The 55,499-nt window shown below is 67.4% G+C and carries 55 protein-coding genes (1 of these 55 running past the window's edge); 23 read left to right on the top strand and 32 right to left on the bottom strand.

All coding sequences use genetic code 11. The features are described 5' to 3' along the window. The 6 genes in view from A8M77_RS15310 to A8M77_RS15285 are tightly spaced (at most 43 nt apart) and all read left to right on the top strand, a layout consistent with a single transcriptional unit that may run on beyond the window. A protein-coding gene (locus tag A8M77_RS15310; protein WP_086922365.1) for a hydantoinase/oxoprolinase family protein crosses the window boundary here: on the top strand, window positions 1–977 show its end. The gene continues 1,108 nt to the left of window position 1, outside the view; only the last 977 of its 2,085 coding nucleotides appear in the window; its start codon lies off the left edge, out of view; its stop codon occupies window positions 975–977. Further along, window positions 974–2,767, top strand: a complete 1,794-nt coding sequence (locus A8M77_RS15305) for a hydantoinase B/oxoprolinase family protein (protein ID WP_086922364.1) — start codon at window positions 974–976, stop codon at window positions 2,765–2,767. Before A8M77_RS15310 ends, A8M77_RS15305 begins: the two co-directional genes overlap by 4 nt. 8 nt (window positions 2,768–2,775) lie before the next feature. Next, window positions 2,776–3,150 carry a hypothetical protein gene (locus A8M77_RS15300; RefSeq protein WP_086922363.1) on the top strand — a complete coding sequence of 125 codons (375 nt, stop codon included), beginning with the start codon at window positions 2,776–2,778 and terminating at the stop codon, window positions 3,148–3,150. Continuing rightward, complete coding sequence (locus A8M77_RS15295; RefSeq protein WP_086922362.1) at window positions 3,147–4,256, top strand: CobW family GTP-binding protein; 1,110 nt, start codon at window positions 3,147–3,149, stop codon at window positions 4,254–4,256. The genes A8M77_RS15300 and A8M77_RS15295 overlap by 4 nt, the downstream gene beginning before the upstream one ends. After that, window positions 4,253–5,218, top strand: coding sequence for a Bug family tripartite tricarboxylate transporter substrate binding protein (locus A8M77_RS15290; RefSeq protein ID WP_143694616.1), 966 nt, complete (start codon window positions 4,253–4,255; stop codon window positions 5,216–5,218). Before A8M77_RS15295 ends, A8M77_RS15290 begins: the two co-directional genes overlap by 4 nt. Window positions 5,219–5,261: 43 nt before the next feature. Continuing rightward, a complete protein-coding gene (locus A8M77_RS15285; RefSeq protein WP_086922361.1) occupies window positions 5,262–6,536 on the top strand; it encodes a porin in 1,275 nt (424 codons plus the stop codon). Window positions 6,537–6,623: 87 nt separating this feature from the next. Here A8M77_RS15285 and A8M77_RS15280 read toward each other — a convergent pair whose 3' ends face one another. Genes A8M77_RS15280 through A8M77_RS15270 form a run of 3 tightly spaced genes read right to left on the bottom strand, consistent with a single transcriptional unit; the run spans window position 6,624 to window position 9,059 of the window. Next, complete coding sequence (locus A8M77_RS15280; protein ID WP_086922360.1) at window positions 6,624–7,037, bottom strand: hypothetical protein; 414 nt, start codon at window positions 7,035–7,037, stop codon at window positions 6,624–6,626. A gap of 4 nt (window positions 7,038–7,041) precedes the next feature. Continuing rightward, window positions 7,042–8,031 (bottom strand): Bug family tripartite tricarboxylate transporter substrate binding protein, encoded by a 990-nt coding sequence (locus A8M77_RS15275; RefSeq protein ID WP_086922359.1) that lies wholly within the window; start codon window positions 8,029–8,031, stop codon window positions 7,042–7,044. A 20-nt stretch (window positions 8,032–8,051) separates the two neighbouring features. Further along, window positions 8,052–9,059, bottom strand: coding sequence for an NAD(P)H-dependent flavin oxidoreductase (locus tag A8M77_RS15270; RefSeq protein WP_086922358.1), 1,008 nt, complete (start codon window positions 9,057–9,059; stop codon window positions 8,052–8,054). 181 nt (window positions 9,060–9,240) lie between these two features. Between A8M77_RS15270 and A8M77_RS15265 the strand changes: the two genes are divergently transcribed. The 4 genes from A8M77_RS15265 to A8M77_RS15250 all read left to right on the top strand — a co-directional run bounded on the left by A8M77_RS15265 (window position 9,241) and on the right by A8M77_RS15250 (window position 13,692). Further along, window positions 9,241–10,053 (top strand): IclR family transcriptional regulator, encoded by an 813-nt coding sequence (locus tag A8M77_RS15265; protein ID WP_086922357.1) that lies wholly within the window; start codon window positions 9,241–9,243, stop codon window positions 10,051–10,053. 31 nt (window positions 10,054–10,084) lie between these two features. Next, window positions 10,085–11,617 (top strand): class I adenylate-forming enzyme family protein, encoded by a 1,533-nt coding sequence (locus A8M77_RS15260; RefSeq protein ID WP_086922356.1) that lies wholly within the window; start codon window positions 10,085–10,087, stop codon window positions 11,615–11,617. Between the two features lie 105 nt (window positions 11,618–11,722). Further along, entirely contained in the window at window positions 11,723–12,895 is a 1,173-nt protein-coding gene (locus A8M77_RS15255) for an iron-containing alcohol dehydrogenase (RefSeq protein ID WP_086922355.1), read from the top strand. 14 nt (window positions 12,896–12,909) lie between these two features. After that, window positions 12,910–13,692 carry an enoyl-CoA hydratase-related protein gene (locus tag A8M77_RS15250; protein WP_202820628.1) on the top strand — a complete coding sequence of 261 codons (783 nt, stop codon included), beginning with the start codon at window positions 12,910–12,912 and terminating at the stop codon, window positions 13,690–13,692. A 6-nt stretch (window positions 13,693–13,698) separates the two neighbouring features. Here A8M77_RS15250 and A8M77_RS15245 read toward each other — a convergent pair whose 3' ends face one another. Continuing rightward, entirely contained in the window at window positions 13,699–14,271 is a 573-nt protein-coding gene (locus tag A8M77_RS15245; RefSeq protein WP_086922354.1) for a TetR/AcrR family transcriptional regulator, read from the bottom strand. Between the two features lie 105 nt (window positions 14,272–14,376). On the opposite strand from A8M77_RS15245, the gene A8M77_RS15240 reads away from it, so the two are divergent. Continuing rightward, window positions 14,377–15,552: an FAD-dependent oxidoreductase gene (locus tag A8M77_RS15240; protein WP_086922353.1), complete on the top strand. Its 1,176-nt coding sequence runs from the start codon at window positions 14,377–14,379 to the stop codon at window positions 15,550–15,552. Between the two features lie 15 nt (window positions 15,553–15,567). On the opposite strand, the gene A8M77_RS15235 is transcribed toward A8M77_RS15240, so the two are convergent. Then, window positions 15,568–16,512, bottom strand: coding sequence for a LysR family transcriptional regulator (locus A8M77_RS15235; RefSeq protein WP_158100935.1), 945 nt, complete (start codon window positions 16,510–16,512; stop codon window positions 15,568–15,570). 88 nt (window positions 16,513–16,600) lie between these two features. On the opposite strand from A8M77_RS15235, the gene A8M77_RS15230 reads away from it, so the two are divergent. From A8M77_RS15230 to A8M77_RS15200, 7 genes are all read left to right on the top strand, one after another. Continuing rightward, window positions 16,601–17,353, top strand: a complete 753-nt coding sequence (locus A8M77_RS15230; RefSeq protein WP_086922352.1) for a dienelactone hydrolase family protein — start codon at window positions 16,601–16,603, stop codon at window positions 17,351–17,353. A 34-nt stretch (window positions 17,354–17,387) separates the two neighbouring features. Continuing rightward, complete coding sequence (locus A8M77_RS15225) at window positions 17,388–17,966, top strand: cupin domain-containing protein (RefSeq protein ID WP_086922351.1); 579 nt, start codon at window positions 17,388–17,390, stop codon at window positions 17,964–17,966. Window positions 17,967–17,999: 33 nt separating this feature from the next. Next, a complete protein-coding gene (locus A8M77_RS15220) occupies window positions 18,000–19,373 on the top strand; it encodes an MFS transporter (protein WP_086922350.1) in 1,374 nt (457 codons plus the stop codon). After that, on the top strand, window positions 19,370–20,077 hold the full coding sequence (locus tag A8M77_RS15215; protein WP_086922349.1) for a fumarylacetoacetate hydrolase family protein: 708 nt from the start codon (window positions 19,370–19,372) through the stop codon (window positions 20,075–20,077). The genes A8M77_RS15220 and A8M77_RS15215 overlap by 4 nt, the downstream gene beginning before the upstream one ends. A gap of 101 nt (window positions 20,078–20,178) precedes the next feature. After that, window positions 20,179–20,742, top strand: coding sequence for a TRAP transporter small permease (locus A8M77_RS15210; protein WP_086922348.1), 564 nt, complete (start codon window positions 20,179–20,181; stop codon window positions 20,740–20,742). Beyond that, window positions 20,739–22,037 carry a TRAP transporter large permease gene (locus A8M77_RS15205; RefSeq protein ID WP_086922347.1) on the top strand — a complete coding sequence of 433 codons (1,299 nt, stop codon included), beginning with the start codon at window positions 20,739–20,741 and terminating at the stop codon, window positions 22,035–22,037. The genes A8M77_RS15210 and A8M77_RS15205 overlap by 4 nt, the downstream gene beginning before the upstream one ends. A 25-nt stretch (window positions 22,038–22,062) precedes the next feature. Continuing rightward, on the top strand, window positions 22,063–23,097 hold the full coding sequence (locus A8M77_RS15200) for a DctP family TRAP transporter solute-binding subunit (protein ID WP_086922346.1): 1,035 nt from the start codon (window positions 22,063–22,065) through the stop codon (window positions 23,095–23,097). Between the two features lie 60 nt (window positions 23,098–23,157). Here the strand turns inward: A8M77_RS15200 and A8M77_RS15195 are convergent, their stop codons facing one another. The 7 genes from A8M77_RS15195 to A8M77_RS15165 form a co-directional block, all read right to left on the bottom strand. After that, window positions 23,158–23,895 carry an amino acid ABC transporter ATP-binding protein gene (locus tag A8M77_RS15195; RefSeq protein ID WP_086922450.1) on the bottom strand — a complete coding sequence of 246 codons (738 nt, stop codon included), beginning with the start codon at window positions 23,893–23,895 and terminating at the stop codon, window positions 23,158–23,160. Between the two features lie 30 nt (window positions 23,896–23,925). After that, window positions 23,926–24,597, bottom strand: a complete 672-nt coding sequence (locus A8M77_RS15190; RefSeq protein WP_086922345.1) for an amino acid ABC transporter permease — start codon at window positions 24,595–24,597, stop codon at window positions 23,926–23,928. A 1-nt stretch (window position 24,598) separates the two neighbouring features. Then, a complete protein-coding gene (locus A8M77_RS15185) occupies window positions 24,599–25,324 on the bottom strand; it encodes an amino acid ABC transporter permease (protein ID WP_086922344.1) in 726 nt (241 codons plus the stop codon). A 98-nt stretch (window positions 25,325–25,422) separates the two neighbouring features. Continuing rightward, window positions 25,423–26,325, bottom strand: coding sequence for an amino acid ABC transporter substrate-binding protein (locus tag A8M77_RS15180; RefSeq protein ID WP_086922343.1), 903 nt, complete (start codon window positions 26,323–26,325; stop codon window positions 25,423–25,425). 357 nt (window positions 26,326–26,682) lie between these two features. After that, the gene (locus A8M77_RS15175; RefSeq protein ID WP_086922342.1) at window positions 26,683–27,666 is read right to left on the bottom strand and encodes a LysR substrate-binding domain-containing protein; all 984 of its coding nucleotides are present in this window, start codon (window positions 27,664–27,666) and stop codon (window positions 26,683–26,685) included. A 59-nt stretch (window positions 27,667–27,725) separates the two neighbouring features. Further along, on the bottom strand, window positions 27,726–28,664 hold the full coding sequence (locus tag A8M77_RS15170) for a 2-hydroxyacid dehydrogenase (RefSeq protein WP_086922341.1): 939 nt from the start codon (window positions 28,662–28,664) through the stop codon (window positions 27,726–27,728). A gap of 23 nt (window positions 28,665–28,687) precedes the next feature. Then, the gene (locus A8M77_RS15165; RefSeq protein WP_086922340.1) at window positions 28,688–30,520 is read right to left on the bottom strand and encodes an ABCB family ABC transporter ATP-binding protein/permease; all 1,833 of its coding nucleotides are present in this window, start codon (window positions 30,518–30,520) and stop codon (window positions 28,688–28,690) included. A 39-nt stretch (window positions 30,521–30,559) separates the two neighbouring features. On the opposite strand from A8M77_RS15165, the gene A8M77_RS15160 reads away from it, so the two are divergent. From A8M77_RS15160 to A8M77_RS15150, 5 genes are all read left to right on the top strand, one after another. After that, complete coding sequence (locus A8M77_RS15160) at window positions 30,560–30,982, top strand: acyl-CoA thioesterase (protein WP_086922339.1); 423 nt, start codon at window positions 30,560–30,562, stop codon at window positions 30,980–30,982. A 144-nt stretch (window positions 30,983–31,126) separates the two neighbouring features. Continuing rightward, window positions 31,127–32,143, top strand: coding sequence for a transglutaminase family protein (locus tag A8M77_RS15155; RefSeq protein ID WP_086922338.1), 1,017 nt, complete (start codon window positions 31,127–31,129; stop codon window positions 32,141–32,143). 608 nt (window positions 32,144–32,751) lie between these two features. Beyond that, on the top strand, window positions 32,752–33,144 hold the full coding sequence (locus A8M77_RS35230) for a hypothetical protein (RefSeq protein WP_143694614.1): 393 nt from the start codon (window positions 32,752–32,754) through the stop codon (window positions 33,142–33,144). 57 nt (window positions 33,145–33,201) lie between these two features. Further along, a complete protein-coding gene (locus A8M77_RS35225) occupies window positions 33,202–33,522 on the top strand; it encodes a hypothetical protein (protein ID WP_143694613.1) in 321 nt (106 codons plus the stop codon). A 151-nt stretch (window positions 33,523–33,673) separates the two neighbouring features. After that, window positions 33,674–34,030 (top strand): hypothetical protein, encoded by a 357-nt coding sequence (locus A8M77_RS15150; protein WP_143694612.1) that lies wholly within the window; start codon window positions 33,674–33,676, stop codon window positions 34,028–34,030. A 25-nt stretch (window positions 34,031–34,055) separates the two neighbouring features. On the opposite strand, the gene A8M77_RS15145 is transcribed toward A8M77_RS15150, so the two are convergent. The 20 genes from A8M77_RS15145 to A8M77_RS36840 form a co-directional block, all read right to left on the bottom strand. After that, entirely contained in the window at window positions 34,056–34,820 is a 765-nt protein-coding gene (locus A8M77_RS15145; protein WP_086922336.1) for an enoyl-CoA hydratase, read from the bottom strand. Window positions 34,821–34,850: 30 nt separating this feature from the next. Next, the gene (locus A8M77_RS15140; protein WP_086922335.1) at window positions 34,851–35,450 is read right to left on the bottom strand and encodes a 2-hydroxychromene-2-carboxylate isomerase; all 600 of its coding nucleotides are present in this window, start codon (window positions 35,448–35,450) and stop codon (window positions 34,851–34,853) included. A 14-nt stretch (window positions 35,451–35,464) separates the two neighbouring features. Beyond that, window positions 35,465–36,295 (bottom strand): acyl-CoA thioesterase, encoded by an 831-nt coding sequence (locus A8M77_RS15135; RefSeq protein ID WP_192871623.1) that lies wholly within the window; start codon window positions 36,293–36,295, stop codon window positions 35,465–35,467. A gap of 27 nt (window positions 36,296–36,322) precedes the next feature. After that, the gene (locus A8M77_RS15130; protein ID WP_086922333.1) at window positions 36,323–37,228 is read right to left on the bottom strand and encodes an alpha/beta hydrolase family protein; all 906 of its coding nucleotides are present in this window, start codon (window positions 37,226–37,228) and stop codon (window positions 36,323–36,325) included. Between the two features lie 44 nt (window positions 37,229–37,272). Further along, on the bottom strand, window positions 37,273–38,469 hold the full coding sequence (locus A8M77_RS15125) for an acetyl-CoA C-acyltransferase (protein WP_086922332.1): 1,197 nt from the start codon (window positions 38,467–38,469) through the stop codon (window positions 37,273–37,275). Further along, window positions 38,466–38,888, bottom strand: a complete 423-nt coding sequence (locus tag A8M77_RS15120; protein WP_086922449.1) for an endonuclease domain-containing protein — start codon at window positions 38,886–38,888, stop codon at window positions 38,466–38,468. The genes A8M77_RS15125 and A8M77_RS15120 overlap by 4 nt, the downstream gene beginning before the upstream one ends. Before the next feature lie 55 nt (window positions 38,889–38,943). Continuing rightward, entirely contained in the window at window positions 38,944–41,343 is a 2,400-nt protein-coding gene (locus tag A8M77_RS15115; RefSeq protein ID WP_086922331.1) for a 3-hydroxyacyl-CoA dehydrogenase/enoyl-CoA hydratase family protein, read from the bottom strand. Window positions 41,344–41,369: 26 nt separating this feature from the next. Next, window positions 41,370–41,801, bottom strand: coding sequence for a DUF2147 domain-containing protein (locus A8M77_RS15110; protein ID WP_086922330.1), 432 nt, complete (start codon window positions 41,799–41,801; stop codon window positions 41,370–41,372). Window positions 41,802–41,806: 5 nt separating this feature from the next. Continuing rightward, window positions 41,807–43,603, bottom strand: a complete 1,797-nt coding sequence (locus tag A8M77_RS15105) for an acyl-CoA dehydrogenase C-terminal domain-containing protein (RefSeq protein WP_086922329.1) — start codon at window positions 43,601–43,603, stop codon at window positions 41,807–41,809. A 53-nt stretch (window positions 43,604–43,656) separates the two neighbouring features. Continuing rightward, window positions 43,657–44,346, bottom strand: a complete 690-nt coding sequence (locus A8M77_RS15100) for a TetR/AcrR family transcriptional regulator (RefSeq protein ID WP_086922328.1) — start codon at window positions 44,344–44,346, stop codon at window positions 43,657–43,659. Window positions 44,347–44,449: 103 nt separating this feature from the next. Then, window positions 44,450–45,916 carry a glycosyltransferase family 87 protein gene (locus A8M77_RS15095; protein WP_086922327.1) on the bottom strand — a complete coding sequence of 489 codons (1,467 nt, stop codon included), beginning with the start codon at window positions 45,914–45,916 and terminating at the stop codon, window positions 44,450–44,452. Between the two features lie 51 nt (window positions 45,917–45,967). Beyond that, on the bottom strand, window positions 45,968–47,392 hold the full coding sequence (locus A8M77_RS15090; RefSeq protein WP_192871622.1) for a UbiA family prenyltransferase: 1,425 nt from the start codon (window positions 47,390–47,392) through the stop codon (window positions 45,968–45,970). A 150-nt stretch (window positions 47,393–47,542) separates the two neighbouring features. Beyond that, window positions 47,543–47,914, bottom strand: coding sequence for an SMR family transporter (locus A8M77_RS15085; protein ID WP_086922325.1), 372 nt, complete (start codon window positions 47,912–47,914; stop codon window positions 47,543–47,545). A gap of 144 nt (window positions 47,915–48,058) precedes the next feature. Next, on the bottom strand, window positions 48,059–48,925 hold the full coding sequence (locus A8M77_RS15080) for an isocitrate lyase/PEP mutase family protein (protein WP_086922324.1): 867 nt from the start codon (window positions 48,923–48,925) through the stop codon (window positions 48,059–48,061). Next, window positions 48,922–50,328, bottom strand: coding sequence for an FAD-dependent oxidoreductase (locus tag A8M77_RS15075; RefSeq protein WP_086922323.1), 1,407 nt, complete (start codon window positions 50,326–50,328; stop codon window positions 48,922–48,924). The genes A8M77_RS15080 and A8M77_RS15075 overlap by 4 nt, the downstream gene beginning before the upstream one ends. Then, window positions 50,325–50,939, bottom strand: a complete 615-nt coding sequence (locus A8M77_RS15070; RefSeq protein ID WP_086922322.1) for a cysteine hydrolase family protein — start codon at window positions 50,937–50,939, stop codon at window positions 50,325–50,327. The genes A8M77_RS15075 and A8M77_RS15070 overlap by 4 nt, the downstream gene beginning before the upstream one ends. 103 nt (window positions 50,940–51,042) lie before the next feature. After that, on the bottom strand, window positions 51,043–53,103 hold the full coding sequence (locus tag A8M77_RS15065) for a hydantoinase/oxoprolinase family protein (RefSeq protein WP_086922321.1): 2,061 nt from the start codon (window positions 53,101–53,103) through the stop codon (window positions 51,043–51,045). Further along, window positions 53,100–54,788, bottom strand: a complete 1,689-nt coding sequence (locus tag A8M77_RS15060) for a hydantoinase B/oxoprolinase family protein (protein WP_086922320.1) — start codon at window positions 54,786–54,788, stop codon at window positions 53,100–53,102. Before A8M77_RS15060 ends, A8M77_RS15065 begins: the two co-directional genes overlap by 4 nt. Then, a complete protein-coding gene (locus A8M77_RS15055) occupies window positions 54,785–55,276 on the bottom strand; it encodes a LeuD/DmdB family oxidoreductase small subunit (RefSeq protein ID WP_086922319.1) in 492 nt (163 codons plus the stop codon). The genes A8M77_RS15060 and A8M77_RS15055 overlap by 4 nt, the downstream gene beginning before the upstream one ends. Window positions 55,277–55,310: 34 nt before the next feature. Then, window positions 55,311–55,499 (bottom strand): hypothetical protein (locus A8M77_RS36840; RefSeq protein WP_238136834.1); only part of this gene is annotated, 189 nt, incomplete at its 5' end.

The following is a 55,499-nucleotide window of genomic DNA, read 5'->3' as shown; positions in this document are numbered from 1 at the left end:
AGCCAACCGTGACAGACGCCAACCTGGTGCTGGGCCGTCTCGACGCCGACAACTTCCTAGGCGGCGAGCTCAAGCTCGACCTGGAAGGCTGCAAGCGGCAGATGGCCGAGCGCGTGGCCGGCCCGCTGGGCCTGGACCCGACCGAAGCGGCCGACGGCATCCTGCGCATCGCGGTGACGCAGATGTCGCACGCCGTGAAGGCGGTGACCACCGAACGCGGCCTGGACGCCGGCAGCTTCACCATGGTGGTGTACGGCGGCGCTGGCCCTCTGCATGCCTCGGCGATCGCCCGCGAGATCGGCATCCGTAAGGTGTTGATCCCGTACGCGCCGGGCTACTTCTCGGCCTACGGAATGTTGTTCTCCGACCTGCGCTATGACTACGTGCGCTCGGTGTTCCGAAAGCTCAACGACGTCTCCTTCGAGGAGATTGAAGCAGCCTACAAGACGATGGAAGACGAGGGCCGCGCCGCGCTGGCGCAGTCCGGTGTCAAGGCGGACGGCGTCGTGATCGAGCGCGCTGCCGACATGCGCTACGTGGGCCAGGAGCACGCCGTGACCGTGGACCTGCCGATGGCGTTCTTCGAGGGCAAGGACCGTTCGGCGATCAAGCAGCAATTCGACGAACTGCACAAGGTTCGCTACGGCACTTCGGCACCCAAGGAACCGGCCGATCTGGTGAGCCTGCGCGTCACGGTGCTCGGCATCATGAAGAAGCCACCCAAGCACCAAGTGGACGAGGGCTCATCCAAGCCCGAGAAGGCTTCTGTGCGCGCAGTCAAGCCGGTGTACTTCCGCTCCGGCGGCTGGGCCGACACCCCCATATACAAGCGGGACCTGCTGCGCTCGGGCAACGTGATCAGCGGCCCGGCGTTGATCGAGGAGCATGCCTCCACCACCGTGATGCAACCAGGCGACGAGATGCGCGTGGATGAACTCGGCAATCTTCAAATTTCCATCGGGAGCGACCGGTCATGAGCAACCCCCAAACCCAAGCGGCCGTGGTCGACCCGGTCACCGTCGAAATCATCCGCAACGGGCTGTACGCAGTGACCGAGGAGATGAAGACCAACCTGACGCGCACGGCCTACAACCTGATCATCTACGAGGCATTGGACTTCACCGTCGGCCTGTTCACCAAGGAAGGCGACACGGTCTCGATCGGCCTGGGCCTGCCGATGTTCATCCGGGGCATGTCCGAGACGGTCAAGGCGAAGATCAAACACTTCGGCTACGAGAACATCCTGCCCGGCGACATCCTGGTCACGAACGACGCCTACACCACCGGCAGCCACCTGAACCACTTCACGTTCACGATGCCGGTGTTCCACGAAGGCAAACTGGAAGGCTTCACCTGCTGCATGGCGCACTGGCTCGACGTGGGCGGCACGCTCGGCAACGTGACCACCGACATCTTCAGCGAAGGAATTCAGATTCCCATCATGAAGTATCAGCGCGAAGGCGTGGTCAACCAGGACCTGATCGACATCATCGCGATGAACGTGCGGCTGGCCGAGCGCGCCCTGGGCGACTTGCGCGCACAGATCACGGCGATCACCACCGGAGAGCGCCGCTACGTAGAACTTCTACAGCGCTACAGCGCCGATGCGGTGAACGGCTCGATCCGCCAGATCATGGATTCGTCAGAAGCCGTGGCGCGCAAGAACACGTTGTCCATCCCTGATGGCATCTACGAGGCCGAGTCCTTCATGGACGACGACGGGCTGGAGATCGGCAAACGCATCCCGATCCGCGTCAAGGTGACCGTCTCGGGCGACGAGATGACGGTGGACCTGTCGGACGTCAGCAAGCAGGTGCGCGGCTTCTACAACTCCGGCTTCACGACCGGGATAGCTTGCGCTCAGGTTGCCTACAAGTGCCTCACCACGCCGACCGACTACCCCGTCAACGACGGGAGCTTCCGCTCGCTGAAGGTGATCATGCCGATGGGCACGGTCATCAGTGCCGAGCGGCCATACCCGATGCGAGTCTGGATGACCTTCCCGATGACGGTGATCGACACCATCTTCAAGGCGCTGGCTCCAGCCATTCCGGACCGCTCGATCGCGGGTCACCACGCCGACTTGGTGTTTCCCAACATCCATGGCATTTCTCCGGAGGACGGACGCCTCTTCATTGTCGGCATCGGACCGCTGGGCGGAGGTTGGGGGGCCAAGTCGAAGGAAGACGGCGTGTCCGTCACGGTCTGCATCAACGACGGCGACACCCACAACAGCCCAACCGAGCAGCTCGAGGCCAAGTACCCGGTGCTTGTCGAGAAGTACCAGATCCGGCAGGACAGTGCCGGCGCGGGCCAGTACCGCGGCGGGCTGGGCGCGGAGATGGTGGTTCAGGCGCTGTCGCCATTCACTGTCACCACCCGGATTGATCGCGTCCACTGCAAGCCGTGGGGACTCGAAGGTGGCGGAGACGCCATGGGCAACGGCTTGGCCGTGCGTCACAAGGGCGAGTGGAAGACAGACCACCTGAACGCGAAGATCTTCAACGTCCGGCTGGAGCGCGGCGATGCCTACAAGATGCTGTCGGGCGGCGGTGGCGGCTTCGGCGATCCGCTGGAACGCGACATGGATCTGGTCGCAGAGGACGTTCGCGAGGGCTACGTGAGCAGCGACGTTGCACGTCAGGTCTATCGCGTCGCGCTGGACTCCAAGGGTCAGGTTGACCAGGAGGCCACAAGCGCGCTTCGCAAGACGCCGAAGGCCTCGCGCAATGGCGCCTCGCTCGACGTCGCCTGGGACGGGCAGTGAGCCTCGCAATGGCCGACGACGTGTCGCAGCGCGCCTCCAGGCTCTCGCGCCTGTGGAGCGAGCTCGCGATGCGTCATGTTGCACTCGGCTCCAGCTGCGGCTGCGGCGCTGGCGGCGTGAGCCTTCAGCTGGTCGACTTCGAACTGGACATCGTGGACTACCTCGAGGATCAAGGCCTTCGCTCCGGCGTTTCCGAAGTAGAGGACTTCTTCCGGGCCCGCCCGACGTCTGAAGCCACCGGCCTCCCGCTTCAGACCCTCTTGGAAGATCTAGAGCGCAACGAGTTTCCCGCTGCGGCAAGCGAATGGTTGCTGGCAAGGCTGGAGCGAACCTTGAAATCATTCGCTGAGCTTCACGGCGGGCGACAGCAGGGTGAGTCATGACCGGCCATTTCTCCTCGTTGCTGGGAGCTGACCAGCCCGGGCATGCGCGCGTGCCTGTGACGGTGCTCACCGGATTCCTTGGCAGCGGAAAGACGACGCTTCTCAACGAGCTGCTGCGCGAACCCGATCTGCACGGCACCGCAGTCATCGTCAACGAGTTTGGTGAAGTTGGAATCGACCACGACCTTATCGCCAACACGACCGAGGACACCATACTGTTGGCCAACGGCTGCATGTGTTGTGCGGTGCGAGGCGATCTCATCGGGGCACTGGTTCGTCTCGGCGATCGCGGCGCGTCGGATGACCTTGCTCTGCGCCATGTATTGATCGAGACGAGCGGCCTCGCCGACCCCGCGCCCATCCTTCGAACGGTGATGGGAGAGCCCGCCGTCAAAGATCGCTTCACATTGGCCGGCGTGTGTTGCACCGTCGACGCCGTCTTGGCGGCTGGCACGCTCGATCGCTATTCCGAAGCCGTCAAGCAGGCCGCCATGGCTGATCACCTTTTTCTCACGAAAGACGACCTGCTGGGCGAAGCAATTCCCCAGGAGCTGTTGGACCGCTTGAGGAGCTTGAACCCCACAGGCGCTGTGCATCAGGAGCGCGGCGAGTACGTGGCGGTGCTGCGGCAGACGATGCAGACACCTGGCGCTCACGTTCGGTGTTTCTCAGCGGAGAGCGGATCCTTCTACAGGCCGGTGCCAACCACTGGTGACGCGAGTGATCCATCGGTCCACTCGAGCGGAATTACTTCGTTCGTGATCGTTCGCGACGATCCCTTGCCGCGAGACGGCTTCCTTGCCTGGCTCGACATGGTGATCGCAATGCGGGGCGAAGACCTGCTGCGCGTGAAAGGAATCGTCAACCTGCAGGAGCAGCCGGAGCAGCCGCTCGTTTTTCACGGCGTGCAGCACCTGTACCAACCTCCCGAGTCGTTGCCGGCCTGGCCAAGCCCGGACAGACGCACCCGGATCGTGTTCATCACCCGAGGCGTCGACGCAGAGTCGATGGACGAGTCGCTGCGCGTTTTCGAGCGACGAAGACGCCCGAGGCCGCCCACGGCCTCTTCACCGGACACCTCATCCAGATCAACGGAGACTCCATGAAATCATTGAAAGTATTGGTCGCGTGCGCGATGCTCGCGGTCGCACCCGCATGGGCGCAGACCGCCAAATTCCCTGACCGCCTGATCCGCATCGTCGTTCCTTTCGCAGCGGGAGGCGGCGTGGACAACATCGCGCGCCTGCTGGCCAACCAGCTGCACACGCAGCTCGGGGTATCGGTGATTGTGGAAAACCGTGCCGGAGCGAACGGCGCTCTGGGTGGCAAGGCAGTCCAGACCGCTACCGCCGACGGTTATACGCTGCTGTTCTCCGCGGCCACACACGTGCTGGCCAAGGAAGTCGTCGCCACGCCGCCTTACGACCCGCAAACGGATTTCTCCCCGATCGCCCGCGTTGCCGAGGCGCCGCTGATGCTCGTCATCGCGCCCCAGCTTGAGCCTCGGAAGCTCACGGACGTGTTGGCCGCGGCAAAGAAGGAACCGGACAAGTGGACGGCAGCCATTCCCGCTGCGGGTGCGCCAAGTCACCTGGCCACGCTGCTTCTTGCCAAACAGGGCAATGTGAAGCTCACCTATGTGCCTTACAAGGGCACGCAACCTGCGTTGGTGGACGTGGGGGGCGGACACGTTCAGCTCCTGATGGACTCGATGATCTCCGTGCTGCCGCTGGCCAAGGCGGGCCGCGTTCGACCCATCGCAATCACTTCAGCCAAGCGTAGCTCGTTGGCGCCTGACGTTCCGACGGTGCAGGAGAGCGGGCTGCCGGGTTTCGTCTACGGATCGTGGTACGGCGTGTGGGCGCCCAAGGGCACCCCCGCCGATCGGGTTCAGTTGCTCAACACTGCCATCAACGCCGCCATGACTGAGTTAGGCAAGTCCGGCGCGCTGGCAAGCCTTGGCGTCGAGCCTGTAACTCAGGACGTCGAACAGTTCAAACGCTATGTCGCTGGCTTCGTGTCCCAAAGCGCTGAACTCCTTAAGAGTGCAGGCTTCAAGCCAGAGTGACGACAGACGCCATCGCCACGCTTCATTCATCGAGATCAGAACCATGAACAGAACCATCATCGCGGCAGCGAGCATGCTGTCTTGCGTCACCGCGGCCACCGCCCAATCGTCAGTCACGCTCTTCGGCGTCGTCGATGTCGGCGTTAGCCACTACAGCGCCAAGAGCGAGTTCTACAACAACACGGTTGCACTGGTGCCTCCGCTGCCAAGCGTCACCCGAAGCCAGACGGTTTTGTCCAACAGCGGTCAATCGAACAGCCGTTTGGGCTTTCGCGGCACAGAGGATCTTGGCGGAGGACTCGCCGCAAGCTTCTGGCTCGAAGCGGGCACGACGCCCGACAGCGGCGCAACCGGGGTCGCAAGTTTCAATCGACGGTCGACCGTCAGCTTGTCCGGCCCCTTCGGCGAGATCAGGCTGGGCCGCGACTTCACTCCAACCTTCTGGAACGACTCGATTTTCAGCCCATTCAGCACGATCGGAGTCGGCGCCAATGTCGTTTCGACTGTTGGGACGAATCTGCAGACGGCAAGAGGTCCTGGATCCCCCGTTGCCGCTTCCGACAACTACCTTCGCACCAGCAACAGCATCGGCTACTTTCTTCCGCCCAATCTGGGCGGCGTCTATGGACAGCTGCAGTACGCACTGCACGAAAACGTCTCGCAGAGCAATATGGCGGGAAGTCCAAGCCACAGGGGGCGCTTTTTCGGCGGCCGGTTGGGCTACGCTGCCGGGCCTGTCGACGTTGCCTTGGCCTACGGGGAAAGCACGGCAGCCGACACCACCGGCATGAACGCCGCTGGATTTCCCACGGGCGTCAATCTGGACGAGAAAATCAAGACCATCAATCTCGGTGCCTCCTACGATTTGGGTTTCATGAAGCTCTTCGGTGAAGTCTCGCAAGTCACGGATCGGGCATTGTCAACGGCACCAGCGCTGGGATCTCTCACGCTTCGTGATTCAGACAAGTACAAGGGCGGACTTCTGGGCGTCACCGTGCCCGTGGGCCCAGGGCTGATCAAGGCGTCGTACTCGCGCGTCAAGTTCGACAACGACCTGGGCCCGTTGGCCACCCCATTTGCGCCGCGACGAGACGCATCGGCGAACAAGCTTGCCGTCGGGTACGACTACAACCTCTCAAAGCGCACGGCGCTGTACGCCACGGTGGCCCGCATTCGGATCAAGGACGGTCAGAACAATCCGGCGATCATGGGGGCAGTGACGGGTGGCGGTGCGTATTTGTCGACAGGGACAGGAACGTCAGGATTGGCACCGCGCACTTCCACCGGATATGACTTTGGCATCCGGCATGCGTTCTGACGTGACGGGCTGATCGGAAGGCGGGGAACTGAACTTGAGCCTCGCGCCCGTCGAAATCGACACCAGCCCATCGCTTCGATGCCGCCCTCAGGGCCCGAAGCTCGACCGCGCCTGGATCCCCCAGCGCCCGTTCTCGCAGGTCATGACGTAGAGCGACTCGTACACGCCGATCACGCTGTCGTCGGCCCGATAGCGCGTGTACGACAGCGCCACGTGCGCCTTGTCGGTGTTGTACTGGATCACCTCGCGCGATTCCCAGCGGCTGTAGCGCCATCCGTCCTCGGCCTGCAGGCGCGCGAAGAGGTCCATCGGGTTGTCGCCCGGCGCCTGGTAGACCTTGATGGACCGGCCCGCGAAGCGCGTGTGCGGGAAGTGCATGCAGGCATCCATGCCCGCCGCGTCGTGCGCATTCAGCGCCGCCATGAAGTCGTCCAGCACGGCGTTGCACAGCGCCTGGATGGCCTCCCGGCCGGCGGCGCTGTCGATGTCGTTCGCTCGCATGGCGTCAATCGATGGTGATGCCGGCCTGCTGGATCACGGCGCTCCAGGTCTTGTCCTCCGAGGCGAGGAAGCGCGCGTACTCGGCGGGCGAACTCGAGACGAGTTCGAGCCCCTGGTCGGCGAACTGGCGCGCGATCGCCGGACTGTGCGCGAACTCGTCGATCTCCTTGCGCAGGCGCTCGACCACCGCGGGCGGCGTCTTGCCCGGCACGTGGATGCCGTACCAGGCCATGAAGCTGAAGTCGGAAACACCAGCCTCGGCGAAGGTCGGGACACTGGGCAACAGTGCATTGCGCTTGGGCGAGGTGACCGCCAGCGCGCGCAGCTTGCCGGCCTTGATGTGCTGCAGCGAGGTGATCAGACTGTCGAACATGAAGGTCGTCTGCCCGCCCAGCAGGTCGTTCATCGCCGGCGCGGAGCCCTTGTAGGGAATGTGCGTGAACGAGGCGCCGGTGCGCTGCATCAAGAGCGCCGCCTGCAGGTGCGGCGACGAGCCGTTGCCGTAGGTGCCGAAGGTGACTGCCTCCGGCGACTTCTTCGCCACGGCGAGCAGGTCCGCCACCGTCTTGTAGGGGCTCGACGCGTTCACGACGAGCACGTTGGGCCCCTGGGCGATCAGCGACACGGGCGCGAGGTCCGCGTTCGGGTCGTAGGGCAGCTTCTTGAACAGGTGCTTGTTGACCACCGCCTGGCCGATGGCCGCCAGCAGGACGGCGTGCCCATCCGCGGGCGCCTTGGCGACCAGGTCGGTGGCGATCACGCCGCCGCCGCCGGGCCGGTTGTCCACGATCATGGGCTGGCCCATGGCCTGCTGCGCATGGTTGGAGAGGCTGCGCGCGATCACGTCGGTGATGCCGCCCGGCGGGAACGGCACCACCAGCTTGACGGGCTTGCCGGGATAGCCCTGCGCCATGGCGGAAGACGGCATGCCGACGGCAGCGGCGAAGGCGGTGGCCGACAGTGCGGCGAGGATCAGGCGGCGTTGGGATCTCATGGGCTGTCTCTCCAGATGAATCAGGATGCGAGGGAAGGGGAAGAAAGTCCGAAGCGCGAGAGCGCCGTGAGCGCCTCCCGCATTTCCGCCTCGATGCGGCGGACGATGGCGTCGAGCGGCTCGATCCGGTCCGCGAAGGCGACGGCCTGGCCCAGCGACACCGTGCCGGTGCGACTGTCGCCGGTCTCGTACACCCGGCGGCCGAGCTGGCCCGAGACATGGGGGCGCAGGACTTCGAAATCACCGCCGTGCGCGCGCTCCAGCTCGGTCACGAGTTCGGTGGTCTCGTTGCGCAGCGCGCGCACCGTGTTGCGCACGCTCTGCATGATCAAGGCGGTGTCCGTCTCGCGCGAACGCACCAGCGCCTCCTTGTAGTGGCGGTGCGCCCAGACCTCTTCGGCGACCAGGAAGCGCGTGCCGATGGTCACGCCATCGACGCCGAGCGCGAGCGCCGCCATCACCTGCGCGCCCGTGCCGATGCCACCGCCCAGCAGGACGGGAATGTCGAGCGCCTCGCCGGCAAGCGCGCCTTGCACGATGGTGCCGACCAGGTCGACGCCCGGATGCCCGCCGCACTCCGCGCCGACCACCGCCACGGCATCCACGCCGATCGTCTGCGCCTTGAGCGCGTGGCGCACGGAGGGCGCCTTGTGGAGCACCTTGATGCCCGCCCCGTGCAGCAGCGGCAGGTACGGCTCGGGATTGCGCCCCGAGGTCTCGACGAAGCGGACGCCGGCGCGCACGATTTCCTCGAAGGTTTCCTGCACGCGCTCGCCCGGTGCGGGCGCGGGCAGCATCGAGACGTTCACGCCGAAGGGCAGATCGCCCGCCCGGTCCTGGCAGCGCGCGATCTCGTCGCGCAGCCCGGCCAACGTCGCGTGGCTCGCCGCGGTGATGAAGCCCATGACGCCCGCCCGGGCCGCCGCGGCCACGTAGTCGGCATTGGCCAGCCATTGAAGTCCGCCCGCCACGATGGGAAGGCGCGTGCCGAACAGGTCTGTGATCGCGGTGCTGAACTGGGTCTGCATCCTGGGCTCCGAAGGCTGTTTAAAATGGAACTCAAGTTCCGTTTATTCATTGTTCACAGGTCTCGATGACGCTGTCAATGACCCTGTCAGTGCAACCCTTCCGTCGATTCAAGTTCTACGCAGTCCTTGCAATCTGGGGAAAATTGAATAAATAATGGATCAACAGTTCCAAAAAATACAGATGAACACCAAGACTTCCAAGACACTGCCGCCCGCCCCGCCGAGCGACGAGGCGGACAAGGACCAGGTCTCGGCGCTCGCGCGCGGGCTGCAGCTGCTCGACGCCTTCCGGTCGTCCGAGCGCTTCCTGAGCCTGCAGGAGCTGGTGGAGCGCAGCGGCCTGCCCAAGGCGACGGTGTCCCGGCTGGCCTACACGCTGGCGGCCAACGGCTACCTCGAGTACTCCGAGCACAACGGCCAGTTCTATCTGGGCGCGCGCGTCATCTCGCTCGGCTTCTCGGCCCTGGGTGCGCTGCGCGTGCGGCAGGTGGCGCGGCCCTTCATGCGGGAGCTCGCCGACAGCTGCTCGGCCTCGGTGGGCATCGGCTCACGGGACCGCCACACCATGCTCTATATCGAGAACGCGGCCAGCACAGCCAACCAGAACTTCAGGCTCAACATCGGTTCGCGCGTCCCGCTGGCGACCTCCGCCATGGGCCGTGCCTACTACTGCGGCCTGGACGACCGGGAGCGCGAGCAGTTGCTGACGGAGCTGTCGCAACGCGCAGGCGCGGACTTCAAGCAGATCAAGGCCTCGCTGGACGCCGGGCTGAAAACCTATGCCGAGTTCGGCTTCTGCATCTCGGCCGGCGAATGGCAAAGCGACGTGAACGCGGTCGGCGTTCCGTTCCGACCCGCCGACGGAACGGTGGTACTCGGCTTCAATTGCTGCGGCCCCGCCTTCCAGCTGCCCGAACGCGACCTGCGCGAGAAGTGGGGTCCCCGTCTCGTCAACATGGTGCGCAACGTCGAGGCCGCCACCTCGGCTCTGTAGAAGCAAACGCCCGCGCGACAAGGCGACAACCATGACCCGACCTGCATTCCTGCGCATCCACGACGTGCCCGCGTGGTGGGCCGCAGAGACGCCCGATGCCGTCGCCCTGCTGGACGACGGCCGCTCGCTCAGCTACGCGGACCTGCAGCGCGCCATCGACGACGCGAAGGCCGCGCTCGCAGGGCTCGGCGTTTTGCCGGGGCAGCGCGTGCTGCTCGTGGCCGAGAACAGCGCGAGCCTGGTGGCCTTCGTCTTCGCGGCCAGCAGCCTCGGCGCGGCGTCGGTACTGGTCAACGCGCGCCTGTCGGCGCAGGAGATCGACGCCATCGTCGCGCATGCGCAGCCGCAGGCCGAGATCTACATCGACGCCGGCTTCAAGGAAGGCATCGCGCACGCGCTGCGACGCCACGCGATGCCGCTGGACTGCGGCCTGGCGGGCTCCGTGCGTGCGGTGGTGGCCGCGCAGCACTTCGAGCCGCTGCCCGAGGACGTCGCGGCGCTCATCTACACCTCCGGTTCCACCGGCAAGCCCAAGGGGGTGATGCTGACGCACGGCGGGCTGCTTTTCGTGGCCACCACCCTGGTCGCGTATCGGCAGATGTCGGCCGCGGACCGCAGCTACGGCGTGCTGCCCATGTCGCACACGATGGGGCTGACCAGCGTGCTGCTCGGCACGCTCGTCGCAGGCGGCTCCGTGCTGCTGAGCGCGCGCTTCGAGGTCGAGGCACTCGTCGACGCGATCGAGACGCAGGGCCTGACCCTGTTCCAGGGCGTCCAGGCCATGCACACGGCGCTGCTGGCCCATCTCAGGCGCCACGGCCGTGCCTTGCACCGGGGCCGGCTGCGCTACATCTACGCCGGCGGCTCGCCGCTGGACCCCACGCTCAAGGCCGAGATCCAGGCGCTCTTCGGCCTGCCGATGCACAACGGCTACGGCCTCACCGAGAGCTCGCCGACGCTGTGCCACTCGCGCTTCGGCGAGCATCGCCAGGACGCCGCGGTGGGCCCGCCAATTCCCGGCGTCGCGATCCGCATCGTGGACGCTGAAGGCAAGGACGTCGCGCCCGGCGAATCCGGCGAGCTGTGGGCGAGCAGCCCCGGCGTCATGCGCGGCTACTTCCGGGACCCCGAGGCCACGCAGGCCGCGTTGTCCGGGCCCTGGCTGCGCACCGGCGACATCGCGCGCCAGGATGCGGAGGGCAACGTCTTTCTCGTCGGCCGCATCAAGGACATCATCATCCGCTCGGGATTCAACGTGTACCCGGCCGAGGTGGAGGCCGTGCTCAATGCGCATCCGGCGGTCGCGCAGTCGGCCGTGATCGGACGCGAGGTGGCGCGCAACGAGGAAGTGGTCGCCTTCGTGGAGCCCAAGCCCGGCCAGGTGGTCGACGGCGCGTCGCTGCAAGCCTTTCTGAAGGACCGCATCTCGCCGTACAAGAGGCCGTCGCAGATCGTGATCCTCCAGGCGCTGCCGACCATGACCAACGGCAAGGTGGAACGCACGGCACTCAAGACCATGGCGAACGCCATGCCGCGCCGGCCCGAAGCAGTCCCCTCGAGTTGAACAGGCCCTGATTCCAGCCACCGGACTTCGGTCCGGCATTCATTCCCTCTCGCGGCGCCACCTGCGTGTGTTGCGCCCGCTCAACCCATCCTTCAGGAGATTTCCATGCGTCAAGGTTCCTTCAGCATTCCACCGATGGAGCGCGTCTTCTTCGGGCGCCCCTTCGTCGACGTCGTGATGGAAGAAGTCGAGCGCCTCGGCGCGCAGCGCGTCTTCCTGCTGGTGAGCAACACGCTCAACAACAAGACCGGCGAGATCCGCAAGATGCAGGATGCGCTCGGCAGCCGCTTCGCCGCGATCTACGACGACATCCCGGCGCACATCCCGCGTGACGCAGTGCTGCGTGCAACCGCGGTGGCCCGGGCCGCGGATGCGGACCTGATCGTGACGATCGGCGGGGGCTCCATCACCGATGCCGGCAAGAACGTGCAACTGTGTCTCGAGCACGGCATCACCGAGCTGGACCAGTTCGAGCCCTTCCGCCTCAAGACCGATCCGGCCACCGGCGTGGTCGAGGCGCCGGTGTTCCGCGGACCGACCGTACGCCAGATCGCGGTGCCGACGACGCTGTCGGGCGGCGAGTTCCACCAGAGCGGCGGCTCCAACGATCCCGTCAAGAAGCTCAAGCAGAGCATCCGCCATCCGCTGATGATTCCGCGCACCGTCGTCTTCGACCCGGCGCTCACGATGCACACGCCGCTGGGCCTCTGGCTGTCCACCGGCATGCGCGCGGTCGACCACGCCGTCGAGTCCTTCTATTCGCCCTTCGGCAGTCCATTCGTGGATGGCACCGCGCTGCAGGCGCTGCGTGTTCTGCCCGCCGCATTGAAGCGCACCAAGCGTGACCCGCAGGACCTCGAGGCACGCGCCGAGGCGCAGGCCGGCATGTGGCTGTCGCAGATGGGCATGTGGTCGCTGGTGCCGATGGGCGCCAGCCACGGCATCGGCCATGTCCTCGCCGGCTCCTTCCATGTGCCCCACGGCCACTGCACCTGCGTCACGCTGCCCGCGGTGCTGCGCTTCAACAAGCCCGTGACCGAGGCCAAGCAGAAGCTGCTGAGCGAGGCGCTCGGCGATGCGCGGCGCGAGACGGCCGACCTGGTGGCCGAGCTCATCGACGAACTGGAGATGCCCAACCGGCTGCACAAGGTCGGCGTGCAGCGCGCCGATTTCGCGCTGGTGGCCAGGAATGCGCTGCTGGACCGCTGGACCCACAGCAATCCACGCAAGTTCAAGAGCGAGCAGGAGATCGTGGACCTGCTCGAGACCGCCGCCTGAACAGAGGAACCCGCGTGTCGCACTACGAGACCCTCCGCCTGGACATCGAGGACGGGCTCGCCACCCTGACGATGTCGCGCCCGCAGACGCTGAACGCCCTCACCCAGCAATCGCTGGGCGAGCTGCGCTCGGCCCTCAAGGCGGTGATCGCGTCGCCGGCCCGCTGCCTGGTGCTGACCGGCGAAGGCCGCGCGTTCGGCAGCGGCTCGGACCTCGCCGCACCGCGGACCGGCCTCACGCCGAACGACCCTGACGAGTTCCTGCGCGACTGGTTCGCGCCGCCCTTCCGCTTGCTGGCCGAGCTGGAGATTCCGACGATCGCAGCGGTCAACGGCCCTTGCGTGGGCGCCAGCATGAGCCTCGCCCTCACCTGCGACATCGTGATCGCATCGCAGTCCGCGTACTTCCTGCAGCCTTTCGTCAACATCGGGCTGGTGCCGGATCTCGGATCGAGCTGGCTGCTTCCGCAGGCACTGGGTCGCGCGCGGGCGACCGGGCTGATGCTGCTGGGCGAGAAGCTCCCCGCGGACGATGCGGCGGCCTGGGGCCTCGTCTGGAAGACGGTGCCGGACAGCGAGCTGCACGCGACGGTCCAGGCGACGGCGCGCAAGCTCGTCGACGGGCCGAGCCACAGCCCCGGGATGATCAAGAAGCTGATCGCGCAATCGCTGCGCAACGGCCTGGAAGAGCAGATGCGGGCCGAGATCGCGCTGCAGCGCATCGCGCTGCGCAGCGCCGACCACCTGGAAGCCAAGGCGGCGTTCAAGGAGAAGCGCCAGCCTCGGTTCAGCCGCTAGCCGGCATCAGGCCTCGAACAGGTAGGACTGCACGGTCGCCCCGATGCGCCGGACGATCTCGGGCCGCTTGAGCGCGACCACCGGCGGCAGCTTCAGCACATAGCGGCACAGGGCCAGGCCCAGGACCTGGCTGGCGATCAGGCCGGCGCGCGCGGCCGCGCCCGCGCGTGAGTCGCCGCTCAGGCGCGCGATCAGGGGCGCCATCTGCGCCGAGAACAGCACCTGCATGCGCTCGGCCGCGGCCTCGTTGGTCGACGCGGTGCGCAGCAGCGCCATCAGCGTCTCGTCACCCTCCCATCGATCCAGGAAGTGCGACATCAGCGCGGGGCCCAGCCCGTCGCGCGGCACGCCTGCCAGGTCCGGCAGCCGGAGATCGAAATCGGCGGCCGCGGCGAACAGCCCTTCCTTGTTGCCGAAGTAGCGCATCACCATGGAAGGGTCGATCCCGGCCGCATTCGCGACGGCGCGGATGGTGGTGGCCTGGTAGCCGGAAGCCGCGAACTGGGCGCGGGCGGCCGCGAGGATGGCGGCCTTGGTGGCATCGGAGCGCCGGGCCGGCGCGGCAGTCTGATCAGTCATGCCAACAAGTATAGGCCAACGCTTGTTGACAAATCTCGGGGATGCCTTTAAATTTGCCAACACTTGTTGACCAACATCTGTTGACCTACCCGCCAGGAGTGAACCATGTCCCACCCGTCCGCATCCCCGTCTTCCTCGCCCGCCGCCTTCGACACCGACGTCCTGATCGTCGGCGCGGGCCCCGCCGGCCTCACGCTCGCCACCGCGCTCGCCGCCCGCGGCGTGAAGCTCATGCTGATCGACCGGCAGGCCGAGGGCGCCAACACCTCGCGCGCCGCCGTGGTTCATGCCCGCACGCTGGAAGCGCTCGAACCGCTGCAGGTCGCCGGGCGGCTGGTCGAGCGCGGCGTGCAGGCGCAGCGCTTCACGATCCGCGACCGGGACCGCGTGCTGGTGCCGATCGGCTTCGACCACCTGCCGACACGCTATCCCTACACGCTGATGGTGTCGCAGGCGGTCACCGAGAGCGTGCTGCTCGAGCGCCTGCGCGAGCTGGGCGGCCAGGTGCTGCGCCCTTGCGTGGTGACCGAAGTGCGACAGGACGAAACCGGTGCCACCGCCACGCTCGACGACGGCCGCCGGCTGCGCGCGCGCTACGTGGTCGGCGCCGACGGCATGCACAGCACGGTGCGCGAACACGCGGGCATCGGCTTCACGGGCGGAAGCTACGGAGAGTCGTTCCTGCTGGCCGACGTGCGCCTGACCGGCGGCGTGCCGCGCGATGAGGTGATCCTGTACTTCTCGCCCGCCGGCATGGTCGTGGTGGCGCCGCTGCCGGGCGGTGCGCACCGGATCGTCGCGACCGTGGCCGACGCGCCGGAGCAGCCCGGCATCGGCTATGTGCAGGCCTTGTTGGACGCGCGCGGCCCGGCAGGCGAAAGGGCCGTGGTCCACGACGTGCTGTGGGGCTCGCGATTCAGGGTTCACCACCGGCTGGCGGATGCCTACCGCGCCGGGCGCATCTTGCTGGCTGGCGACGCCGCGCACGTGCACAGCCCGGCCGGCGGCCAGGGCATGAACGTCGGCATCCTCGACGCGATCGCCCTGGCCGACGCGCTGGGTGAAGCGCTGGCCGGCAACGAAGCCGCGCTCGATGCCTACGGGACCGAGCGGCGCCCCGTGGCGCGTCAGGTGATCGCGCTGGCCGATCGCCTCACGCGCATGGCGACGGCGCGCCCCGGGCTGCGGGCGGCGCGCAACCTCCTGTTGCGCACGCTGTCGCGGCTGCCGATGGTCCGCCACGAACTCGCGTGGCGCCTCTCGGGCCTGGTCTACCGGTAAGGCCCGCCCGGCATTTCAATCGACCGCCCGCTTGAAGCCCTGCGGGCCGGTCGCGAACACCTCCTGCATCGCCCGCGGCAGGAGGTCGCGCAGCCAGCGCGATGCCGCATCGTCATGGAAGCGCTCGTGCCAGAACTGCTCGATCAGCAGCTTGGGCAGCCGGATGGGCAGCGGATGAACGCGCACCGCCGCCACGGGGAGCATCAGCTCCGCCAGGGGGCGCGGGATGGTGGCGATCAAGTCGCTGGACGCCACGATGGTCGGCAAGGCCAGGAAATGCGGCACACGCGCGCCGATCGCATCGAGCAGGCCCATGCGCTGGAGCGCGGCTTCGACGGCATGGTGGCCTGTGCCTTGCGCCTGCGCCACGGCGTGGCGCTCCCCGGTGAAGTCTTGCAGCTTCATGCGTCCCCGGATGCGCGGATGCGAGGCGCTGGCGACGCACACGTAGTCGCTGCGGAAGAAGGGCTTGTGCAGCAGGCTGGCCCGCAGCGCGGGGCTGAAGCCGATGGCCGCATCCGCCGCGCCGTCGCGCAATGCGCTCACGATGGATTCCGTCGGCAGCTGGATGGCCCGGAAGGCCACCGCGGGCGCCTCACGCCGGCACAGGCCGAGGATGCGCGGGAGGATGATCGCCTCCGCGATGTCCGTCATCACGATCGTGAATTCGCGCCGGCTCGACGAGGGGTCGAACTCGCCGCGGATGTCGAGGCCCTGCTCCAGCAGCGCCAGTGCCTGGCTGATGCGGCGCGCGATGGTCTCGGCCAGGGGCGTGGGCATAACGCCACCGGGACAGCGCACGAAGATGCGGTCGCCGAAATGCGTGCGCAGCTCGCGCAAGGCATGGCTCACGGTGGGCTGCGACACACCGAGCGCCTCGGCCGCGCGCGAGACGTTGCGGCATTCCCAGATCGCGCGGAAGACGCGAAGGCGGTTGAGGTCGAGCGGCTGTTTATTCATTTTTTGAATACTACAGACTAAGTCATTCGCATTGCACGTGAAGGGTTCGGAACGAATACTTGCCGCAGCCCATTCGCAAAGCCCCCACATGACCCCCGCCACACTGCAACCGCATGTCCTTGCGCAAGAGGACGCCGAGGAGACGTTCACCGTCCACGTGCATGAGCCGATCCACGGCGACGCCCGCCACGCCGTCGTGCTGCTCCCCGCCATTGCCGGCGTGAACGACTACATCGCGGCCCGCGCGGCGCAGCTCGGCCACGCCGGCTATCTGGTCGTCGTCGTCGACTACTTCAGCCGCCGCGCGTCGCACCCGGACCTGTCCACGCCCGAGCGCATCGACGATGCCGTCGCCTCCGTCGAGGACACTCGCGTCCTCACCGACATCCGCCACGTCCTCGATTGGCTCGGCCGGCGCGGGATCGACCGCCGGCATGCGGGCATCCTGGGCTTCTGCATCGGCGGCAGCTACGCGGTGCTTGCCGCGAGCGACAACGAAGGCCCCGCCTGCGCGATCGCCTACTACGGCCAGCTGCGCCATCCCCGCCCGATGCCGCTGAAGACGCTGGACCCCATCGGCGTGGCCGCACGCCTGCGGGCGCCCCTGCTCGGCCACTTCGGCGACATGGACCGGCTGATCGGCAGGCAGGACATCGCCGATTTCTCGGCGCAACTGCGCGAGGGCCAGCGGCACCACGAGATCCACACCTACGCGGGCGCGCCGCACGCATTCGACGAATGGTTCCGGCCCGCCGTCTTCCGTCCGGTCGCCTCCGCCGAGGCCTGGAGGAGAAGCCTGGTCTTCCTGGACTGGCACCTGCGCGGACGACTGTCCGCCTGACGCTTTTTTTCCAACCCTTGAAGGAGACACATTCATGAGCGCACAACTCAAGCCCGGCAGCCACGCCCCGGAGGTCACGTCGATCGTGGACCGCACCGACTGGGCCCGGTTCATGACCGACGACGAGTACTACCCCTTCCTCGTCAAGAAGAACCTGCGCGCGGCCATCTGGCGCTGGGAGGATCTGGCACCCCGCCTCGAACAGGTGCTGCGCGATCCGCTGCGCCGCGCCGACCGCCGCTTCATCGCGCTGGTCAACAGCGACACCGGCGAAGCGGGCGGCGTGTTCCCGTCCATCTTTCTCGGCATCCAGATCTTCGCGCCCGGCGAGCACATCGTCGCCCATCGCCACAACTCCTACGCGCTCTATCACATCATCCAGGGCGAGGGCTATTCGGTGCTCGACGGCCAGCGCTTCGACTGGAAGCGCGGCGACACCTTCGGCTGCCCCCCGATGGCCAGCCACGAGCACATCAACACCGGCAGCGAGCCGGCCATCCAGTACGTCATCCAGGACATGCCGGCGCGCGCCATGGACCGCAACCTGGTCTGGGAGGAACCCATCGGCCGCACCTTCCACATGGTCGAGGGCAAGGCGCCGCACCAGGACTGAACACGCCCGACCCCGATACGAACGGAGAGCAAGATGCCCCAACCCCCCACTGTCGATGCCGCCACGGCGATCGACCAGGCGCCCTTCGGCGGCGCCCAGAAGCGGATCGTTTTTCTTTGTGCATTGATCGCGATGCTGGACGGCTTCGACACCCAGGTCGTTGCGTTCGTGGCGCCGGTGCTGGCCGCGAAGTGGGGCCTGCCGGTCTCCTCCTTCGGCCCGGTCTTCGGCGCCGGCCTGGCGGGACTGATGCTCGGTGCCCTGGTGTTCGGCCCGGCGGCAGACCGCTGGGGCCGCCGCCGCGTGATCATGGCCACGACCGCGACCTTCGGCACGTTCACGCTGCTGACGCCCTGGGCCGACTCGATGACGGGCCTGCTGGTCCTGCGGCTGCTGACCGGGCTCGGCCTGGGCGGCGCCATGCCCAACATCATCGCCTTGACGGCGGAGTACGCCCCGGCGCGTTCGCGCGCCACCCTGATCAGCCTCATGTTCTGCGGCTTCCCGCTGGGCGCCGTGCTCGGGGGATTGCTGGCCGCGCGGATGATCCCCTCGTTCGGATGGGAGTCGGTGTTCTGGCTGGGAGGCGCACTGCCCCTGCTCCTGCTGCCGGCGCTGTTCGTCTGGCTGCCGGAGTCCATCCGCCTGCTGGCCGCGCGGGGCACGCCCGAGGCCGAGCTGCGATCGCTGCTGGCCCCCATCATCGGCGCCGGGCGCGCCGCGCAGGTGTATTTCAAAAGCGTGCCGGAGGCGGCGAAGGGCATGCGCATGATGCAGCTCTTCGGCGGTAGCCGCACGGCGCAGACCCTGCTGCTGTGGGTGGTGTTCTTCATGAACCTGCTGGTGCTGTACTTCCTGGTCAACTGGTTGCCCGCCCTGCTGCGGCAGGCCGGCGTCCCGTTGGACAAGGCCATCGTGTCCACGGCGCTGCTCAATCTCGGCGGGATCGCGGGCGCCTTGCTGTTCGCGCGCTTCATCGACCGGCTGGGTCCGTACCGGGTGCTCCTCGGCGCCTACGTCGCGGCCGGCCTGGCAACGCTGGCCATCGGTCGCATGACGCAGGCGGAATTCCCCGCGCTGATGACGATGGTCTTCGTGGCCGGCTTCTGCGTGATCGGCGCCCAGATCAGCATCAACGCGCTGGCGTCCGGCCTCTATGCCACCGAGATCCGTTCGACGGGCGTCGGATGGGCCCTGGGCGTGGGGCGAGCAGGCTCGATCGTGGGGCCCGTGGTAGGCGGCCTGCTGGTCGGCACCGGCGTCGCGCTCGATTCGCTCTTCGCCGTGGCCGCGCTGCCGGCGTGGATCGCCGGCGCCGCCATCGCGCTGCTGGCTCGTCGCGCGATGCGTCCCAGGGAGGCGATGTCCGGCACTGCCCCGCAACCGGCGGCGGGAGCGCTCGAATGAACGCCTACGTACTGCCGGCGCCGGCCGCGACGGCCGTGCCCGTCTCGGGCAGCGGCCTGCTTTTCCCGGTACGCCGCGTCTATTGCGTCGGGCGCAACTATGCGGCGCATGCCCGCGAGATGGGCTTTTCGGACCGCGAGCCGCCGTTCTTCTTCTGCAAGCCCACGGACGCGATCGTTCCGGTCCCCGACGGGGCAGCGATCGAGATTCCCTACCCCGCCCGCACCGGGGACTTCCAGCACGAGATCGAACTCGTCGTCGCGATCGGCAGGGCCGGCAGCGACATCGCGGCCGGCGATGCGCTCGATCACGTCTTCGGCTATGCCGTCGGACTCGACATGACGCGGCGCGACCTGCAGATCCGGATGCGCGAACAGGGCCGGCCGTGGGAGATCGGCAAGTCCTTCGACGGCTCGGCGCTGATCGGCCCCATCAGGCCCGTGGCCCTCGGGGGCCATCCCTCGCGGGCGCGCATCCGGCTCGACGTGGACGGCCAGCTGCGTCAGGACAGCGACATCGGCGAGCTGGTCTGGAACGTGGCGGAGACCATCGCGCACCTGTCCGGCTGGTTCGAGCTGCGTCCCGGCGATCTCATCTACACGGGGACGCCGGCGGGCGTGGGACCGGTGCATGCCGGGCAGACGATGGTCGGCGCGGTGGAGGGCCTGGGTGAGCTTCGGGTGCGCGTCGGTTCCGGGCCTTGAGAGGGCGGGGCCGCGGCTAAGGGAAGCCCCGATGGGGCGAGCGGTTATGGAACGTTACGATCCGCCCTGGCCGAATCCAGGCCGCTGCGCCCCTTTCCTCGATGTCCTCTCCCCCAGAGTCCGGCCCCACGCTGGACGCCGCCAGTCCCCTCCCCCCTGAGATCGAAGCCGCCGCCGACGAGCCCACGCGCGTGCCGCTCGCCATCGAGGACTGGGCCACGGTGGTCATCATGGGTCTCCTGGCCTGCATCACCTTCACCAACGTGGTGGTGCGCTACTTCACCGACTCTTCCTTCGCCTGGACCGAGGAGTTCTCGGTCTTCCTGATGATCCTGCTGGCGATGGTGGCGGGCTCGGCCGCGGTGGCGCGCGACCGCCACATCCGCATCGAGTACTTCGCCGAAAGCGGCTCGATGAACCGCCGCAAGCGCCTCGCGCAGTTCGGCGCGCTGATGGTGGCCCTGCTCTTCTTCCTGATCGCAGCGCTGAGCGTGCGTGTGGTGTGGGACGACTACCGCTTCGAGGAGACCTCGCCCGGCATCGGCGTGCCGCAGTGGTGGTATTCGATCTGGCTGCCGGTCGTGTGCTTCGCGATCGGGCTGCGTGCGGTGGGCCTCTTCATCCGCCGCGGCCGCGAGTGGCGCGCCCAGGAAACGGGCGAATGATCCCGGCGCTGCTGTTCGCCGCCTTCATCCTGATGATGCTGGTCGGCGTGCCGATCGGCGCCGCGCTGGGCCTGGCGGGCGCGGTCGCGATCGGGCTGGCCAATGCCGATGCGCAGTGGTTCGGGCTGCTGGCGGTGCCGCAGAACTTCTATGCCGGGCTGGGCAAGTACCCGCTGCTGGCGATCCCGATGTTCGTGCTGGTGGGCTCGATCTTCGACCGCTCGGGCGTGGCACTGCGGCTGGTGAACTTCGCGATCGCGATCGTCGGGCGCGGGCCCGGCATGCTCCCGCTGGTGGCGATCGTGGTGGCGATGTTCCTGGGCGGCATCTCGGGCTCGGGCCCCGCCAACGCCGCGGCGGTGGGCGCGGTGATGATCGGCGCGATGTCGCGCGCGGGCTATCCGCCGGCCTATTCGGCGAGCGTCGTGGGCGCGGCGGCGGCCACCGACATCCTGATCCCCCCCTCTGTGGCCTTCATCGTCTATTCGGTACTGGTGCCTGGCGCATCGGTGCCGGCGCTGTTCGCCGCCGGCATGGTGCCGGGCGTGCTGGCCGGCCTGGCGCTGATCGTGCCGGCGGTGTGGATGGCTCGCAGCCACCGCATGGGCGCGCTGGAGGCGACGCTGCCGCGCCCGCCCTTCTGGAAGAGTTTTCGCGAGGCGATCTGGGGGCTGGCGGCGCCGGTGCTGATCCTGGGCGGCATGCGGGCCGGCTGGTTCACGCCGACCGAGGCCGCGGTGGTGGCGGTGTTCTACGGCCTCTTCATCGGCATGGCGGTGCACCGCACGATCAAGGTCCGGGACCTGTTCGTGATCCTGCGCGAGTCGGGCGAGCTCTCGGCGGTGATCCTGCTGGTGGTGTCGCTGGCGGGCATCTTCGCCTACTCGCTGTCGACGCTGGGCGTGATCGATCCGGTCACGCGCGCGATCGTGAACTCGGGGCTGGGCGAGTACGGCGTGCTGTCGCTACTGATCCTGCTGCTGATCACAGTGGGCATGTTCCTCGACGGCGTGTCGATCTTCCTGATCTTCGTGCCGCTCCTGTGGCCGATCGTGCAGCATTACAAGTGGGACCCGGTGTGGTTCGGCGTGATCCTCACGCTGAAGGTGGCGCTGGGCCAGTTCACGCCGCCGCTGGCGGTGAACCTGATGGTGTCCTGCCGCATCGCGAACGTGCGCATGGAAGAAACGGTACGCTGGGTCGGCTGGATGCTGGCCGCGATGTTCCTGGTGATGGTGGCGGTGATCGTGTGGCCGCAGCTCGCGCTGTGGCTGCCCAATGCCCTGGGCTATTGAAATCAACTGAAGAAGGAGACAACTCATGAAATTCCGTCGTTCCCTGCTCGGCCTGCTGGCCGTCGCCGCCACGCTGGGCGGCTTCTCGGTGTCGGCGACCGCGCAGAACTACAAGGCCGAATACAAGATGTCGCTGGTGCTGGGCCCGCCCACGCCCTGGGGCCAGGCCGGCAAGATCTGGGCGGACCTGGTGAAGGAGCGCACGCAGGGCCGCATCAACATCAAGCTGTACCCCGGCGTCTCGCTGATCCAGGGCGACCAGACGCGCGAGTTCAGCGCGCTGCGCCAGGGCGTGATCGACATGGCGGTGGGCTCGACCATCAACTGGTCGCCGCAGGTCAAGCAGCTGAACCTGTTCTCGCTGCCCTTCCTGATGCCCGACTACGCCGCGGTGGATGCGCTGACGCAGGGCGAGGTGGGCAAGGAGATCTTCAACACGCTGGACAAGTCGGGCGTGGTGCCGCTGGCCTGGGGCGAGAACGGCTACCGCGAGATCACCAACTCCAAGCGGCCGATCAAGGCGCCCGAGGACCTGAAGGGCATGAAGATCCGCGTGGTGGGCTCGCCCATCTTCTCGGACATGTTCAGCGCGCTGGGCGCCAACCCGACGCAGATGAGCTGGGCCGATGCGCAGCCGGCGCTCGCCAGCGGAGCGGTGGACGGGCAGGAGAACCCGCTCTTCCTCTTCACCGTGCTCAAGATGCACACGGTGGGCCAGAAGTACGTGACGACCTGGGGCTACATGGCCGACCCGCTGGTGTTCGTGGTCAACAAGGACATCTGGGCCTCCTGGACGCCGGCAGACCAGGCGATCGTGCGGCAGGCGGCGATCGATGCCGGCAAGCAGGAGATCGAGCTCGCGCGCAAGGGGCTGGTGGAGGCGGACAAGCCGCTGCTCAAGGACATCGCGGGCATGGGCGTGACGGTGACGGAGCTGTCGCCGGCCGAACGCGAAGCCTTCGTGAAGGCGACCCGGCCCGTGTATGCGAAGTGGAAGCCGCAGATCGGCAACGAGCTGGTGACGAAGGCCGAGCAGGCTGTCGCTGCTCGCAAGAAGTAAGGCGCCCTCAAGAAAAAAGCCCCGCAATGCGGGGCTTTTCTACGAGAACTCCGGGCAGCCTCAGTGCTGCAGGATCTTGTTGAGGAAGTCCCGGGTCCGCGCCTGGCGGTTCTCCGGATGCGCGAAGAACTCGTCCTTCGAGCAGTCCTCCAGGATGCGCCCGCCCACGTCGATGAAGATCACGCGGCTCGCCACCTTGCGCGCGAAGCCCATCTCGTGCGTGACCACCATCATGGTCATGCCTTCCTTGGCCAGCGCCACCATGACGTCCAGCACCTCGCCCACCATCTCAGGGTCCAGCGCCGAGGTCGGCTCATCGAACAGCATCACGATCGGGTCCATGGACAGCGCCCGCGCGATCGCCACGCGTTGCTGCTGGCCGCCGGAGAGCTGGCCCGGGAACTTGTCCTTGTGCGCCATCAGGCCCACGCGGTCGAGCATCTTCAGGCCGCGGGTCTTCGCCTCATCCTGCGATCGGCCCAGCACCTTGATCTGCGCGATCGTGAGGTTCTCCGTCACCGACAGATGCGGAAAAAGCTCGAAGTGCTGGAACACCATGCCCACCTTGGAGCGCAGCTGCGGCAGGTTGGTCTTGGGGTTGTGCAGCTCGATGCCGTTGACCGTGATCTCGCCCTTCTGGAAGGGCTCGAGCGCGTTCACCGTCTTGATCAGCGTCGACTTGCCCGAGCCCGAGGGCCCGCACACCACCACCACGTCGCCTTTGGCGATGCTGACCGAGCAGTCGTTGAGCACCTGGACCGGGCCGTACCACTTGGAGACATTTTTGATTTCGATCATTTTGTCGGCCATGAATTTCCCTTTCGATGTTCAGCGAATGATCGCGATCTTCTTGTGAAGACGCTTGACGAGATAGGACAGCGCGTAGCAGATGACGAAGTACAGCACTGCCGCCAGCAGGTAGGACTCGATGGGCCGGCCGAAATTCTTGCCGGCCGTCTCGAAGCCCTTGAGCAGGTCGTAGGCGCCGATGGCATACACCAGCGAGGTGTCCTGGAACAGGATGATGGTCTGCGTCAGCAGCACCGGCAGCATGTTGCGGAAGGCCTGCGGCAGGATCACCAGCGTCATGTTCTGCTTGTAGGTCATGCCCATCGCCTGCCCGGCGTAGACCTGGCCGCGCGGGATCGACTGGATGCCCGCACGCATGATCTCGCTGAAGTAGGCCGCCTCGAAGGCAACGAAGGTGATGATGGCCGACACCTCCGCGCCGATCGGACGTCCGATGATGAAGGGCACCAGCAGGAAGAACCACAGGATCACCATCACCAGCGGAATGCTGCGCATGCCGTTGACGTAGATCGCGGCGGGCGCGTCCAGCCACTTCTTGCCCGACAGGCGCATCAGCGCCAGCAGCGTGCCGAAGACGATGCCGCCGAGCGTGGCCACCACCGTCAGGAACAGGCTGAAGTACAGGCCCTTCAGCAGGAAGCCGGTGATGACGTTCCAGTTGTAGAAGGAAAAGTCGAGATTCGTGAGCATCTCAGTGTCCTCCCCCGCCGGCCTGGGCGATGAAGCCCGGCACGCGTGTCCGCTTCTCGATCGAGGCCATGATCCGGTTGATCGCGAAGGCCGAGATGATGTAGAGCACCGTCACGGCCAGGTACATCTCCATCGGACGCGCCGTTTCCTCGCCGGCCTGCATCGCGAACTGCGTCATTTCGGCGATCGACACCGCGAAGGCCACCGACGAGTTCTTGAAGATGTTCATCGACTCGCTGGTCAGCGGCGGAATGATGATCCGGTAGGCCATCGGCAGGATCACGTAGCGGTAGTACTGCGGCGTGGTGAAGCCCACCGCCATGCCCGCGTAGCGCTGCCCGCGCGGCAGCGCCTGGATACCGGAGCGCAGCTGCTCGGCAATACGCGCCGAGGTGAAGAAGCCCAGCGCCAGCACCACCAGGACAAAGGGCGGCACGTCGCGCATCACGGTGAAGAGCGCCGGCACCACGTGATACCAGAGGAAGATCTGGACCAGCAGCGGCACGTTGCGGAACAGCTCGACCCAGGCGTTGCCGACGCGCACCCAGCCGGGGCTGTTGGGCAGCGTGCGGATCACGCCGACGATGGAACCAAGGACGAGGGCCACCACCAGCGCGCAGAGCGCCACGGACACCGTCCAGCCCCACGCGGAGAGCAGCCATTGCCAATACGTCGGGTCCTTGCCACCCGGGTCCTGCAGGAAGACCTGCCAATCCCAACTTCCCATCGGGACCTCCTCAATCGTTGTTGGTGAAGAAGAAAAACAAACCTGAAAACAAACGCCCGCCGCAAGGGGCGGGCGTTCGTCGTTTCAGCCCATGCCGATCACTTCTTGACGTAGTCTTCCATCGGCTTGTTGTTGGGGCTGGCCCACGCTGCCTTGGTCGCATCCGACAGCGGGAGGCCGACCTTGGTGTTGGTCGGCGGGATCGGCTGCATGAACCACTTGTCGTAGAGCTTGGCCAGCGAGCCGTCCTTGATCTGGTTCTTGATGCTGTCGTCCACCGCCTTCAGGAAGGCCGTGTCGCCCTTGCGGACCATGCAGGCAATCGGCTCGACCGACAGGACGTCGCCGACGATCTTGAAGTCGGCCGGGGCCTTGGACTTGGAGATGTTGCCGGCCAGGATCTGGCCATCCATCACGAAGGCATCGGCACGGCCCGATTCGAGCAGCAGGAAGCTGTCGGCGTGGTCCTTGCCCATGACTTCCTTGAAGTCGATGCCTGATGCGCGCTCGTTCTTGCGCAGGGTCTGCACGGACGTGGTGCCGGTGGTGGTGACCACGTTCTTGCCGTTCAGGTCCTTGATCGAATTGATGTTCGAGCTGGCCTTCACGGCGATGCGCACTTCCTCGACGTAGGTCGTGATGGCGAAATCCACGTCCTTCTGGCGGGTGGCGTTGTTGGTGGTCGAGCCGCATTCCAGGTCGACGGTGCCGTTCTGCACCAGGGGAATGCGGTTCTGCGAGGTGACCAGCTGGCGCTTGATCTCAAGCTTGGGCAGGCCCAGCTGCTTCTGCACGTCAGCCAGGACCTTTTCCGCCATTTCGGTGTGGAAGCCGACGTACTTGCCGTCACCGATGGTGTAGGCCAGCGCACCGGACGAATCGCGCACGCCCATGGTGACGCTGCCGCTGGCCTTGATCTTGGCCAGGGTGTCATTGGCTTGCGCGAAGGCGCCTCCAGCGGCGAGTGCCATCACGGCCAATGCCAATACCTGCTTCTTCATAAGGAAAACTCCTGTGACTGAGACATACAAATTTTAGACAGCCGCATTCTGCGCCATACCCGGGCCAACCCGGTGCACTTCGCACCTTCGGCGATCAGAGGACATGCGCCGCCGTTCCGCGCCGGTGCGACCATGGCCTGACCGGATTGCACAAAGCAGCCTTTGTGCCCGAAAAAAAGCACGCGCTGCGCGCGTGCTTTCAAGCGGTGTGACGACAGATGTGGGGCCAGACTGTAGAGGCGGGGCGAGACCGAAGGCAAATGCGCATTGCGACGGTCGGCATGCGGTCGCGTCATAGTTTTGTGCACTGCACAAGTGGACTTTCTTTCCCTTTCTCGCTCTTTCTCGTTCTTTCTCTCAGACTGCGGGTTGGGTGCCTACCAGGTAGGCCCAGAGCGCATCGACCGTCCCCTTGCTGCCCGGGGCAGCGGCATCACCCTTGCCGCCTGCGCGGCTCCCCGCCCGGGCCACCGCCGAGGTGGCGGGGCGCTCACGGTAGGCCCGGATCTCCATCGTGGCTTCTAGCTTGTCGATGTCGGGCGGCAACGCGCTGACCAGCGTGCGCGCCCGCGCCTCCTTGCGCACCGCGCTCTGCGGCAGGAAGGCGATGCCGTGCCCTTCCAGCGCCATCACCTTGAGGCCCTCGGCCATGTCGGTCTCGTACACGCGGTCGAGGTGGATGGCTGTCTGCGATTCCTTGAGCAACTGATCCACCACGCGCCCCAGGTAGGCCCCGGGCGCATAGCCCAGGTAGGGCAGCGGCTGGCCCGGCCGGCCCGGCAGCCGGAAGCGCGGCGCGCCCTCGGCATCGGGCTTGACCCAGGGCGCGACCACCTCCTGGCCCAGGCTCACCATCTCGTAGCGCGTGGCGTCCAGCGGCAGAGGCTGCGAGGGATGGTGGTAGGCGATGAGCAGGTCACAGCTGCCCTCCACCAGGCGCAGCACGGCGTCGTGCACGTTCAGCGCGATCAGCCGGCTCTTGAGCGGGCCGAATTGCTCGCGCAGGCTGGTGACCCAGGCCGGGAAGAAGGTGAAGGCCAGGGTGTGCGGCACCGCGACCTCGATCACGTCCTGCGCCGCGGCCGAATGGCCGCGCAGCATGGCGCGGGTGCTCTGCAAGGCCTGCAGCATCTCGATGGCCTGGCCGTAGAGCGTCTGGCCGGCGGGCGTGAGGCGGGTGGGATAGGAGCTGCGGTCCACCAGGTCGGTGCCGGCCCAGCCCTCCAGCGCCTGGATGCGGCGTGAGAAGGCCGGTTGGGTCACGTGGCGCAACTGGGCCGAGCGGCTGAAGCTGCGTGTCTCGGCCAGGCTGACGAAGTCTTCGAGCCACTTGGTTTCCATGGGCGACGATTATGTCCGCGGCCTCGCATGCCGGCCGAGCTTGCCAGGAAATGCGGAAATCAGACCGGCGAGACCACGCCCCGCCCCGCGAAATGGCCTTCGGCATTGGCCATGAAGCGGTCCACCGAGGCCTGGGTGGCCTCGGGCGACCAGCCCGCGACGTGCGGCGTGAGGATCACGTTGTCCAGGCCGATCAGCGGCTCCGGCCGCTTCGGCTCGCTTTCGTAGACATCGATGCCCGCCCCCGCCAGGCGTCCCTCGCGCAATGCGGCGGCGAGCGCCTCCGTGTCGACCACGCTGCCGCGCGAGATGTTGACCAGCCAGCCTTGCGGGCCCAGCGCATCGAGGATCTCCGCGTTCACCAGGTGCCGCGTGGCGGGCCCGCCCGGCGTGGCCAGCACCAGAACGTCGGCCCAGGTCGCGAGCGCCTTCAGGCTGTCGAAGTAGCGGTGCGCCACAGCCTCGCGCGGCTTGCGGTTGTGGTAGCCGATCGCCATGTCGAAGGCGGCGGCGCGCCTGGCGATCTTCTGGCCGATGGTGCCCAGGCCGAGAATGCCCAGGCGCTTGCCCGAAACGTTCGGCGGCTGCGGAATGGACTCGCGCCACACGCCTTCGCGGCACAGCCGGTCGAGGCTGTGGAAGTTGCGAACCGCCGCGATCAGCAGGCCGAAGGCATGGTCGGCCACGCAGTCGTCGTTGGTGCCGGCGCCGTTGGCGACCACGATGCCGCGGGCACGCGCGGCGTCGACCGCGATGCCCTCGTAGCCCGCGCCCATCGCGCAGATCAGCTCCAGCTTGGGCATGGCTGCGATCTCCTCGGGGGTGAGGCCGATCACGCCGATGGTCAGCACGGCGCGGAACTCAGCGCCGTGCTGCGCGACGGCCGCAACACGCTCGGCTGCGGTGGGCGCGTAGGTCACGTCGTAGACCGCGGCGATCTGGGCCTGATGCTCGCTCGAGAGCTTGTTGAGCACCAGGAGGGGAATCTTGTCGGACATCCAAACTCCGGAAGAAAAACGAATCAGAGAACGGGCTCGGCCTCGATCTGCTGCAAGGCCCACATCTGGGCGTAGCGGCCGTCCCGCGCCAGCAGTTGCGCATGCGTGCCGCGCTCCACGACCACGCCGCCCTCGAGCACCAGGATCTCGTGCGCATCCACCACGGTGGAGAGCCGGTGCGCGATCACCAGCGTGGTCTTGTTCTGCGCCGCGCTCTTGAGCTCGGCCTGGATGGCGCGCTCGTTGGCCGAGTCCAGCGCCGAAGTGGCCTCGTCGAAGATCAGGATCGGCGGGTTCTTCAGCAGCGTGCGCGCGATCGCCACGCGCTGCTTCTCGCCGCCGGAGAGCTTGAGGCCGCGCTCGCCCACCATCGTCTGGTAGCCCTTGGGCGTGGCGGCGATGAAGCCGTGGATGCGCGCGGCACGTGCCGCAGCCTCCACCTCCTCGCGGCTGGCACCGGGGCGGCCATAGGCGATGTTGTATTCGACGGTGTCGTTGAAGAGCACCGTGTCCTGCGGCACGATGCCGATGGCCTGGCGCACGCTGGACTGTGTCACGGCACGAATGTCCTCGCCGCCGATGGTGATGCGGCCTTCCTGAACGTCGTAGAAGCGGTAAAGCAGCCGCGCCAGGGTCGATTTGCCCGAGCCCGAGGGCCCGACCACGGCAACCGTCCTGCCCGCAGGGATCTCGAAGCTCACATGCCTGAGGATCGGCCGCGACGCCTCGTAGGCGAAGCTCACGTCCTCGAAGCGCACCGTGGCATCACGCCCCGCCAGCGGCTGCGCGCCGGGCGCATCACGCACCTCGCGCTCCTTCTCGAGCAGCACGAACATCTTGTCCAGGTCGGTCAGGCTCTGCTTGATCTCGCGGTAGATCACGCCCAGGAAGTTCAGCGGGATGTACAGCTGGATCATGAAGGCATTGACCATGACCAGGTCGCCCAGCGTCATGCGCCCCTCCACCACGCCGGACGTCGCGCGCCACAGCATCAGCACCAGGCTGACGGCGATCAGCAGCTGCTGGCCCGTGTTGAGCAGGCTCAGCGTGTTCTGGCTCTTGATGGCGGCGCGGCGGTAGCGGTCCAGGCTGGCGTCGTAGCGGCCGGCCTCGAAGTCCTCGTTGTTGAAGTACTTGACCGTTTCGTAGTTCAGCAGCGAATCGATGGCGCGGCTCTGCGCGACCGAGTCGAGCTCGTTCATGGTCTTGCGGAACTGCGTGCGCCACTCGGTCACGGTGACCGTGAAGGCGATGTAGAGCACCAGCGCCGCCCCCGTGATCCAGACGAAGAGCGCGTCGAACTTGACGCCCAGGATGGTCAGCACCAGCGCCAGCTCGATGATGGTCGGGACGATGCTGTAGAGCGACATCGAGATCAGCGAGTGCACGCCGCGCGTGCCGCGCTCGATGTCGCGCGTCATCCCGCCGGTCTGCCGCTCCAGGTGGAAGCGCAGCGACAGCGCATGCAGGTGGCGAAACACCTCCAGCGAGATGCTTCGCGCCGCGCCCTCGGTGGCCTTGGCGAAGACCAGCTCGCGCAGCTCGCTGAACAGCGAGGTCGAGAAGCGCAGCAACCCATAGGCCAGCAGCAGCGCGATCGGCACCACCAGCAGCGCCTGCGCCATGTCGGGCCTGGGCGTCATGGTGTCGACCAGGTTCTTGAGCAGCACCGGCACGCCGACATTGGCCACCTTGGCGCCCACCATGAAGAGAAGCGCGGCCAGCACGCGCCACTTGTAACGCCAGAGGTAGGGAAAGAGCCGCCGCAGCGTCGCCCAGTCGGACCGGTCGCCGCGTGCGGGCGCGTCCTGGGAACCAGCGTGGTGAGAAGAAAGGGCTTCGCCGCTGCGGCGCATGGATGACAATCGTGGCTGTTTTTTCCCGAGATTGTGCCCATGTCCGAATCTTCCAGCACCAATGTGGCCAACCCGCTCAAGAGCCTGCCCGACGACATGGAGCTCGTGCTCAAGGTGATTCCCATGCCGGCCGACGTCAACGCCAACGGCGACATCTTCGGCGGCTGGGTGATGGCGCAGTGCGACCTGGCCGGCTCCGTGATCCCGGCGCGCTACGCCAAGGGCCGCATGGCCACGGTCGCGGTCAACGAGTTCGTCTTCAAGCAGCCGGTGCGGCTGGGGGACATCCTGTCCTTCTACTCGAAGCTGGTGCGCATCGGCCGCACCTCGATCACCGTCACGGTCGAGGTCTTCGCCGAACGCTTCAGGGCCCAGGGCGAGTACATCAAGGTGACGGAGGCCACCTTCACCTACGTGGCCATCGACATGAACGGACGGCCCCGGCCGATTGCCCAGGCCTGACCGGGTGATGGCGGCGGGGCACGCTCCCCGGAATTTGTGTGACGTCGAGACCACCGACGCCGACCGAACCTACCAATGTTGGTAGTTGCCCAGATACCCAGTTTCACATCTACTCCTGCGGCCTGAAAAGCAGCAGAGAGATCAATGAACTTGGTAACGGGAAGGGCTGGCGTCGCGCGGGTCATTGCCTCTATGGCAATGGTGGCTTGCGTGCAGGCCACGCCGGTGTATGCGCAACGCGTGGATCCGGATGTTCGGGTGTTGAGGACCATCCTGGAAAAGCCGGAAGCCGAGATCGATCTGGCTCGGGCAAAGCTGGCCATCGACAAACTCGTCGACCCGGCCGTCGACATCGAGGGCACGCTTGCAAAGCTCGATGTCATGGCTGCAGAGGTCAAGGCCTTGGCAGGCCCGCGGACCCAGAGCTCGGAAATCGCGCAGGTGCTCCGTTCGTACCTGCATGACGCCGGCCCATGGAACAACCGGCAACCCTTTCGGTTTGATCTGGAAGGCGATCCACTGGGCCACAAGATTTCCGGCAAGCTGCTGACCAACTATCTGGCGACGAAGAAGGGCAACTGCGTTTCGATGCCCGCGCTCTTCGTCCTGCTGGCTCACAGACTGGGGCTTGAGGCGACCTTTGCGGCTTCGCCAGAACACTTCTTTGTGAAGTACCGGGACGAAACAGGACGCTGGCACAACCTGGAGAGCACATCGGGTGGCCATCCCCGGCGAGACGAGTCCTATCAGCGGGACACGCCGATGACACCGCAGGCGCTCAAGAACGGGATCTACATGCGGCCGCTCTCCCGGAAAGAGGCCGTCGCGAGAGTCATGACCAACGTGCTGCTGGAGCACTACACGAGCACCGGAAGGCCCGAGAAAGTCATCGCGCTCGCCAACGTAGCACTCGAGCACTACCCGAGCGACATCGATGCGATGCTTCAAAAGGGCTACGCCTACTACCTGCTCATACGAGATTTCCAAAAGAAGCACCCAAGGCCCAGGGGCGTTCCCTTCGAGGACAGGTTGCTCTTTCAGGCATTGGAGCTCAACAACCGGCTCTGGTACGAAAAAGCGGAAGCACTGGGATGGCGGGAGCCGGACGCCGGCGCGGAACGCAGGTACCTGGAGTTGATGAAGACAGCGAGATCAAATTGACAAGGAGGGAGACACAGCATGCGAACACCCAGCTTCAGGCGCGCTGGCATATTGATGACAACGTTCATCGCTTGCTGCAACATTGCTTCGGCGCGGTACACACAACCTGATCCGATCGGACTCGATGGAGGATGGAATCGAATTCCGTACGTGGATGGAAACCCGTTGGGCGCCACTGATGCCCTGGGCTTGATGGGATCGGGCGGTGGAGGATCTGCGAAGGGAAGTTCTTTTGCTAGCTCGAACAGTTGTCGCATCCAGGCTTGCCAGTGCGGCCCCGACTATTGGGATCGGTATATGGACTTTACGAGTGAATACGCGGTCAACGTGGGGCCCTATGCCGCCGCGCTCGCAGGCGGATTGTGGCCAAAGTCGCTGGCGCCAGCGACAGGATTCAGGCCGCCCTTGCTGGGCTCGAGCAATCCGCTCACAAGCGTTCCAAGAGGCTTTGGCGTTCCCGGTGCAGGAGGAGCATTGGCTAGAACGGGAGCAGCAGGCATCGGGCTCGCAACGACTGGCATTGGTATGTACAACGCCACAATATTTGCAGAGGGCTTTCTGTACGCCATGCCGAGCAATGTGAATTGCTCTTGTGATAGGTGAGTACCATGGCGATGTGGCTTGGAGTCACCGTTTTAACAGCGATCATCGCCCTCCTGATATTCAAGAGACTTGCTCGAAGGTCGTTTGAACGTGGGCGAGAACCGCAACCGCTGGCTGAAATGCACGCGCCGATACGCGATCAGGTCTCAGCCGAAGTGTTTAAAGAGGTCTGGTCAAAGGTTGGCGAGGTCTTCGCTATTGATCCTCACTTGATTCGATCGACTGACACGCTGAAAACCCTCGCCAACATGGACAGTTGGGACTTGGGTGAAGGTGGGGACGCCCTCAGTCGCTGGTTGGAGCAAGAGCAGCTTGGCAAACCTCCAGCCCTCGAAACCGTGCTTGACTTGGCGAAGTGGGTGCAAGATGCACGAGCAAGTCGCAAGGACGCATCATGAATTGCGAGGATTCGGTCCCGCGCCACTACTCGGAACGATCCGCGATGGCCTACTCCGATGAAGCAATCCGCGCGTACGCCAGAGCGAGCGAGAGTCGCCAGCGTCTTCGGACTCAAGATCGAGCAGATTCATTCCGGAATGCACTTCGAACACGACTTCAGTGCAGCACCAGTCTTCGACTGGAAACGCAACGAATTCAATCAATTGAGCGACGATTTTCGGGATGTTACGGATCGGAAGATAGAAAGAGAACTCAACAATGGCTTACTGGTTGTCCACACCGTGGGCGACTATTGCAACCACATGGTGCGTTGCTACAGAGCAAACGCGAAAGAGGTCAATTATGTGCATGGCCTCGGGAGCGCCTCATCCAAGTAGCCTTGGCCCAAGCGGGCTCAAGGAAGCCGCGTCCGAAGCAACTCGCATTGCAAGTGCTTCGTTCCGAACATCGCCGCAAACGTCGAGCTCGAAGGCTGGTCTGCTGTGAACCGCCCTGCTCATACCGGGTTCATAGCCTGAGGATGAACGAATGAACAAAAAACCCGATACCCGCGGACCTTGGGATGCCGCGTTCGCAAGCATGCTCCCCGGCAAGCTGCTCCTGGTGGGCCTGACCTACCTCGAAGCCGACGGCACCTTGATCGATAAGCAGCAGATCTTCGGTCGCGTGCTGTCCGCCACGCCGCAAGGAGGCATCCAGCTCCGGCTGGAGGGACGCCGTGGCGGCGAGCGGTACGTGCTTCCGCCGGACCTGCAAGCCCTTCAGAAGGCCAAGCCTGGCGAGTACCAGCTTCCTGCCACCGGCGAAACGGTGCCCGACCCGGACTACACCATCGTTTTCTCGATTCGAAAGCGCCCCGATCGCCCGCCGCCGACACGCCATTAGCTCGCCGACGTCCAGCCGAGCGACCTCACACCTTCGAAAAATCCGGCTTGCGCTTCTCCATGAAAGCCGTGAAAGCCTCCTTGGCCGCCGGCTCGCGCAGCATGCGGCCGAAGCTCTGGCCTTCCTCGCCCATGCGCTCCACCACGGCCGGCTGTTGCGCCTTCTTCATCAGGCGCTTGGTCTCGATCAGCGCGCTCAGCGGCTTGGCCGCCAGCTTGCGCGCCTGGGCCTGGGCGATGGCGTTGGCCTCGGTGGGCGGCACCACGCGGTTGACCAGTCCCACCTCCAGCGCGGCCTCGGCCATGAAGGGCTCACCCAGCAGCAGCGCCTCGGCCGCGCGGTGGTAGCCGAACATCTGCGGCACCAGCAGGCTGGACGCCGCCTCGGGGCACAGGCCCAGGTTGACGAAGGGCATGGAGAAGGCCGCGTTGTCGCCGGCATAGACCAGGTCGCAATGGAACAGCATCGTGGTGCCGATGCCCACCGCCGGGCCGCACACGGCGGCCACCAGCGGCTTGGGAAAGCGCGCGATGCCGTGCAGGAAGCGGAACACCGGCGATTCCGGCGTCGAGGGCGGCGCGTTCAGGAAGTCGCCGATGTCGTTGCCCGCGCTGAAGATGGTGGCATCGCCCTGGATCAGCACGGCGCGCACCGCGCTGTCCTGCTCGGCGCGCTCCAGCGCATCGGCCAGCTCGGCGTACATGTCGCGGGTGATGGAGTTCTTTTTGTCGAGCCGGTTGAAGGTCAGGGTCATCACGCCGGCTTCGGTGTGGACGAGGATGTCGCTCATGGGAGGTCCTTCTGCAAAGAAAAGAAAGTATCAGGCGCCCAGCGCCTCTCTGACGAAATCGAGCCGGTCCTGGCCCCAGAACATCTGGTCGCCGACGAACATGGTCGGGGCGCCGAACACGCCGCGGCGCACCGCCGCCTCCGTGTCCGCCTTCAGGCGGCTCTTGGTTTCCGGGTCGTTCGCCAGCGCCAGCACCTGGGCCGGCTCGAAGCCCGCGTCGGCCAGCACCTCTCCCACGGCAGCCGGGTCGTTGAGGTTGCGCGGCTCCACCCACATCGCGTTGAAGACAGTCTCCACGTAGGCATGGAAGCGTTCCGGCTCGCGCATCTGCAGGCCGGTGGCGCCGCGCATCAGCAGCAGCGTGTTGATCGGGAAGTACGGGTTGTACTGGAAGGGCACGGCATAGCGCCGCGCGAAGCGCTTCAGGTCCTCGAACACGTAGGGGCCCTTGGCCGGGATCTCGGCCGGCGAGCGGTTGCCCGTGGCCTGGAACACGCCGCCGAGCAGCATCGGCTTCCAGACCAGCTCGGCGCCGGTGTCGGCGCACAGGTGCGGCAGCTGGGTCGCGGCCAGGTAGGTGGCCGGGCTGCCGAAATCGAAATAGAACTCCACCGATCGCGCGTTTGCCATGGCCTGTACGCCTTTCATTCCTTGAAGTAGACGATCTGGTTCGAGGTGGCCAGCAGCGCGCCCGCCTCGCTCCACAACTGCGCCGCCTGGTCGAAGTAGCCGTTGCGGAACTGCTGGCCGGTGGCGCGTCCGAGCAGGTAGCCCGCGCCCACCTCGGCCAGCTGCGGCGCGTCGACATGGAAATACGTGGTGATCGACACCGTGCCGATCGGCACCGGCTTGGCGCGGCGCAGCCAGACGCGCGGGTAGAAGCAGTCGCACAGTGCCGCGAGCGCGGCGAAGTCCAGCGGCCGGGGCGGCGTGTCGCGCAGCCACATGCGGGTCTCGCTGTGATCGCCGCCGCCGTCCCAGCGCGTCGGGATGGCGCCGCTGATGGGGCGCATCTCGTAGCGGTCCAGCCAGGCCACCTTGGCCGGGCCGATGCTCAGGCGCTCCACCTCGACGGGCGGGGGCACCTCGGGCATGGGCAGGTCGCTGGCGCCCCAGGTCTCGCGCCGCAGGGCCGTGACCGCGGTGGCCGTGGTCACGACCTGCGGCTTGCCGTCGGCGCCGGCCTGCGACATCTGCATCGTCCAATGCTGCGTCGAGCGGTTGGTGCGCACCGGCACGGCCTGCACCTCGAAGGGGCCGGCGTCCAGCGCCGCGGCGTAGTTCACCGTCAGCGCCACCGGCGCGCCCAGTAGATCGGGATGCTTCAGCACCGCCTGCAGCATCACGGCCGCGGTGGTGCCGCCGAAGGGCCCGACCATGTTCCAGTAGTCGGCGCTGCTGGCGCCGGTGAAGAGGCCGGCGCGGATGTCGCTGTGCGCGAGGGCCAGCGCCTGGTCCAGGGGATGCGTGCTCATGATGTCAGTGTGCTGTGTCGCGCGGAGTCAGGCAGTCGTGTGCGGGACGCCGCCCGCCGGCGGCGTGGTCAGGGTCGCAAGGCGGTGCAGGCTGTCGGCCAGGCGCGGCCACAGGTTCAGGCTGAACTGCTCGCGGAAGAAGCCGAAATGCCCGATGCGCCGCGCCTGCACGTCGGCCGGCGCGATGCGCTGCACCGCCCGCGGCGCCGCGGCGTACAGGCCCAGCAGGCTCTGCGTGCCTTCCAGCGTCATCAGCTCGTCGTCGGTCATGGACAGCGCCAGCACCGGGAAGCGGACGCGCTCGTAGCTGCGCGCGGCCAGTTCGCCCTCCGCGCCCACGCTGTAGCGCGGATTCAGGCACCAGCGCCGCCATTGCAGGATCACGCCGCGCGGCAGGTCGCCCACCTTGCGCAGCCGGCGGCCGGGGAAGTAGCCCCACAGCCGCGTGGCCAGCGGCACCAGCACGAACCAGAAGTAGAGGATGCTGCGCTTGAGCCGCGGCGCGTTCTCGCGCCAGTAGCCGCTGCCCGCGGCGATGCTGACCAGGCCATCGACCTGCTGCGGCCGCTCCAGGAAACCGGGCAGCTGCGCGCCCAGGCTGTGGCCGAGCAGGTAGAGAGGCCGGTCGGGCCGCGCGGCCTTGGCGGCGTCGATCACCGCTTCGTAGTCGCGCGCCCAGTCGAACAGGTCGGCCTCGAAGCCGCGCAGCGAGGCCGCCGTGCCGCCGGGCCGCGAATCGCCCGAGCCACGGTAGTCGAAGGTCCACACGCTGACGCCCTGCTGCGCGAGCCAGCGCGCGAAGGGCTCGTAGAAGGCCTGGCGCACGCCCATGGCGCCGCCGATCACCACGCTCGCGCGCTGGGGCGCATCGGGCTCGTAAACGCGCAGCGCGATCTGTGCGCCGTCCTCGAGTTGCAGGGTTCTTGCTTGCATGCCGTCGTCTCCTTCTTCCGCTGTTCCGGCTTGCGAGTGCCGTGTCAGACCCTTTCGAAGATGCCTGCGGCGCCCTGTCCCATGCCCACGCACATCGTGACCATGCCGTACTTGAGCTTCTTGCGCTGGAGCGCATGCACCACGGTGGCCGAGCGGATGGCGCCGGTGGCGCCCAGCGGATGGCCCAGCGCGATCGCGCCGCCCATCGGGTTGACCTTGGCTGGGTCCAGGCCCAGCGTGTTCATCACCGCCAGCGACTGCGCGGCGAAGGCCTCGTTGAGCTCGATCCAGTCGATCGCATCCTGCGTCAGGCCGGCATAGCGAAGCGCCGCCGGAATCGCCTCGATCGGGCCGATGCCCATGATCTGCGGCGGCACGCCCTTGCTGGCGAAGCCGACGAAGCGCGCCAGCGGCTTGAGGTCGAACTGCTTGCAGGCCTTCTCGCTCGCCAGGATCAGCGCGCCGGCGCCGTCGGAGGTCTGCGAGCTGTTGCCGGCCGTGACGGTGCCGCGCGCGGCGAACACGGTGCGCAGCTTGGCCAGGCCCTCGGGGCTGGTGTCGGCGCGCGGGCCTTCGTCGAGGTTGACCATGCGGTTATTGACGATGGCTTCGCCGCTGCCGAGGTCGGGCGTGCGCTCCGTCACTTCGATCGGCGTGATCTCGTTGGCGAACTCGCCCGCCTGCTGCGCCGCCAGCGCGCGCTGGTGCGACTGCAGCGCGAAGGCGTCCTGCGCCTCGCGGCTCACCTTCCACTGCTGCGCGACCTTCTCGGCGGTGAGGCCCATGCCGTAGGCGATGCCCACGTCGCCGTCGCGCTCGAAGATGGAAGGCGACAGCGAGGGCGAGTTGCCCATCATCGGCACCATGCTCATGCTCTCGACACCGGCAGCGATCATCACCTCGGCCTCGCCGACGCGGATGCGGTCGGCCGCCATCTGCACCGCCGACAGGCCAGAGGCGCAGAAGCGGTTGACCGTGATGCCGCCCACGCTGGTGGGCAGGCCGGCCAGCACCGCACCGATGCGCGCCACGTTCAGGCCCTGCTGCGCCTCGGGGATGGCGCAGCCGCAGACGATGTCCTCGATGGCCTTCGGGTCCAGGCCCGGCACCGCCGCCAGCGCCGCCTTCAGCGTGGTCGCGAGCAGATCGTCGGGCCGGGTGTTGCGGAAGTAGCCGCGGTGCGAGCGGCCGATCGGGGTGCGGGTGGCGGCGACGATGTAGGCGTCTTGGAGTTGCTTCATGAAAGATGCTCCTGCGGGTGGTATTGCTCCTTCCCCCTCTGGGGGAAGGTCGGGATGGGGGCATGCAGCGCCAGCTCATCGAGCCGGTCAAGAATCGCCTGCAGTACCCCATCGAGTTGATTGAACGGATCGTTCGACGCAAAGCGCAACACGTCGAAACCTTGATGACGAAAGAACGCATCGCGCTCCGCGTCATACGCCCGCTGCGTCTGATGCTGCGCTCCATCGAGCTCGACGATCAGCTTCGGCGACAGACATGCGAAGTCGGCGATGTAGTTGCCAAGAGGATGCTGGCGTCTGAACTTCACGCCCAACTGCTCGCCGCGCAGGCCAAACCAGAGCTTGCGCTCGGAGTCGGTCATGCCGCGCCGCAAAGTGCGGGCGTGTTTCTGTGCGATCGGTGTGGACTGGTTTTGCATCGGGCGTGCCCCCATCCCAACCTTCCCCCACAGGGGGAAGGAGGAAAGCGGGTCCTCAGTTGCGCAGCGGCTTTCCGGTCGAGAGCATCCCCATGATCCGGTCCTGCGTCTTCGGATGGACGACCAGCGAGCAGAAGGCCTGGCGCTCCAGCGCCATCAGGTACTCCTCGCTCACCAGGCTGCCGGTGTCGACGTCGCCGCCGGTGACCACGTTCGCGATCAGGCCGGCGATGTGGAAGTCGTGCTCGCTGATGAAGCCACCGTCGCGCATGTTGACCAGCTGGCCCTTGATGGTGGCGGCGCCGCTGCGGCCCGCGACCTTGAACAGGCGGCGCATCGGCGCGCGCCAGCCGGCGTCGGCCATGGCCTTGGCCTGCTGCAGGGCGACGTAGAGCAGCTCGTCCTTGTTGGGCACGATCACGTCGCTGTCCAGAAGGTAGCCCAGCTTCTTCGATTCGAGCGCGCTGGTGCCCACCTTGGCCATCGCGGCGGCGGTGAAGCCCTCGGTCAGGAAGGGCAGCAGGTCGGAGCACGTGGAGGCCTCGGCGTTCTCGGCCGCGCGGCGCGCGATGTAGGTCAGGCCGCCGGCGCCTGGCACCAGGCCGACCCCGACCTCGACCAGGCCGATGTAGCTTTCCATCGCCACGACACGCTTCGCCGAATGGATGGCCAACTCGCAACCGCCGCCCAGTGCCATGCCGCGCACCGCCGAGACCACCGGCACGCCGGCATAGCGGATGCGCAGCATCGTGTTCTGCAGCTCCCGCTCGGCGCCATCGATCGCGCCGACGCCGGCCACCACGAAGGCCGGCAGCATCGCCTGCAGGTCGGCGCCCACGGAGAACATCTCGTCGGGCGACCAGATCACCATCGCCTTGTACTCGCGCTCGGCCAGCTCGACGCCGGCTGCCAGCGCTTCGGCCACGTCGGGGCTGATGGCGTGCATCTTCGAGTGGATGCTGGCGATCAGCACCTCGCCGTCCAGCGTCCACAGGCGCACGTCGCCTTCGTCCTGGATCGTGGTGCCGGCCTGGTTCGCATCGGCCGCGTTGCTGCCCAGCACGCTTTCCGGAAAGAGCTGGCGCTCATGCACCGGCAGGCGGCGCTGCGGCACGAAGCGGCTTTCGGCGGCACTCCACGAGCCCTCGGGCGTGTGCACGCCGCCCGCCTCGGCGACCGGGCCTTCGAAGACCCACTTCGGCAGCGGCGCGCTCGACAAGGCCTCGCCCGCGTCGATGTCTTCCTGGATCCACTTCGCGACCTGCGCCCAGCCCGCTTCCTGCCAGAGCTCGAAGGGGCCCTGCTTCATGCCGAAGCCCCAGCGCATCGCGAAGTCCACGTCGCGCGCGCTCTCGGCGATGGTCGCCAGATGGACTGCCGCGTAGTGGAAGCTGTCGCGCAGGATGGCCCAGAGGAAGCGGCCCTGCGCGCCCTCGCTCTCACGCAGCAGCTTGAGGCGCTGCGCGGCCGGCTTCTTGAGCATGCGGCCATAGACCTCGTCGGCCTTCTCGCCCGAAGGCACGTAGTCGCCCTTCTGCAGGTCGAAGCGCAGGAAGTCACGGCCCGCCTTCTTGTAGAACCCGGCCTTGGTCTTCTGGCCCAGGTTGCCCAACTCGATCAACTTGGCCAGCACCGGCGGCGTCGCGAAGTTGGCGTAGAAGGGATCGGTCTCGGCGTTCAGGTTGTCCTGCAGCGTCTTGACGACGTGCGCCATCGTGTCCAGGCCCACCACGTCGGCGGTGCGGAAAGTCCCGGAGCTCGCGCGGCCCAGCTTCTTGCCGGTGAGGTCGTCCACCACGTCGGGCGTGAGGCCGAACTTCTCCACTTCCTTGAGGGTCGCCAGCATGCCGGCGATGCCCACGCGGTTGGCGATGAAGTTGGGCGTGTCCTTGGCGCGCACCACGCCCTTGCCCAGGGCGCTGGTGACGAAGGTCTCGAGCTGGTCCAGCGCCACCGGCTCGGTGGTCGGCGTGGCGATCAGCTCCACCAGGAACATGTAGCGCGGCGGGTTGAAGAAGTGGATGCCGCAGAAGCGCGGCTTCAGCGCCTCGGGCAGCGCCTCGCTCAGCTGGGTGATCGACAGGCCCGAGGTGTTCGAGGCCAGGATCGCATGCTTGGCGACGTGGGGCGCGATCTTCCTGTACAGATCGAGCTTCCAGTCCATGCGCTCGGCGATCGCCTCGATCACCAGGTCGCATTCGCCGAGCCTGGTCAGGTCGTCCTCGTAGTTGGCCTGCTCGATCAGCACGGCATCGGCCGCGTCGCCCAGCGGCGCGGGCTTGAGCTTCTTGAGGTTGTCGATGGCGCGCGTGACGATGCCGTTCTTCGGCCCATCCTTGGCGGCCAGGTCGAACAGCACGACCGGCACGCGCACGTTGACGAGATGCGCGGCGATCTGCGCGCCCATCACGCCGGCGCCGAGCACGGCGACCTTCTTCACTTGAAACTTGGACATGAGATTTCCAACAGGGGAATGTGTTCTTACTGGACGCGGACCCAGGTCTGCGTGCGGCCGATGCCGAGCACCGAGCCGCGCACTTCCAGCTTCTTGCCGCCCTCGATGGGCGTGAGCCGCAGGGTGTAGGACCTGCCGCTTTCGGGGTCGAGGATCTTGCCGTCCTCCCAGACCTCCTTGCCCTCGGCCTTCTTCGCGCCGCGGATGATCTCCAGGCCGACGAGCGGCCTGCCCTTGCGGTCGTCGGTGCACTCGTCGCACACCGCGTCCTGCCTGGCTTCCTTGCGCAGCAGCTTCTCGATGCGGCCGGACAGCACGCCGCCCGACTCGCTGATGCGGATCTGCGACTTGGCCTCGCTGGTCTTGTCGTCGATGCTTTGCCAGACGCCGACGGGCGTCATCTGCGCGAAGGCCGGGCCCGCGCAAACCACGGCGATGGCAGCAAGAAGGCGCTTCATGGTTTTCAGGCCAGGGCCGCGTCGGTGTTCATCAGCGGCGCGGCACCGGCGCGCGCGGTGCGCATCAGCGTCGCGGTCTCGGGGAAGAGCTTGGCGAAGTAGAAGCGCGCCGTCTGCAGCTTGGCCTGGTAGAAGGGATCGGTGTTGCCGGATGCGATCTCGCGCAGCGCCACGCGCGCCTGCAGCGCGAACATGTAGCCGAACACGAAGTGACCGGCGACACGCAGGTAGTCCACCGCCGCCGCACCCACCTCGTCGGCGTTCTGGAAGCCGCGGAAGCCCAGCTCGGTGGTGAACTTGGTGAGCTGCTCGCCCAGCACCGCGATCGGGGTGATGAACTCGCTCATCTTTTCGTTCACGCCCTCTTCCTCGACCAGCTTCGCGACCAGCTTGCCGAACTTCTTCAGCGTGGCGCCGTTGTTGCCCAGGACCTTGCGGCCCAGCAGGTCCAGCGACTGAACCGTGTTGGTGCCCTCGTAGATCATGTTGATGCGGTTGTCGCGGACGAACTGCTCCATGCCCCATTCCTTGATGAAGCCATGGCCGCCGAAGACCTGCATGCAGGCGTTGGTCGCGATGTGGCCGTTGTCGGTGAGGAAGGCCTTCACGATCGGGGTGAGCAGCGCGACCAGCTCGCCCGCGTCCTTGCGCGCCTTCTCGTCGGGATGGTGGTGCTCCTTGTCCAGCAGCAAGGTGCAGAAGATGGCCAGCGCACGGCCGCCCTCGGCATAGGCCTTGGCCGTCATCAGCATCTTGCGCACGTCGGGGTGCACGATGATCGGATCGGCCTCCTTGTCCTTGGCCTTCACGCCCGAGAGCGAGCGCATCTGGATGCGGTCCTTGGCATAGGCCAGCGCGTTCTGGAAGGCGACCTCGGTCAGGCCCAGCGACTGGTTGCCCACGCCCAGGCGTGCGGCGTTCATCATCACGAACATCGCGGCCAGGCCCTTGTTGGGCTCGCCCACCAGGGTGCCGCTGGCGTTCTCGAGCACGATCTGCGCCGTGGCGTTGCCGTGGATGCCCATCTTGTGCTCCAGGCCGCCGCAGTAGATGCCGTTGCGGCTGCCCAGCGAGCCGTCGGCCTTGACGTTGAACTTCGGCACCACGAACAGGCTGATGCCCTTGCTGCCCTTGGGCGCGTCCGGCAGGCGCGCCAGCACCAGGTGGATGATGTTCTCGGCCATGTCGTGTTCGCCGGCCGAGATGAAGATCTTGTTGCCGGTCAGCCGGTACGTGCCGTCAGGCTGCGGCTCGGCCTTGGTGCGCAGCATGCCCAGGTCGGTGCCGCAGTGCGGCTCGGTCAGGCACATGGTGCCGGTCCATTGGCCGCTCACCAGCTTGGGCAGGTAGGTCTTCTTCTGCTCGTCGGTGCCGTGCGCCGACAGCGCCTCGTAGGCGCCGTGCGACAGGCCCGGGTACATGGTCCAGGCCTGGTTGGCGGAATTGAGCATCTCGTAGAAGCACTGGTTCACCACGAAGGGCAGGCCCTGGCCGCCGAACTTCGGATCGCAGGACAGCGCCGCCCAACCGCCCTCGACGTACTGGGCATAGGCCTCTTTGAAGCCCTTCGGCGTCTTCACCGTGTGCGTGCTCTTGTCGAGGGTGCAGCCCTCCTCGTCGCCGGAGATGTTGAGCGGGAAAGTGACCTCGGCGGCGAACTTGCCGCCCTCCTCCAGCACCGCGTTGATGGTGTCGGCGTCGACCTCGGCGTGCGCGGGCAGCGCCTTGTATTCGTCGGTGACCTTGAGCACCTCGTGCATGACGAACTGCATGTCGCGAAGGGGCGGGGTGTAGGCGGGCATGTCGAGGTCTCCAGAAAACGAAAGAGATGAAAAGAAAAAGTGATCGGATGCGCTCAGCGCACGGTCTTGAGCCGGCGCGAGGAGGCGGGCGCGGCGGCCGAGGCTGACAGCGCCTCCGGCGTGGCGCAGCGCGCAAGGATGTTGTCGAAGCCCGCGTTGGCGCGCGCCAGCGATTCGGGCGAGCGCAGGAAGCGCGCCTCGTAGTGCAGTGCCAGGATCAACGCATGGATCTCGAAGGAGATCTGCTTGGCGTCGGCATCTGCGTGCAGGTGCCCCTCTTCCTGGGCCTGCAGCACCGCGCGCAGCATGGCGGCCAGCCAGGTGTTGACCGACTCGGCCAGCGCGTCGCGCACCGGCCCCGGCCGGTCGTCGAACTCGACCGCGCCGCTGATGTAGATGCAGCCGGAGTCGATCTCGGCCGAGGTGCGCTTCATCCAGTTGGCGAACAGCGCACGCAGCCGCGGCAGGCCGCGCGGCGCCTGCAGGGCCGTGTAGAACACTTCCTGCTCGAAGCGGTTGTGGTACTCGCGCACCACCGAGATCTGCAGTTCCTCGCGCGAGCCGAAATGGGCGAACACGCCCGACTTGCTCATGCCCGTGACCTCGGCCAGCGCGCCGATCGACAGGCCTTCGAGGCCGATCTGCGCGGCCAGGTTCAGCGCCGCATCGACGATGACGGCCTTGGTCTGCTGGCCTTTCTGGGGCGCGCGGGAACTCCGGGAGGACGCGGCGGTGGGGGGCATGGAAAGTCGCAAATAAAACGAACGGTCGTTCTATTTTGCGACAGTTGATGTCCTCCGAATGAAAGACCCAGTGCGCCGGCAGGTTATCCGGCGCGAGACGACTTCAGTAGACGGTGACAGGCGCCAGTTCGCCGCGACCGGACCGAACCACGGCCGGCTGCGGCTGCTCCAGCCACGACAGGCGGTACAGCAGGGCCAGCGCCATCGCTGCGCCCGCGAACTGGTAGGACTGCAGCACATTCCAGGCCGAGCCCGCCAGCAGGTTGGTCGGGCCGACGAAGGACTGGCAGGACAGTGCCAGCGTGATCCCCAGCATCGGCAGCGTCCACGTGCCCCAGGCCTGCCGCCGCAGCGCCGCGGGGAAGACCACGGCGAAGATCGGCAGCAAGAGCCCGTAGTGGTGGTCCCAGGCGATGGGTGAAGCCATCGTCAGCGTCAGCATGACCAGGGCGAGGTCTGCCGTGCTCGGCCGCTTGCCGATGCGCCAGACCAGGGCGATGCCGAGCATGAGCGTCGAGGACACCACGGTCGCCAGGTGCACCATCGGCTGGTAGGGCGGGAAGTCGGTGCCGGACCACACCAGGCCCGCGCCCTGCAGGTTGACGCCGTTGAAGAACAGCCGGTGCATCAGCCCGTTGACGGACTGGTTGATGAAATAGCTCTCCCCATGCCGCCCGAGGAAGGACACGACGGAGAGATAGTCGATCACGTTGGACCAGCCATACACACCGACCGCAAGCAGGCCGGCGGCACCGGTGACCCCGGCAGCGACCAGCGCGAACTGCCATTGCTTGCGCAGCAGCGCCCACAGCACGACCACGCCCCACTGCGGCTTGATGATGCAGCACAGCGCCATCATCAGCCCCGCCAGGCGCGGCTGGTCGCGCTGCCACGCCAGCAGCGCCAGGCCGGCGGCCAGCGTCATCAGTGTCTGGATCTGTCCGTGGTATTCGGATCGCAGCAACGGATAGAACATCGCCACGCTGAGCAGGCTGAGGCCGAGGAGCGCGCCGGTGGACCTGGACGGCAGCCGCAGGGCACGTCCGACGCCCGGCGGCTGCAGCGCGCCCATGAAGAGCTGGAAGAACACGAGCGCGATCGCCAGCAGGCTCAACCTGGAGACGATCTGGAAGATCGTGACCACGCTCTCCGGCGACAGGCCGAAGAGCCATTGCGGCAGGTCCAGCGGCAGCAGCGCGGTCAGCGGGTACTGGAACTTCACGTGCTGGCTGAAGAACACGCTTTGATAGAGGGGATGGTCCGGGTGCTCGCGCAGGAAGGCGGAGGCGCGCAGCATCGGCATCCACGAATCCTCGCCGGCATGCGAGGACAGGACGATGCGCAGGTAACCCAGCGAGGTCTCGCGCGCCTCGCCCACTGCGAGCGCGAGGACGGCACTCGCCACCACCCCGCCGAGCAGGCAGCCGAACCACAGCCGCCAGGCGAGGTCGAGCCGCTGCGTCTCGCGCGAGCGCACGAGGCCCGGAACGCCGGGCCGGAATCGCCACAGCACGAACAGCAGGCCGGCGCACAGTGCCGTGAGCGCCACCTGCGCGATCAGGATCTTCATGTTGTTGTCAGAAGGAAAAGAAGAACGAGGAGGAGAGGCCCGTGCGCGCCATCAGTTGTTCGCCATCCACAGCGCGACCGCGCCGATCGCCACCGCCAGCCGGCTGACCCAGTCGCGCGCGGCGAAGACCACCGGGTCGTCGTGCAGCACGCCGCGGATCGCCTTGAGCCAGATGCGCACGGTCCAGAACAGGAACACGGGGATCAGCACCCACAGCCAGGTCGGGTTCTCGTAGCGCGACAGCATCTGCTGGTCCTGCAGGTACAGGCTCAGCAGCAGCGCGGACATCTGACCTGCCGCCACGCCGGTGCACAGCACGAAGGTCGCGTCGCCCGGGTGGTAGCCGCGGTCGCGCTTGAGCTGGCCGGCGTCGCCGGCGGCCGTGAGTTCGACGTAGCGCTTGGCCAGCGCCAGGCTCAGGAAGATGAAGAGGGAGAAGGACAGGATCCAGAAGGACAGGGGCTGCCCCGTCGCCTCGGTGCCGGCCGCCACGCGGATCGTGTAGAGGGCCGCCAGCGAGAACACGTCCACCACGGCGCGCCGCTTCAGGAACACCGAATAGGCGGTGGTCAAGGCTGCGTAGACCAGCAGCACCGCCACGAAGGATGTCGGCAGCAGGGCGACCGACAGGGCGAGCGACGCGATCCCCAGCGAGGCCGACATCGCCAGCCCCGTGGCCGGCGCGATGTCGCCGGCGGCGAAGGGCCGCCGTCGCTTGCGGTGATGGCGCCGGTCCGACTCCAGGTCCAGCAGGTCGTTGAGCACGTAGATGCCCGAAGCCATGAGGCTGAAGGCCACGAAGGCCAGCGCGGCGTCGACCACCAGCGCCTGGGTCAGTTCATGAAGCACCGGCATCAGCGGCAGGAAGACCAGCAGGTTCTTCAGCCACTGGTGGGCGCGCAGGCCGTAGAGATAGCGGCCGAGCCCCGCGCGCCGCGGCTGGATCACCGCCTCCACCTCGGTGACGCCAGCGGCGCGCCGCGCCAGCGTGGCCGAGCGGCTGACGACCACCGCGGCCTGGGCACCCTGCCAGACCTTCATGTCGGCGGGATGGTCGCCCGCGTAGCTGAACCCTTGTCCGCCGGCATCGGCCTGGATGGCGGCCAGCTTGGCGGCGCCCTTCACGTTGCGTTCGCCGTCGGAGGCCAGCACGGCATCGAAAAGGCCCAGGTGCTCGGCCACGCGGCGCGCCACCCGTCCGTCGCTGGCGGTCGCCAGGATGGTGCGGCGTCCCGCTTCCCGGGCACGGCGCACCAGCTCGATCACCTCGGGCCGGTACGGGAGCGTGCTCACGTCCAGGCGCGTGCGGCGGGCCACCTCGCGCTTGAGCACGGCGCGGCCCTTGAGCAGCCAGAACGGGAGCTGGAGCAGCGCGAGCGGCGAGGAGCGCACCAGCTTGAGCAGCGACTCGTGCAGCGAGTCGGTCGCGATCAGGGTGCCGTCGAGATCGACGTACAAGGGCAAGGAGGAGGTCATGTCAGTGGCTCCACCGCGCATCGCGAGACCCGTGACGCTTGAACCCCTGCACGCCAGCCGGGAAACACCGCGGAACCGGCTTTGCCGGGCCGCTGGTGTTGGGGGTTGGCGGTCCACACGAAGTGGGGGAGCCTGGGGGAGATCGTCATTTCAGCCGCGCCCCAGGACGACGACGCCCACCAGGATGATGGCGATGCCCACGACACGCGAGGCGGTCAGCGCCTCGCCGAAGAAATGCCAGGCCAACAGTGCGGCGATGACGTAGCCCATCGACAGCATCGGGTAGGCGACCGTCACATCCACCCGGGTCAGTGCCAGGATCCACAGCCCCGCACTGACGAAATAGCAACACAGGCCCACCAGGATCCATGGCTGCGTCGCGGCACTCCAGCCGGCCGCGAACAAGGACGCACCATTGAAGGCCACCGTGCCCAGGGCCTGGGCGCCGGCCTTGAGCATCAGCTGCGCCGCCGAATTCAGCAGCACGCCGGCCAGGATGATCGAGAAGGCGGTCAGAGTCATTTGAAACTTGAAGTCTTTTTAGTTACCGCAAGTATCATGCCTCAGTATTACTTTTTCTCGACAACTCCTGGACTCGAATGAATGGAAAAGTTGACATCCCGGCCGGCAACGCCGTCCGGACTGCCAACGGCGCCCGTCCGGGCCCTATTCGTAGCGCCGGCCCAGCGCCATCAGTTCCGGCGTCCCGATCACCGCGTTGAGCCCGTCGAAGTCCAGCATCCGCTCGCGCCAGGGCTGGGTGGTGCGGTGCAGGTGCAGGCTGCCGTAGTAGCCCTGCAACGTATGCACCACCGCCCTCGCCGTGCCGCCCGGAAAGATCGCGATGCGAAAACCATGGGCCTGCAGCGCATCCGCGTCCTGGATTGGCGTCTTGCCGCCTTCGACCATGTTGGCCAACAGCGGGACGCGGCCGGCGAAGCGCCGGCAGGCCGCGTCCATCTGCTCGGGCGAGCGCAGCGCCTCGATGAAGAGCGCGTCGACGCCGCAGGCGAGGTAGGCCTCGGCACGGTCCAGCGCCGCCTCCAGCCCTTCGACCGCGAGCGCGTCGGTGCGCGCCAGGATCAGCGTGTCCTGCGCGGCGCGCGCATCGAGCGCCGCCTTGAGCTTGCCTTCCATCTCGCGCACCGGCACGACGCTCTTGCCGTCGAGGTGGCCGCAGCGCTTGGGAAAGCCCTGGTCCTCGATCTGGATCATCGCGGCGCCGGCGCGCTCGAAGCCGCGCACCGTGCGCTGGGTGTTGAGCGCGTTGCCGAAGCCGGTGTCGGCATCCACGATCACCGGCAGCGCGACCCGCTCGCAGATGCGCGCCAGCGTGTCGGCCACCTCGGTGTACGTGGTCAGGCCCACGTCCGATCGGCCCAGCCGGGTGTAGGCGATGGAGGCGCCCGAGAGGTACAGCGCCTCGAAGCCGGCCTGCTCGGCCACCAGCGCGCTCAGCGCGTCGTAGACGCCGGGCGCGAGCACGATGGCGCGCGCGGCGAGCCGTGCCTTGAGGGAAATCCTGTTCGTCATGTCTTGTCCTTTCCGATGAGCCCGGCCGCGGTGCGCGCCGCGATGGCGCCGCCCGCCACCGCGCTGAGCAGCCCGTTGCCGGAGAGATAACCCCACACCGCGTCGCCCGAGACGCCGCCCGCCGCGCCGCCCGCGGCCAGCAGGTTGGGCAGCGGCGTACCGTCCTCGCGCAGCACGCGCATGTCGGGCGCCACGTCCAGCCCGCCCTGGGTGTGGAAGAGCGCGCCCGTCACCTTGACCGCGTAGTACGGCGCGGACAGGCCGCGACGAAACACGCGCCCGTCGGGCTGCGGCCCGATCGAGCGCAGCGCATCGAGCGTGGCCTGCAGCGCCGCTGCCTCGCAGCCGATGCAGGCGGCCAGCTCCGCCACCGTGTCGCAGCGGCGCAGGGCGCCGGCCGCCTCGGCCTCGCGGAAGTCGGAAAACTCGCGTGCCAGCGCCAGCAGCGGCGCGTCGAACACGTTCCAGGCGATGCCGCCCGGCTGCGCCAGCACCTTCACCGCGGCCTCGGAGTAGCCCTGTGTCTCGTCGTGGAAGCGGCCGCCTTCGCGGTTGAGCTGCACGCCCCCTTCCATCATCACCGCCCAGGACATCAGCGCACCCTGCGGCGTGACCCAGGAGCCGTGGCCCTGGTAGCCACCCAGGTCGCGCAGCCGCGCGCCCAGCGCCCGGCCCCAGAGGATGGCGCTGCCGTCGTTGCCCACATGGCCGCCGAACGCGGCCTCCGCCATCTCGGGCAGCAGCTCGCGCACCATGGCCGTGTTGCCGCCGAAGCCGTTGCAGGCCAGGAGCAGCGCATCGCAGGCCAGCCGTTCCTCCCGGCCGTCGGGGCGGCGGTAGGCCAGGCCCGTCACCCGGTCCGCATCGTCGAGCCACAGCGTCTCGACCAGCGCCTGGGTCAGCACCGGAATGCCCGCGTTCCCGGCAGCCGACTGCAGCGCAGCCATCAGCGCCGCGCCGGTCTTCTGCGGCAAGGCATGCATGCGGTGCACGCCATGGCCGGGATAGAGAAAGCCGTCCAGCAACACCCAGTCCAGCCCATGCCGCGCCTGCAGGGCATCGAGCGCCGGGCCGATCGCCTCGGTGTAGGCGCGCACCAGCGCGGGTGCGGCATGGCGATGCGCCTTGGCCTGGATGTCGGCGGCGAAGCGCTCCGCGCTGTCCGCGATGCCGAGCAAGCGCTGCACCCGCGTGCCGGGCGCCGGAATGAAGCCGGAGGACAGCGCGGTCGAGCCGCTGGGCTGCGCATCGCGCTCCAGCACCACGCAGTCGATGCCGGCGTCGTGCAGCATCAGCGCCGCCGTCAGCCCGCAGGCGCCGGCGCCGACGATGGCGACGCTCGCATGCGCCTCGGCGTCGAAGCCTGCCGCGCGCTGCACGCGGCGTACCGGTGCCTGCGTCATGCGAGACGACCGACGAAGTCCGCGCAGTCCATCACTTCGGCCACGTTGCGCATGTCCGCCAGCGAAGTGCGGTGCCGCTCCTCGCCGAAGGCCGCGCAGCCGTCGGCCAGCACCAGGGTACGGTAGTCGCGCATGTGGGCATCGCGCACCGTGCTCGCCACGCCGCCGTTGGTGACGATGCCGCACACCGCCACCGTGTCGATGCCCGCGCGGCGCAGCACCCAGTCGAGCTGGGTGTGGAAGAAGGCCGAATATGCGACCTTGCACACCGCCACGTCCACCAGCCCCGCCAGGGCATCGACGTTCGCCTGCCCCCAGCTGCCCGGCGCGAAGTCGCCCTTGCGAAGGAACGGCCGCAGCGCCAGCAGGTGCGGCGAGACCATGGGCTCGCCGGCCGCGTCGGGCCACAGCGTGAACTGGCTCGCGGCCACCATGCCGCCGGCCGCCTTGAGGGCGCGTGCCACGCCGGCTGCGCGGGCCGGGAGCGGCGCCGCTGCGGGGTTGGCGTCGCCGCCGCGGGCGTAGGCGCCCTGCGGGTCCAGGAAATCGTTCTGCAGGTCGATGATGACCAGGGCGGTTTTCTGGGCGTCAATGGGAGGTTCGGTGCTCATCGGGTCGTCCGCTCGTCCATTGCGCGGGTTGCCTTGTTTGGCCTTGCGCTTGTTCCTGCCTTGAAACAAGCGCAAGGCAAAAACAAGCCAGATGCCAGATGTCTCATGCCACCCTCACCAGCAGATTGCCGAACGCATCGACCTCGCCCTCGAAGCCCGGTTCCAGCCATACAGTGGTGTCGGCCTGCTCCAGGATGGCCGGCCCGGCGACGCGGGTACCCACCGGCAACGCGAGCCGCGCGTAGCGCGTCGCTTCGTGCCAGCGCCCCTCATGGAACACGCGCTGCGTGCCCAGTGGGTCTACGCTGCCCTCGCCTTCCGGCGCCAGCACCGCCAGGTCGAACTTGGGCCGAACGCCGATGCGCGCGTAGCGCAGGTTCATCACGCGGATGCCGATGCCCTCCAGCACGCGGCCGAAGGCGCCGGCATAGGCGGTCTCGAAGGCCCGGCGGATCGCCTCGCGCGTGAGCGCCCCCGCATCCGGCAGCAGCACCGGCAGCGTGTGGGTCTGCCCCGCATAGAGCATGTCCAGCGCGATCACCTCGCGCACCGCGTCGAAGCGCACACCGGCCGAATCCAGTCGCTGCTGGCAGCCCTCGGCCAGCTCGGCCACGCGCCGCTGCAGGGCCTCGACGTCCAGCGCATCCAGCGGCTGGTTCAGCGTCTGCACCGCGTCGTGCCGCATGTCGGCGATCACGCAGCCCAGCGCCGAGGTCACGCCCGGGTAGCGCGGCACGATGCCGGTCGCCACGCCCACCTCGCGCATCATCGCGCACACGTGCAGCGCGCCACCGCCGCCGAAGGGCATGTAGGCGAAGCGGCGCGGGTCGTGGCCGCGCTCGATCGACACCAGCCGGATCGCGCCCGCCATGCGCGCGTTCGCCACCGTCAGGATGGCCTCGGCGGCCGCATGCACCTCCAGGCCCAGCGGCTTGGCGACGTGTTCCTCGATGGCCTGGCGCGCCTTGCCGGCGTCCAGCGCCGCGAGCAGCCCGCCGCCCAGCGGCCGATCCGCCGCGATGCGGCCCAGCAGCACGTTGGCATCGGTCACCGTCGGCCGCGTGTTGCCGCGGCCATAGCAGGCCGGGCCCGGCACGCTGCCGGCCGACTCGGGGCCCACCTGCAGCATGCCGCTCGCATCCACCGAGGCGATGGAGCCGCCGCCGGCGCCGATGGTCTCGATCTGGATCATGGGCGAGCGGATCACCATGCCGAACTCGATCGCCGTCTGCGCCGCCAGCGCCGCCTCGCCGTTCGCGATCAGCGAGACGTCGAAGGAGGTGCCGCCCATGTCGCCGGTGATCGCGTTCGGGAAGCCGGCCGCGCGCGCGATCTCGGCGCAGGCGATCACGCCGGCCGCCGGGCCCGAGAGCGCGGTGCGCACCGGCAGCTCGCCCGCGGTGGCGCGCGACATCACGCCGCCGTTGCTCTGCACCACCAGCAGTTCGCCGCCGAAGCCCTGGGCACGCAGGTCGCCCTCCAGCCGCTCGAGGTAGTTGCCCACCACCGGCTGCAGCGCGGCATTGAGGGTGGCGGTGGAGCAGCGCTCGAACTCGCGGATCTCGGGCAGCACCTCGCTCGCCGCGGTCACGTGGGCGTTCGGCCAGATCCCGCGCACCGCGGCCACGGCGCGCCGCTCGTTCTCCGGATTGGCGTAGGTGTTGATGAAGAACACGCAGACGGCCTCGCAGCCCTCGGCCAGCAGCGCACGCGCCTGCTCGCGCACCTGGTCCAGGTCTACCGGCGTGTGGATGCTGCCGTCGGCCAGCACGCGCTCGTCCACCTCGCGCCGCAGCTGGCGCGGCACCACCGGCACGAAGCTGCCGCGCAGGCCCCAGGTCTGCGGGCGATCGCGGCGGCGCATCTCCAGCACGTCGCGAAAGCCGCGCGTGGTGAGGATGCCGGTCTTCGCTACCTTGCGCTCCAGCAGCGCATTGGTGCCGACGGTGGTGCCGTGCACGATGGTGGCGATGGCGGCGGCCGAGTCAGCCACCCGCTGCACGCCGTTCATGAAGCCGCGCGCCTCCTCGCCGCGGGTGGAGGGCACCTTGACGATGCGCGCCGTGCCCTCGGCCTCGTCGAGCACGAAGAGGTCGGTGAAGGTGCCGCCGACGTCGACGCCGACGACCAGCGGCGCGGCCTTCTTCTTTTCTGCTGCGTTCATTCTTCGGATTCCTGACCGGCGCCGTCGGCGCCCACATAGCCCATCGCGCGGTCGCGTGCCCGCGCCTGCGGCGCCCGCTCGGCCGGCGCGCCCCATCCGCCGCCGCCGGGCGTCTCCAGCCGCACGCGCTCGCCGCGCGCGAGCCGGATGCCGCGCATCTTCGAGACCATGGGCGGCACATGCCACTCGCCCGCGTTCTCGTAGCGGAACACGTTGAGCGCGCCGGCCCCGCCGCCCGCGATGCCCTTGGGCGGCGAACTGCCGCGCTCGCCGAAGACGAACACCTCTGCATCCTTCTCCAACAGCTCGATCTCGTAGACCGCGCCCAGCCCGCCGCGGAACTGGCCGTCGCCGCCCGAGCCGGTGCGCAGGCTCCACTCGGTGAAGCGCACCGGGTAGGCCGCCTCCAGGATCTCCAGCGGCGGGATGGTGGCGGTGGAGATCGGCGCATTGCCGTGCGACAGCCCGTCGCCGCCCGAGTGCGCGCCGTGGCCGCCGCCGAAGAAGCTGAACATCACCCAGCGCTGCCCCTCGCGGCCCGCATCGCTGCGGTGGCCCGCGATCGACAGCGCGTTGATGGTGCCGTAGGCCTGCGCCACGGCGCGCTGCGGGTCGGCCTGGGCGGCGGCGCTGAAGATCACGTCGATCATGCGCAGGATGGTCTCGGTGTAGCCGCCCACCGGGCGCGGGCGCTCGGCGCTGATCACCAGCCGGTCGGGGATCTCGAAGTCCACCGCGTCCAGCACGCCCGCATTGGCCGGCACGTCCGGGAACAGGTGCTTGAGCGCCACGTAGCAGGCCGCCACCGCGGTCGCGCGCGAGATGTTGACCGGCCCCGCGCATTGCGGCGAGCTGCGCGAGAAGTCCAGCGACAGCCGGTCGCCGGCGACCGTCATGTCCAGCGCGATGGTCAGCGGCTCGGGCGTGATGCCATCGTTGTCGAGCTGGTCCTCGAAGCTGTAGCGGCCGTCGGGCAGCGAGGCGATGTGCGAGCGCATGAGCTTGAGCGCGCGGCCGCGCAACTCGCCCAGCGCCTGCAGCACCAGCGTGTCGCCATACTCGTCGAGCAGGCCGTGCAGCCGCCTGGCGCCCAGCTCCAGCGCGGCCAGCTGGCCGTTCAGGTCGCCCCACAGGCTCTCCGGCAGGCGGGTGTTGGCGCGCAGGATGGCGAGCACATCCTCGTCGAGCCGGCCGCCGCGCACGATGCGCACCGGCGGGATCTGCACCGCCTCCTGCCAGCACTCGGTGGCGGCCGGGTTGTAGTTGCCGGGCACCGCGCCGCCCACGTCGTGCCAGTGCGCGGCCGAGGCCATGTGGCAGTAGAGCCGGCCGTTGCGGAAGAAGGGCCGCACCAGCTTGAAGTCGTTGGCGTGCGTGCCGCCGTCGTAGGCGTCGTTGCTGATCCAGATGTCGCCGTCCTGCATGCCGCCGCGCGCTTCGGCGACCTTCGCGGTGGCGCGCACCGCGAAGGCCATGGCGCCGACGAACACCGGCAGGCCGGACTTGCCCTGCACCAGCGTGTCGCCGGTCTGCGCGTCGTACAGGCCGTGGCAAGCGTCGTGCGCCTCCGCGATGATGGGATTGAAGGCGCTGCGGTAGAGAGTGGCGTCCATCTCGTCGGCCACCTGCTCCAGGCGGCCGCGCAGCACGGCGAGGGTGACGGGGTCGAGTGCGTTCTCAGTCATGTCTGTCGTTCCTTGAAGCGCTGGCGCAGCTGCGCAAGCAATCCGCCGGCGCGCACCATGTCCATCAGGAAGCCGGGCACCGGCTCGCAGGCGAGCACGCGGCCATCGGCGGCCTGCAGGGCCGGCCTCTCCGCGTCGAGGGAGACCTGCTCACCGTCCTTCAGCGACTCGGCGTCGGCGCAGGTCAACAGCAGCAGTCCGAGGTTGAAGGCGTTGCGGAAGTAGAGCCCGCTGTACGAGGGCGCGATCACCGCCGCCACGCCCAGCTGCACCAGCACCGCCGCGGCCTGCTCACGCGAGGAGCCGATGCCGAAGTTGGGCCCCGCCACGATCACGTCGCCCGGCCGCACATCGCGCGCGAACTCGGGGCGCACGGCCTCGAGGCAGTGCTTCGCGATGATGTCGATGCCGTGCTTCATCGCATGGCCCGGGGCCAGCGCGTCGGTGTCGATGTCGGCGCCGAGGCGCCACACACGGTGAGCGGTCATTCGCGTACCTTCGCCTTGGGAGCGGTCCTGCGGTTCATGGGCTCACCTCTTCTTGCTCCCTCTCCCTCTGGGAGAGGGTGGGGGTGAGGGCACTCGTACGCTTGATTTGTGCCTTGCTGTTTGTTGTTGCGCCGGAGCCGGGAATTCGCCCCGGCGGGCGAGTCACTTTCTTTGCTTCGCCAAAGAAAGTAACCAAAGAAAGGCGACCCCACTGCGCGTGACC

The sequence above is a fragment of the Variovorax sp. JS1663 genome, from assembly GCF_002157355.1.
GTDB lineage: Bacteria > Pseudomonadota > Gammaproteobacteria > Burkholderiales > Burkholderiaceae_C > Variovorax.
Note: the sequence above shows the minus strand (reverse complement) of the source record. Positions and strands in the feature narration are given on the sequence as shown.

Coding starts and splice junctions, on each gene's coding strand:
- A8M77_RS15305 (WP_086922364.1), top strand. CDS start 974: ATGAGCAACCCCCAAACCCAAGCGGCCGTGGTCGACCCGGTCACCGTC.
- A8M77_RS15300 (WP_086922363.1), top strand. CDS start 2,776: ATGGCCGACGACGTGTCGCAGCGCGCCTCCAGGCTCTCGCGCCTGTGG.
- A8M77_RS15295 (WP_086922362.1), top strand. CDS start 3,147: ATGACCGGCCATTTCTCCTCGTTGCTGGGAGCTGACCAGCCCGGGCAT.
- A8M77_RS15290 (WP_143694616.1), top strand. CDS start 4,253: ATGAAATCATTGAAAGTATTGGTCGCGTGCGCGATGCTCGCGGTCGCA.
- A8M77_RS15285 (WP_086922361.1), top strand. CDS start 5,262: ATGAACAGAACCATCATCGCGGCAGCGAGCATGCTGTCTTGCGTCACC.
- A8M77_RS15280 (WP_086922360.1), bottom strand. CDS start 7,037: ATGCGAGCGAACGACATCGACAGCGCCGCCGGCCGGGAGGCCATCCAG.
- A8M77_RS15275 (WP_086922359.1), bottom strand. CDS start 8,031: ATGAGATCCCAACGCCGCCTGATCCTCGCCGCACTGTCGGCCACCGCC.
- A8M77_RS15270 (WP_086922358.1), bottom strand. CDS start 9,059: ATGCAGACCCAGTTCAGCACCGCGATCACAGACCTGTTCGGCACGCGC.
- A8M77_RS15265 (WP_086922357.1), top strand. CDS start 9,241: ATGAACACCAAGACTTCCAAGACACTGCCGCCCGCCCCGCCGAGCGAC.
- A8M77_RS15260 (WP_086922356.1), top strand. CDS start 10,085: ATGACCCGACCTGCATTCCTGCGCATCCACGACGTGCCCGCGTGGTGG.
- A8M77_RS15255 (WP_086922355.1), top strand. CDS start 11,723: ATGCGTCAAGGTTCCTTCAGCATTCCACCGATGGAGCGCGTCTTCTTC.
- A8M77_RS15245 (WP_086922354.1), bottom strand. CDS start 14,271: ATGACTGATCAGACTGCCGCGCCGGCCCGGCGCTCCGATGCCACCAAG.
- A8M77_RS15240 (WP_086922353.1), top strand. CDS start 14,377: ATGTCCCACCCGTCCGCATCCCCGTCTTCCTCGCCCGCCGCCTTCGAC.
- A8M77_RS15235 (WP_158100935.1), bottom strand. CDS start 16,512: ATGAATAAACAGCCGCTCGACCTCAACCGCCTTCGCGTCTTCCGCGCG.
- A8M77_RS15230 (WP_086922352.1), top strand. CDS start 16,601: ATGACCCCCGCCACACTGCAACCGCATGTCCTTGCGCAAGAGGACGCC.
- A8M77_RS15225 (WP_086922351.1), top strand. CDS start 17,388: ATGAGCGCACAACTCAAGCCCGGCAGCCACGCCCCGGAGGTCACGTCG.
- A8M77_RS15220 (WP_086922350.1), top strand. CDS start 18,000: ATGCCCCAACCCCCCACTGTCGATGCCGCCACGGCGATCGACCAGGCG.
- A8M77_RS15215 (WP_086922349.1), top strand. CDS start 19,370: ATGAACGCCTACGTACTGCCGGCGCCGGCCGCGACGGCCGTGCCCGTC.
- A8M77_RS15210 (WP_086922348.1), top strand. CDS start 20,179: ATGTCCTCTCCCCCAGAGTCCGGCCCCACGCTGGACGCCGCCAGTCCC.
- A8M77_RS15205 (WP_086922347.1), top strand. CDS start 20,739: ATGATCCCGGCGCTGCTGTTCGCCGCCTTCATCCTGATGATGCTGGTC.
- A8M77_RS15200 (WP_086922346.1), top strand. CDS start 22,063: ATGAAATTCCGTCGTTCCCTGCTCGGCCTGCTGGCCGTCGCCGCCACG.
- A8M77_RS15195 (WP_086922450.1), bottom strand. CDS start 23,895: ATGATCGAAATCAAAAATGTCTCCAAGTGGTACGGCCCGGTCCAGGTG.
- A8M77_RS15190 (WP_086922345.1), bottom strand. CDS start 24,597: ATGCTCACGAATCTCGACTTTTCCTTCTACAACTGGAACGTCATCACC.
- A8M77_RS15185 (WP_086922344.1), bottom strand. CDS start 25,324: ATGGGAAGTTGGGATTGGCAGGTCTTCCTGCAGGACCCGGGTGGCAAG.
- A8M77_RS15180 (WP_086922343.1), bottom strand. CDS start 26,325: ATGAAGAAGCAGGTATTGGCATTGGCCGTGATGGCACTCGCCGCTGGA.
- A8M77_RS15175 (WP_086922342.1), bottom strand. CDS start 27,666: ATGGAAACCAAGTGGCTCGAAGACTTCGTCAGCCTGGCCGAGACACGC.
- A8M77_RS15170 (WP_086922341.1), bottom strand. CDS start 28,664: ATGTCCGACAAGATTCCCCTCCTGGTGCTCAACAAGCTCTCGAGCGAG.
- A8M77_RS15165 (WP_086922340.1), bottom strand. CDS start 30,520: ATGCGCCGCAGCGGCGAAGCCCTTTCTTCTCACCACGCTGGTTCCCAG.
- A8M77_RS15160 (WP_086922339.1), top strand. CDS start 30,560: ATGTCCGAATCTTCCAGCACCAATGTGGCCAACCCGCTCAAGAGCCTG.
- A8M77_RS15155 (WP_086922338.1), top strand. CDS start 31,127: ATGAACTTGGTAACGGGAAGGGCTGGCGTCGCGCGGGTCATTGCCTCT.
- A8M77_RS35230 (WP_143694614.1), top strand. CDS start 32,752: ATGGCGATGTGGCTTGGAGTCACCGTTTTAACAGCGATCATCGCCCTC.
- A8M77_RS35225 (WP_143694613.1), top strand. CDS start 33,202: ATGAAGCAATCCGCGCGTACGCCAGAGCGAGCGAGAGTCGCCAGCGTC.
- A8M77_RS15150 (WP_143694612.1), top strand. CDS start 33,674: ATGAACAAAAAACCCGATACCCGCGGACCTTGGGATGCCGCGTTCGCA.
- A8M77_RS15145 (WP_086922336.1), bottom strand. CDS start 34,820: ATGAGCGACATCCTCGTCCACACCGAAGCCGGCGTGATGACCCTGACC.
- A8M77_RS15140 (WP_086922335.1), bottom strand. CDS start 35,450: ATGGCAAACGCGCGATCGGTGGAGTTCTATTTCGATTTCGGCAGCCCG.
- A8M77_RS15135 (WP_192871623.1), bottom strand. CDS start 36,295: ATGAGCACGCATCCCCTGGACCAGGCGCTGGCCCTCGCGCACAGCGAC.
- A8M77_RS15130 (WP_086922333.1), bottom strand. CDS start 37,228: ATGCAAGCAAGAACCCTGCAACTCGAGGACGGCGCACAGATCGCGCTG.
- A8M77_RS15125 (WP_086922332.1), bottom strand. CDS start 38,469: ATGAAGCAACTCCAAGACGCCTACATCGTCGCCGCCACCCGCACCCCG.
- A8M77_RS15120 (WP_086922449.1), bottom strand. CDS start 38,888: ATGCAAAACCAGTCCACACCGATCGCACAGAAACACGCCCGCACTTTG.
- A8M77_RS15115 (WP_086922331.1), bottom strand. CDS start 41,343: ATGTCCAAGTTTCAAGTGAAGAAGGTCGCCGTGCTCGGCGCCGGCGTG.
- A8M77_RS15110 (WP_086922330.1), bottom strand. CDS start 41,801: ATGAAGCGCCTTCTTGCTGCCATCGCCGTGGTTTGCGCGGGCCCGGCC.
- A8M77_RS15105 (WP_086922329.1), bottom strand. CDS start 43,603: ATGCCCGCCTACACCCCGCCCCTTCGCGACATGCAGTTCGTCATGCAC.
- A8M77_RS15100 (WP_086922328.1), bottom strand. CDS start 44,346: ATGCCCCCCACCGCCGCGTCCTCCCGGAGTTCCCGCGCGCCCCAGAAA.
- A8M77_RS15095 (WP_086922327.1), bottom strand. CDS start 45,916: ATGAAGATCCTGATCGCGCAGGTGGCGCTCACGGCACTGTGCGCCGGC.
- A8M77_RS15090 (WP_192871622.1), bottom strand. CDS start 47,392: ATGACCTCCTCCTTGCCCTTGTACGTCGATCTCGACGGCACCCTGATC.
- A8M77_RS15085 (WP_086922325.1), bottom strand. CDS start 47,914: ATGACTCTGACCGCCTTCTCGATCATCCTGGCCGGCGTGCTGCTGAAT.
- A8M77_RS15080 (WP_086922324.1), bottom strand. CDS start 48,925: ATGACGAACAGGATTTCCCTCAAGGCACGGCTCGCCGCGCGCGCCATC.
- A8M77_RS15075 (WP_086922323.1), bottom strand. CDS start 50,328: ATGACGCAGGCACCGGTACGCCGCGTGCAGCGCGCGGCAGGCTTCGAC.
- A8M77_RS15070 (WP_086922322.1), bottom strand. CDS start 50,939: ATGAGCACCGAACCTCCCATTGACGCCCAGAAAACCGCCCTGGTCATC.
- A8M77_RS15065 (WP_086922321.1), bottom strand. CDS start 53,103: ATGAACGCAGCAGAAAAGAAGAAGGCCGCGCCGCTGGTCGTCGGCGTC.
- A8M77_RS15060 (WP_086922320.1), bottom strand. CDS start 54,788: ATGACTGAGAACGCACTCGACCCCGTCACCCTCGCCGTGCTGCGCGGC.
- A8M77_RS15055 (WP_086922319.1), bottom strand. CDS start 55,276: ATGACCGCTCACCGTGTGTGGCGCCTCGGCGCCGACATCGACACCGAC.